This window comes from Lacinutrix sp. MedPE-SW (assembly GCF_001874145.1).
Taxonomy (GTDB): domain Bacteria; phylum Bacteroidota; class Bacteroidia; order Flavobacteriales; family Flavobacteriaceae; genus Lacinutrix.
On record NZ_MPCX01000012.1, the window covers coordinates 1 to 57671 of the forward strand.

The 57671-nt window shown below is 29.8% G+C and carries 64 protein-coding genes (1 of these 64 running past the window's edge); 24 read left to right on the forward strand and 40 right to left on the reverse strand.

Translation table 11 applies throughout. The features are described from left to right. Positions 1 to 529 (forward strand): hypothetical protein (locus tag BM549_RS11300; protein WP_290470366.1); only part of this gene is annotated, 529 nt, incomplete at its 5' end. A 44-nt stretch (positions 530 to 573) separates the two neighbouring features. Here BM549_RS11300 and BM549_RS11305 read toward each other — a convergent pair. After that, a complete protein-coding gene (locus BM549_RS11305) occupies positions 574 to 960 on the reverse strand; it encodes a transposase (RefSeq protein ID WP_290470367.1) in 387 nt (128 codons plus the stop codon). 343 nt (positions 961 to 1303) lie between these two features. Here BM549_RS11305 and BM549_RS11310 point away from each other — a divergent pair, with 343 nt between their 5' ends. The 4 genes from BM549_RS11310 (at position 1304) to BM549_RS11325 (ending at position 4792) form a co-directional block, all read left to right on the forward strand. Then, a complete protein-coding gene (locus BM549_RS11310; protein ID WP_290470368.1) occupies positions 1304 to 2080 on the forward strand; it encodes a hypothetical protein in 777 nt (258 codons plus the stop codon). A gap of 169 nt (positions 2081 to 2249) precedes the next feature. Next, on the forward strand, positions 2250 to 2666 hold the full coding sequence (locus tag BM549_RS11315) for a hypothetical protein (protein WP_290470369.1): 417 nt from the start codon (positions 2250 to 2252) through the stop codon (positions 2664 to 2666). 157 nt (positions 2667 to 2823) lie between these two features. Beyond that, positions 2824 to 3726: a prolyl oligopeptidase family serine peptidase gene (locus BM549_RS11320; protein WP_290470370.1), complete on the forward strand. Its 903-nt coding sequence runs from the start codon at positions 2824 to 2826 to the stop codon at positions 3724 to 3726. 241 nt (positions 3727 to 3967) lie between these two features. After that, positions 3968 to 4792, forward strand: coding sequence for a universal stress protein (locus BM549_RS11325; RefSeq protein WP_290470371.1), 825 nt, complete (start codon positions 3968 to 3970; stop codon positions 4790 to 4792). Positions 4793 to 4805: 13 nt separating this feature from the next. On the opposite strand, the gene BM549_RS11330 is transcribed toward BM549_RS11325, so the two are convergent. The 9 genes from BM549_RS11330 to BM549_RS11370 form a co-directional block, all read right to left on the reverse strand. Further along, the gene (locus BM549_RS11330; protein ID WP_290470372.1) at positions 4806 to 5435 is read right to left on the reverse strand and encodes a hypothetical protein; all 630 of its coding nucleotides are present in this window, start codon (positions 5433 to 5435) and stop codon (positions 4806 to 4808) included. 10 nt (positions 5436 to 5445) lie between these two features. Then, a complete protein-coding gene (locus BM549_RS11335) occupies positions 5446 to 5880 on the reverse strand; it encodes a hypothetical protein (protein WP_290470373.1) in 435 nt (144 codons plus the stop codon). Positions 5881 to 5967: 87 nt separating this feature from the next. Further along, positions 5968 to 7338 (reverse strand): MBL fold metallo-hydrolase, encoded by a 1371-nt coding sequence (locus BM549_RS11340; RefSeq protein ID WP_290470374.1) that lies wholly within the window; start codon positions 7336 to 7338, stop codon positions 5968 to 5970. Continuing rightward, a complete protein-coding gene (locus BM549_RS11345; protein WP_290470375.1) occupies positions 7335 to 8183 on the reverse strand; it encodes a restriction endonuclease in 849 nt (282 codons plus the stop codon). Before BM549_RS11345 ends, BM549_RS11340 begins: the two co-directional genes overlap by 4 nt. A gap of 40 nt (positions 8184 to 8223) precedes the next feature. Continuing rightward, positions 8224 to 9081: a universal stress protein gene (locus BM549_RS11350; RefSeq protein WP_290470376.1), complete on the reverse strand. Its 858-nt coding sequence runs from the start codon at positions 9079 to 9081 to the stop codon at positions 8224 to 8226. A 4-nt stretch (positions 9082 to 9085) separates the two neighbouring features. Then, the gene (locus BM549_RS11355; protein WP_290470377.1) at positions 9086 to 9931 is read right to left on the reverse strand and encodes a universal stress protein; all 846 of its coding nucleotides are present in this window, start codon (positions 9929 to 9931) and stop codon (positions 9086 to 9088) included. Between the two features lie 82 nt (positions 9932 to 10013). Beyond that, positions 10014 to 10850, reverse strand: a complete 837-nt coding sequence (locus BM549_RS11360) for a universal stress protein (RefSeq protein WP_290470378.1) — start codon at positions 10848 to 10850, stop codon at positions 10014 to 10016. Positions 10851 to 10941: 91 nt separating this feature from the next. Continuing rightward, on the reverse strand, positions 10942 to 11997 hold the full coding sequence (locus BM549_RS11365) for a response regulator (protein WP_290470379.1): 1056 nt from the start codon (positions 11995 to 11997) through the stop codon (positions 10942 to 10944). An 11-nt stretch (positions 11998 to 12008) separates the two neighbouring features. Continuing rightward, on the reverse strand, positions 12009 to 13511 hold the full coding sequence (locus BM549_RS11370; RefSeq protein ID WP_290470380.1) for a PAS domain-containing sensor histidine kinase: 1503 nt from the start codon (positions 13509 to 13511) through the stop codon (positions 12009 to 12011). A 97-nt stretch (positions 13512 to 13608) separates the two neighbouring features. Between BM549_RS11370 and BM549_RS11375 the strand changes: the two genes are divergently transcribed. The 10 genes from BM549_RS11375 to BM549_RS11420 all read left to right on the forward strand — a co-directional run bounded on the left by BM549_RS11375 (position 13609) and on the right by BM549_RS11420 (position 19195). Further along, the gene (locus BM549_RS11375) at positions 13609 to 14025 is read left to right on the forward strand and encodes a hypothetical protein (RefSeq protein WP_290470381.1); all 417 of its coding nucleotides are present in this window, start codon (positions 13609 to 13611) and stop codon (positions 14023 to 14025) included. A gap of 63 nt (positions 14026 to 14088) precedes the next feature. Continuing rightward, positions 14089 to 14373, forward strand: a complete 285-nt coding sequence (locus BM549_RS11380) for a hypothetical protein (protein ID WP_290470382.1) — start codon at positions 14089 to 14091, stop codon at positions 14371 to 14373. 126 nt (positions 14374 to 14499) lie between these two features. Then, positions 14500 to 15381 carry a DUF3298 domain-containing protein gene (locus BM549_RS11385; protein ID WP_290470383.1) on the forward strand — a complete coding sequence of 294 codons (882 nt, stop codon included), beginning with the start codon at positions 14500 to 14502 and terminating at the stop codon, positions 15379 to 15381. Then, positions 15378 to 15962, forward strand: coding sequence for a DUF998 domain-containing protein (locus tag BM549_RS11390; RefSeq protein ID WP_290470384.1), 585 nt, complete (start codon positions 15378 to 15380; stop codon positions 15960 to 15962). The genes BM549_RS11385 and BM549_RS11390 overlap by 4 nt, the downstream gene beginning before the upstream one ends. Positions 15963 to 16004: 42 nt before the next feature. Further along, positions 16005 to 16304, forward strand: coding sequence for a thioredoxin (gene trxA / locus BM549_RS11395; protein WP_290470385.1), 300 nt, complete (start codon positions 16005 to 16007; stop codon positions 16302 to 16304). Beyond that, the gene (gene deoC, locus BM549_RS11400; protein WP_290470386.1) at positions 16304 to 16966 is read left to right on the forward strand and encodes a deoxyribose-phosphate aldolase; all 663 of its coding nucleotides are present in this window, start codon (positions 16304 to 16306) and stop codon (positions 16964 to 16966) included. The genes trxA and deoC overlap by 1 nt, the downstream gene beginning before the upstream one ends. Next, positions 16963 to 17661, forward strand: a complete 699-nt coding sequence (deoD, locus tag BM549_RS11405) for a purine-nucleoside phosphorylase (RefSeq protein ID WP_290470387.1) — start codon at positions 16963 to 16965, stop codon at positions 17659 to 17661. Before deoC ends, deoD begins: the two co-directional genes overlap by 4 nt. 188 nt (positions 17662 to 17849) lie before the next feature. Further along, complete coding sequence (locus tag BM549_RS11410) at positions 17850 to 18266, forward strand: hypothetical protein (protein ID WP_290470388.1); 417 nt, start codon at positions 17850 to 17852, stop codon at positions 18264 to 18266. Between the two features lie 7 nt (positions 18267 to 18273). After that, positions 18274 to 18729, forward strand: coding sequence for a pyridoxamine 5'-phosphate oxidase family protein (locus BM549_RS11415; RefSeq protein WP_290470389.1), 456 nt, complete (start codon positions 18274 to 18276; stop codon positions 18727 to 18729). Between the two features lie 10 nt (positions 18730 to 18739). Then, the gene (locus BM549_RS11420) at positions 18740 to 19195 is read left to right on the forward strand and encodes a DinB family protein (protein ID WP_290470390.1); all 456 of its coding nucleotides are present in this window, start codon (positions 18740 to 18742) and stop codon (positions 19193 to 19195) included. Between the two features lie 18 nt (positions 19196 to 19213). Here the strand turns inward: BM549_RS11420 and BM549_RS11425 are convergent, their stop codons facing one another. From BM549_RS11425 to raiA, 6 genes are all read right to left on the reverse strand, one after another. After that, entirely contained in the window at positions 19214 to 20224 is a 1011-nt protein-coding gene (locus BM549_RS11425) for a 2-hydroxyacid dehydrogenase (RefSeq protein WP_290470391.1), read from the reverse strand. A gap of 20 nt (positions 20225 to 20244) precedes the next feature. Further along, a complete protein-coding gene (locus BM549_RS11430; protein ID WP_290470392.1) occupies positions 20245 to 20691 on the reverse strand; it encodes a hypothetical protein in 447 nt (148 codons plus the stop codon). A 25-nt stretch (positions 20692 to 20716) separates the two neighbouring features. Further along, on the reverse strand, positions 20717 to 21571 hold the full coding sequence (locus tag BM549_RS11435) for a universal stress protein (protein WP_290470393.1): 855 nt from the start codon (positions 21569 to 21571) through the stop codon (positions 20717 to 20719). Positions 21572 to 21637: 66 nt separating this feature from the next. After that, positions 21638 to 22465 (reverse strand): universal stress protein, encoded by an 828-nt coding sequence (locus BM549_RS11440; protein ID WP_290470394.1) that lies wholly within the window; start codon positions 22463 to 22465, stop codon positions 21638 to 21640. Positions 22466 to 22597: 132 nt separating this feature from the next. Continuing rightward, a complete protein-coding gene (locus BM549_RS11445; protein WP_290470395.1) occupies positions 22598 to 23434 on the reverse strand; it encodes a universal stress protein in 837 nt (278 codons plus the stop codon). Positions 23435 to 23444: 10 nt separating this feature from the next. Continuing rightward, complete coding sequence (raiA, locus tag BM549_RS11450) at positions 23445 to 23744, reverse strand: ribosome-associated translation inhibitor RaiA (RefSeq protein ID WP_290470396.1); 300 nt, start codon at positions 23742 to 23744, stop codon at positions 23445 to 23447. A 461-nt stretch (positions 23745 to 24205) separates the two neighbouring features. On the opposite strand from raiA, the gene BM549_RS11455 reads away from it, so the two are divergent. Further along, complete coding sequence (locus BM549_RS11455) at positions 24206 to 24976, forward strand: patatin-like phospholipase family protein (protein WP_290470397.1); 771 nt, start codon at positions 24206 to 24208, stop codon at positions 24974 to 24976. Between the two features lie 10 nt (positions 24977 to 24986). Here the strand turns inward: BM549_RS11455 and BM549_RS11460 are convergent, their stop codons facing one another. The 20 genes from BM549_RS11460 to BM549_RS11555 form a co-directional block, all read right to left on the reverse strand. Further along, a complete protein-coding gene (locus BM549_RS11460) occupies positions 24987 to 25970 on the reverse strand; it encodes an MlaD family protein (RefSeq protein WP_290470398.1) in 984 nt (327 codons plus the stop codon). Between the two features lie 8 nt (positions 25971 to 25978). Then, on the reverse strand, positions 25979 to 26731 hold the full coding sequence (locus BM549_RS11465) for an ABC transporter ATP-binding protein (protein ID WP_290470399.1): 753 nt from the start codon (positions 26729 to 26731) through the stop codon (positions 25979 to 25981). 3 nt (positions 26732 to 26734) lie between these two features. Next, complete coding sequence (locus BM549_RS11470) at positions 26735 to 27487, reverse strand: ABC transporter permease (RefSeq protein WP_290470483.1); 753 nt, start codon at positions 27485 to 27487, stop codon at positions 26735 to 26737. A gap of 108 nt (positions 27488 to 27595) precedes the next feature. Further along, complete coding sequence (locus BM549_RS11475; RefSeq protein ID WP_290470400.1) at positions 27596 to 28321, reverse strand: sulfite exporter TauE/SafE family protein; 726 nt, start codon at positions 28319 to 28321, stop codon at positions 27596 to 27598. 100 nt (positions 28322 to 28421) lie between these two features. Next, on the reverse strand, positions 28422 to 29252 hold the full coding sequence (locus tag BM549_RS11480; RefSeq protein ID WP_290470401.1) for a DMT family transporter: 831 nt from the start codon (positions 29250 to 29252) through the stop codon (positions 28422 to 28424). 25 nt (positions 29253 to 29277) lie between these two features. Continuing rightward, entirely contained in the window at positions 29278 to 29787 is a 510-nt protein-coding gene (locus BM549_RS11485; RefSeq protein ID WP_290470402.1) for a LacI family DNA-binding transcriptional regulator, read from the reverse strand. 5 nt (positions 29788 to 29792) lie between these two features. Then, positions 29793 to 30461: a bifunctional 4-hydroxy-2-oxoglutarate aldolase/2-dehydro-3-deoxy-phosphogluconate aldolase gene (locus tag BM549_RS11490; RefSeq protein ID WP_290470403.1), complete on the reverse strand. Its 669-nt coding sequence runs from the start codon at positions 30459 to 30461 to the stop codon at positions 29793 to 29795. A gap of 9 nt (positions 30462 to 30470) precedes the next feature. Then, positions 30471 to 31493 (reverse strand): sugar kinase, encoded by a 1023-nt coding sequence (locus tag BM549_RS11495; RefSeq protein ID WP_290470404.1) that lies wholly within the window; start codon positions 31491 to 31493, stop codon positions 30471 to 30473. 123 nt (positions 31494 to 31616) lie between these two features. Continuing rightward, positions 31617 to 32381 carry an SDR family NAD(P)-dependent oxidoreductase gene (locus BM549_RS11500; RefSeq protein WP_290470405.1) on the reverse strand — a complete coding sequence of 255 codons (765 nt, stop codon included), beginning with the start codon at positions 32379 to 32381 and terminating at the stop codon, positions 31617 to 31619. Between the two features lie 58 nt (positions 32382 to 32439). Continuing rightward, positions 32440 to 33741 (reverse strand): MFS transporter, encoded by a 1302-nt coding sequence (locus BM549_RS11505; RefSeq protein WP_290470406.1) that lies wholly within the window; start codon positions 33739 to 33741, stop codon positions 32440 to 32442. A gap of 25 nt (positions 33742 to 33766) precedes the next feature. After that, complete coding sequence (locus tag BM549_RS11510; RefSeq protein WP_290470407.1) at positions 33767 to 34468, reverse strand: FadR/GntR family transcriptional regulator; 702 nt, start codon at positions 34466 to 34468, stop codon at positions 33767 to 33769. A gap of 136 nt (positions 34469 to 34604) precedes the next feature. Continuing rightward, positions 34605 to 35522 (reverse strand): polysaccharide lyase family 7 protein, encoded by a 918-nt coding sequence (locus BM549_RS11515; protein ID WP_290470408.1) that lies wholly within the window; start codon positions 35520 to 35522, stop codon positions 34605 to 34607. A 24-nt stretch (positions 35523 to 35546) separates the two neighbouring features. Continuing rightward, complete coding sequence (locus BM549_RS11520; protein WP_290470409.1) at positions 35547 to 36413, reverse strand: PKD domain-containing protein; 867 nt, start codon at positions 36411 to 36413, stop codon at positions 35547 to 35549. A gap of 16 nt (positions 36414 to 36429) precedes the next feature. Then, positions 36430 to 37851 (reverse strand): RagB/SusD family nutrient uptake outer membrane protein, encoded by a 1422-nt coding sequence (locus tag BM549_RS11525; RefSeq protein WP_290470410.1) that lies wholly within the window; start codon positions 37849 to 37851, stop codon positions 36430 to 36432. Between the two features lie 27 nt (positions 37852 to 37878). Beyond that, complete coding sequence (locus BM549_RS11530) at positions 37879 to 40959, reverse strand: TonB-dependent receptor (protein ID WP_290470411.1); 3081 nt, start codon at positions 40957 to 40959, stop codon at positions 37879 to 37881. Positions 40960 to 41325: 366 nt separating this feature from the next. After that, positions 41326 to 41697, reverse strand: a complete 372-nt coding sequence (locus BM549_RS11535; RefSeq protein WP_290470412.1) for a cupin domain-containing protein — start codon at positions 41695 to 41697, stop codon at positions 41326 to 41328. A gap of 18 nt (positions 41698 to 41715) precedes the next feature. Next, complete coding sequence (locus BM549_RS11540) at positions 41716 to 43995, reverse strand: alginate lyase family protein (RefSeq protein WP_290470413.1); 2280 nt, start codon at positions 43993 to 43995, stop codon at positions 41716 to 41718. 2 nt (positions 43996 to 43997) lie between these two features. Beyond that, complete coding sequence (locus BM549_RS11545; RefSeq protein ID WP_290470414.1) at positions 43998 to 45023, reverse strand: polysaccharide lyase family 7 protein; 1026 nt, start codon at positions 45021 to 45023, stop codon at positions 43998 to 44000. Between the two features lie 52 nt (positions 45024 to 45075). Further along, positions 45076 to 47379, reverse strand: coding sequence for a chondroitinase-B domain-containing protein (locus tag BM549_RS11550; RefSeq protein ID WP_290470415.1), 2304 nt, complete (start codon positions 47377 to 47379; stop codon positions 45076 to 45078). A 23-nt stretch (positions 47380 to 47402) separates the two neighbouring features. Continuing rightward, positions 47403 to 48317 carry a polysaccharide lyase family 7 protein gene (locus BM549_RS11555; protein ID WP_290470416.1) on the reverse strand — a complete coding sequence of 305 codons (915 nt, stop codon included), beginning with the start codon at positions 48315 to 48317 and terminating at the stop codon, positions 47403 to 47405. A 228-nt stretch (positions 48318 to 48545) separates the two neighbouring features. Here BM549_RS11555 and BM549_RS11560 point away from each other — a divergent pair, with 228 nt between their 5' ends. Continuing rightward, entirely contained in the window at positions 48546 to 49382 is an 837-nt protein-coding gene (locus BM549_RS11560; RefSeq protein ID WP_290470417.1) for an alpha/beta hydrolase, read from the forward strand. Here the strand turns inward: BM549_RS11560 and BM549_RS11565 are convergent. From BM549_RS11565 to BM549_RS11580, 4 genes are all read right to left on the reverse strand, one after another. Further along, complete coding sequence (locus BM549_RS11565) at positions 49372 to 49770, reverse strand: rhodanese-like domain-containing protein (protein ID WP_290470418.1); 399 nt, start codon at positions 49768 to 49770, stop codon at positions 49372 to 49374. The two genes, BM549_RS11560 and BM549_RS11565, sit on opposite strands and share 11 nt — an antisense overlap. Positions 49771 to 49792: 22 nt before the next feature. Then, positions 49793 to 50104, reverse strand: coding sequence for a rhodanese-like domain-containing protein (locus BM549_RS11570; RefSeq protein WP_290470419.1), 312 nt, complete (start codon positions 50102 to 50104; stop codon positions 49793 to 49795). 120 nt (positions 50105 to 50224) lie between these two features. After that, entirely contained in the window at positions 50225 to 50833 is a 609-nt protein-coding gene (locus tag BM549_RS11575; RefSeq protein WP_290470420.1) for a thioredoxin family protein, read from the reverse strand. Between the two features lie 7 nt (positions 50834 to 50840). Continuing rightward, entirely contained in the window at positions 50841 to 51350 is a 510-nt protein-coding gene (locus BM549_RS11580; RefSeq protein ID WP_290470421.1) for a TlpA disulfide reductase family protein, read from the reverse strand. A gap of 315 nt (positions 51351 to 51665) precedes the next feature. On the opposite strand from BM549_RS11580, the gene BM549_RS11585 reads away from it, so the two are divergent. From BM549_RS11585 to trpA, 7 genes are all read left to right on the forward strand, one after another. Further along, a complete protein-coding gene (locus BM549_RS11585; RefSeq protein WP_290470422.1) occupies positions 51666 to 53060 on the forward strand; it encodes an anthranilate synthase component I family protein in 1395 nt (464 codons plus the stop codon). Positions 53061 to 53131: 71 nt separating this feature from the next. Then, positions 53132 to 53695 (forward strand): aminodeoxychorismate/anthranilate synthase component II, encoded by a 564-nt coding sequence (locus tag BM549_RS11590; RefSeq protein ID WP_290470423.1) that lies wholly within the window; start codon positions 53132 to 53134, stop codon positions 53693 to 53695. A gap of 44 nt (positions 53696 to 53739) precedes the next feature. Continuing rightward, entirely contained in the window at positions 53740 to 54732 is a 993-nt protein-coding gene (gene trpD / locus BM549_RS11595; RefSeq protein WP_290470424.1) for an anthranilate phosphoribosyltransferase, read from the forward strand. A gap of 38 nt (positions 54733 to 54770) precedes the next feature. Further along, positions 54771 to 55556: an indole-3-glycerol phosphate synthase TrpC gene (gene trpC / locus BM549_RS11600; protein ID WP_290470425.1), complete on the forward strand. Its 786-nt coding sequence runs from the start codon at positions 54771 to 54773 to the stop codon at positions 55554 to 55556. Positions 55557 to 55560: 4 nt separating this feature from the next. Further along, positions 55561 to 56196 carry a phosphoribosylanthranilate isomerase gene (locus BM549_RS11605; RefSeq protein WP_290470426.1) on the forward strand — a complete coding sequence of 212 codons (636 nt, stop codon included), beginning with the start codon at positions 55561 to 55563 and terminating at the stop codon, positions 56194 to 56196. A 3-nt stretch (positions 56197 to 56199) separates the two neighbouring features. Further along, the gene (gene trpB / locus BM549_RS11610) at positions 56200 to 57381 is read left to right on the forward strand and encodes a tryptophan synthase subunit beta (RefSeq protein ID WP_290470427.1); all 1182 of its coding nucleotides are present in this window, start codon (positions 56200 to 56202) and stop codon (positions 57379 to 57381) included. A gap of 33 nt (positions 57382 to 57414) precedes the next feature. Next, positions 57415 to 57671, forward strand: partial view of a tryptophan synthase subunit alpha gene (gene trpA, locus BM549_RS11615; protein WP_290470428.1) — the 5' end (the start) only. The gene runs 508 nt beyond the window's last position; 257 of the gene's 765 nt are visible here — the first part of the coding sequence; its start codon is at positions 57415 to 57417; the stop codon falls past the right edge of the window.

Below are 57671 nucleotides of genomic sequence, written 5' to 3' on the forward strand. Positions count from 1 at the left end.
TCTGGTTATAAGTTATTTTAAACTTACAGATATTTGCAATATCTTACAGTTCAAAACAACTCATAACCCTCGTCGGGTTGGCAACAAGCTGAAAAAAATGAACGCAATAACAAAAAATCTTGACTTTAGCGGAGGAGAAAATAGTTGGTTTGACTTTTGGCATACACATATCGACTGGAATGGTGAAGGAAACAAAAATTGGATTTTAAGAGAAAAATTTCTCGAAAAACTACTGACTGAATTTGAAAACGTGAAATCTGAACTCAAAAAATTCCCGAATGAATACCAAACGTGGATTTTTATTGACGAAAATGACAGCGGAGAAGATGGAATTTATATACATACAAAAAATCCGAATTCAGAAAATTTTCCATTAAAAATCAAAATGGAAAATAATATCAAGTGTGAAAATCAAAATCTATCTGATTTTATGAACAAAACTGGATTAAAGATATTCGGATTTGAGCACGAGGACGGAAATTATTACTATTTGACTGACGAAAACTACGGATTAAGTTTAACCGAATGAAAAGCCAGTTGCCAACAAAGAACTGAGTTAAAAAACAAGCAATTTTAAGCTAATTTTGAAACAAAGTTTTCATCATAAGGCAATCCACTTTTTGCAATAGCAAAGGCTTGTTTTAATAGTTTATTTGCCACAGCTATTAATGCTAGTTTTTTACTCTTTCCTTTGGCTAGTTTCATCTGGATAAAGCGTTTTACTAATAAAGGATTTACTACAGAAACTAACACGTCGTTTTTATACAAAAATTGTGCTAACCTGTAATGATAATAGCCTGTTGCTTCCATAACTACCAATGCTTCTTTTGGTAAACTTGTTAAAAGCTTTTTAAATCCAGATTCATCATTTTTTAATTGAACATGACCTTTTGCTTTACTGTATATATCAAATACAGATTTACTAATGTCAATACCATAAATTTTTCTATCTTTAGTCATAAGAACTGAATTTTGGAAAGAACAAATGCTACTCACATTTCAACAACTTAAAATCGAGATCTAGGTCTCACAGAACTGAACGAAGTTTAAGTAGTAAAAGAGAGCGGATTATCAATGTTGTCGAAGTCTAAAGCTTCACCGTGTATAGTAACCTTAATGCTCTCTTTTGTTCTTTCTAATTAATATTTAAATTTAGTGAATTACAAACTTAAGCCGTATAAAATTAATTGCTAGTTCTAGCTTACTTACGAAAGTCCTCGCGGACTTTCTATTTGTGGTTTATTTGCTAACTTTAGTGCTTAAACCACGCAACAAACCATATACAAGACCGTTAGCACCAATTATGAAAAAAATCCTGCTTACCATATTATTTATTGCAATTTCAAGCAAATTGTTGGCTTGCACTTGCATGTCTCAAAGACTTTTGGACAGATATGCGAAATCTGAATTTGTTGCAACTTTGAGTGTATTAAGTGTAGATTCTGAAACCGATGATGACTACTTACTTCTCGACATTGAAATAATTGAACTTTATAAAGGAAATAAAACTAATCTTTTGAAAATACGAAAATCAAAAGGTAGTGGTTGTCCAATGTATTCACCTGAAAATACCAAGTGGTTAATTTTCGCATCTAAAGACCAGAATGGTAATTTGATTTTTGGTAAGTGCTCTGGACCAAAACAATTGGACCGAACTTTTGACAAAGAAAGATTTCCGAATGCAGAGTTTAACTATTCTAAAAGTTTAGAACGGAAACTTGAATTACTCGAAACTTTGAAAGAGGAAAAAATTGAGCCGATTAATACTTATGACTTATATACTTCCTTTAAAGAGGAATCATTAGAAAAATTGAAAGGGCACGAAATTGAAAATGGAAATAATGCGTTTTACGAAATAATAGTTAATGAGGATTTGAGTTTAAAAGATATCCGAATTCTTAAGGAATTTAATAATGAGCAATTGTCTAATGAATTAATTGACTTTATTAAAAAGAATATTTACATAGGTAGAATTGGAAAATTAAAAACAATTCCAGAAGAAACAAAAATAATTCTTGGACTACATTATTATTCGGCCGAAAACGAACGGAAAAGCCTAATACTACCTTATGCATTTTAAAATAACTGGTGCTAACAACGTATAACCGCAATTACGGCGGATTCGACTACGTCCGAATCCACTCGGAATTGCTAACGCCTGTGCCAAACCGAAAATAAATGCTAATTTAACCCGTAACTGACGGTTTTACGAAACCGTTACCCAACATTTGAATAAAATCGAGAATTTAATGAAAAAAACACTTGGAATCGGAATTTTATTTTTTTTACTCATTTCTTGCGGATATTTATTCCAACTTGAAAACGATGAAAAATTGGCGAAAAAAATTGAAACGGAACTGAACTCGGAAAATGGAACGATTGATTTTGTAAAACTGACCGATTTTGATTGGGACAGTTTAATAATTCTCGGACCATACACTACGATAGAAAATATGGAAGATAAATTTAACTTAAACCTTGCGAATATTAGACAAAACGGAATTCACTATTCTGATTATTATAATTTAGTCGTTTTTCTGAAAGATAAAAAATCGGTCAAAATTATTGAACTTAATAGAACACTAAGTTCACAACAAAAAATTATTAAAAAAGAAAAAAGTAAATTTAAAACTGGAGAGCACGGAATAATAAATCTGACCGAATAAAAACGTTGGGTAACAATGTATAACCGCAATTACGGCGGATTCGACTACGTCCGAATCCACTCGGAATTGCTAACGTCTGTGCCAAACCGCAAATTAGTAAATTTAAACCCGTAACTGACGGTTATACGAGACCGTTACCTGTAATTTACCCAAACCAATGAACAGAATTTTAATATCAATATTTTTCTTCCTTTTTTTAAGTTTTGGATTTGCTCAAAACGGAAAATTACTCTCAAAAAGATTAGTTGATATTTCAAAAACGCCAATTTGGGAAAGAATTTCTCAAAACAATGAATTACACTCGGATTTTGAGCATTTAAAAAAATTGGATTTCTATTTTATTACTTATCAAAGTGACAGTTTAAAAGTTGAAGGAATAATTGTTGAGCCAAAAGCAAGTGGAAAATATCCAGTCGTAATTTTCAATCGTGGTGGAAATAGAGATTTTGCAGAATTAAACATTGGAACTTTAATAATGTATGCATCCAAATTAGCTGAACAAGGTTATGTAATAATTGGAAGCAACTATCGTGAAAAAGACGAATTTGGAGGTGCGGAAATTAATGATGTTTTGAATTTGACAGAAACTGTAAAAGAAATTGAAAAAGCAGACTCGAATTGTATTGGAATGTTTGGTTGGTCAAGAGGTGGAATGATGACATATTTAGCTCTTCAGAAATCTAACAAAATAAAAACTGCTATTGTTGGGAATGGAGCTTCTGATTTATTTGACACAGCCAAGTTTAGACCAAAAATGGAAACGAAAGTCTTTGCTGAATGTATTCCTGATTATTGGAATAACCGAGAGCCTGAATTAAAGAAACGTTCTGCAATTTATTGGGCAGACGAATTAGACAAAAATAGCAGTCTTTTAATTTTATGCGGAACAAACGATAAAAGAGTAAACCCCGAACAAGCGGACAAAATAGCTTATAAGTTAAAAGAAATTAATTACGACTTTGAATTAAGGAAATTTGAGACAGATCATTTCTTTTCTGAATATAAAACGGAATTGAACGAATTGGTAATAGAATGGTTTGACAAACATTTAAAAAAATAAAAAACTACAGGTAAAACCGCATATAATCCATTGCTAGTTCTAGCCTACTTTCATAAATCCTCGTAGATTTTCTATTCGGTTTGTATTTGCTTATTTAGTTGCTTAACTACACGCAAAACCGTAAGCAAAAAAGAAGTAAAAAGATTAACTTCTATTTTTTATAAATATGATTACCAAAAAAATGATATTAGTCATTTTTGCAAACGCCTTAAGATTGTAAATTGCTTAAAATTTTTAAGCGATGAAAAACATATTACTACCTACAGATTTTTCTGAAAACTCTAAAAATGCTATAGATTACGCATTGGCTTTATACAAAAACGAATCTTGTAATTTTTATGTTTTAAATGTACAGAAACAATCTGATTTTTTATTAGATGATTTAATGGCAAGTACTGCAAATTCTACTTTGCACAATGATATAATTGAGGACAATAAAAGTGAGTTATATACTTTTATAGACCGTTTAAAAATGGAGAATGATTCTCTCAACTTCTATCCGCTTTTTGATTTTGATAGCCTTACTAATGCCATAAACCAAACGGTTGTTGCTAACGGTATTGACTTAATTGTAATGGGTACAAATGGCGCTACTAGCGCTAAAGAAGTTATTTTTGGAAGTAATACACTTAATACTATTAGAAAAGTAAACTGCCCAATTATTATTGTACCAGAAGATTTTAAATTTAACGGTTTAAATTCTATTTTATTTTCAACAGAAGACTGTAAGTCTATAAACAAAGAAAAGGCTCTACCTCTTTTTAAAATTTTAGATTTATACGGTGCTAAATTAAGTGCTTTAAATATTGATGAAAACCATAGTAATACTAGTATTGATGCGAAACTTTGTTTAGAACAATTGTTTAACTCTTATAGTTTTAACTTTTATAATGTTTCTCTTGTACCAAGTGCAATGGCTATTAGCTCGTGTATACAATTACAAAACCACGATTTGCATACTTTATTTATTGAACCAAAGTCTATTATAGAGCGATTATTTCAAGGTTCTAATACAAATGAGATAACCTATAGAACACGAATTCCTATTTTAATTTTACGTAAATAATATTTGTGTAATATTAAAATATAAGCAGTTTATTTTCTTTTAAATTATAGTATAATGTTTTAGTATAATCACTAATATTTTTTTGAGTGTTTTTAGTTTTTGCAACCTCTATATTTGCTTGCCACAATAACTCCCGTTCTTTATCTGGACAAATACAATACAATGTCGTTTGTGTTGAATAAACTATATAAACTTCTGGATCTTTATTTTGACAAATATTTTGATTTTTGTAATAGTAATCTTCAAAGGTTTTAAATTTATCTTCAATATTTTTATAGTAATCACCAAATGCTACTTTTTCTTGTTTACCTGTAACCTTTGTTAAAATAATAGCATCGAAACCTGCGGTTAATAATTGTGTTTCTATTGCGTTTAACTCTTCTATTGTTTTTGCATTATCTACAAAAGATTGCTCGAAAAAATCTATGCTTTTTACTGCAATTACATTATTGTTTTCTAACATTTTAGATACTTTTTTTTCGAATTCACGTCTTAAATCTACATCTGCCGTCATGCCTATAACCAAAATTTTATTTGTGTAAAATGTCTCGGTTTCTGGGTTTTTAAATGATTTTACTGTTTTACTTGTTGAGCAATTAAAACACATACTCAACAATAAAATTAATAGTACTAAATTTTTCATATCAATATCTTTAAGCTATTTTTTTATTTTCTTTTAAAATTTGTTTTACATTTTTATAAATCAATTTTTTTAAACTTTTAAACAAAGTGTTTGTTGCAACAGCTTTAAACATAAGTTTATAATGTTCTTCTTTATAAACACTTAATTCGTTTGGTGTTTCTATATCATCTAATAATACTTGAAGGTTGTTTTGATGAGTTTGCAGATTTAAAATTAGCACGTTGAAATTTTCCTCTAAACCTAGAATACTAACATACTTCTTTGCATTTTCCTTATGGCATTTATTTAAAACGCTTTCTAATGCATATGCTTTTACTAGAGTTTTTAAGAATTTTAACTCGTCGTTTTTAAATTTCATTTCTAAAACACAAGCTTTTGTTTCTTCATGTAATTCTTCTGGTTTTTTATATTTTATAAATTTTAAGTGTGATTTAACTGTTTCCATATCTAATAATTAGTTTAATAATTAATATAAATTTACTGTTAACACACGCTTATTAAAATGATAAAAGTCAGTTTTACTTAAGCGATATCAAACTTCTAAGCGAATAACTTCATTTAGCTTTGGCACAACTACTTGCCATTGGTAAGCGCTTTCTATTTTCTGTTTTAAAACTTGTATGGGCAAAGCTTCACCATGTACTAAAAAGGTTTTTGTTGGCTTATTTTCTACAGCAGATAACCAGGCTAATAATTCTGCTTGATCTGCATGAGCTGATAAACTTTCTATATGTTCAACTTTTGCTTTTACCTCATGCCATTTACCAAAAAATTTTACACTTTTTTCTCCGTCTAATAATTGTCTACCACGAGTGCCTTGCGCTTGATAACCAACCAATAATATGGTTGTATTAACATTACCTATTAATTGTTTTAGGTATGTTAATACACGTCCACCAGTTACCATACCACTTCCTGCAATTACTATTTTTGGCCTTGGGTCGTCAATAGTTTTCCAGGTATCACCATACGATGTAATAATTGTCATTCTATTTTGCATCGCTTTAAATTCGTGAAGTGGTATTTTATGCCATTTAGGAAACCGCTCGAAAAGAGAGAGCACATTATTTCCCATAGGACTATCTATAAATATTGGAATATTAGGTATTTTATTTTTTTTATAAAGCTTCCAAAGTATATACATTAAAGTCTGTAATCGCTCTACTGCAAAAGATGGTATTATTAAATTACCTCTATTATTTATAGTTTGGTATACCAGAGAAACAAGTTTTTTTGAAACACTCTCACTTGAGTGCAACGTATCACCATAGGTGCTTTCTAAAAAAAGATAATCTGCTTTTTGCGGTTTATTTGGTGATTTTAATAAAAAATCATGGGTTCTACCAACATCTCCAGAAAACACAAAAACCTTACTATTTATAACTATTTCTATAAATGTTGCTCCTAAAATATGCCCATTGTAATTAAATTTATATTTTATGCTATTATTTACAAAATACCATTGGTCGCATGGTGACGAAACCATTTGCTTAATAGTTGTTTCTGCATCTTTTACTGTATAAAAAGGCTTTGCTGGATTATGTTGTGTAAACTCTTCTTTATTGGCTCTTTCGGCATCTTCTTCATTTATTTTACCACTATCTCTTAAAATTATTTTGGCAATTTCTAATGTTGGTTCGGTACTAATAATTTTACCCTTAAAACCTTGTTTTACAATTCTAGGCAAATAACCAACATGATCTAAATGCCCATGTGTTAGCAAAATAACATCTATGCTTTCTACATTAAAAGGTAAGTTTTCCCAGTTTAATGCCCTTAATTCTTTTTGACCTTGAAACATACCACAATCTATCATGATATTATGGTTAGCGGTTTCTATTATATATTTTGAGCCTGTTACCGTACCTGAAGCTCCTAAAAAATGAACATTTACGCTTTTCATTTTTGTATGTATTTAGAGCAAAGTTCACTAATTTCGGTAATAATTTTTTGCTTTCTTTTTTCTGAAACTCCTAGATGATCTAAGTAAAACTTATCTTTAATAAGTTGTCTGCACAACACAACATCTCTACTTAGCAAAAACTGTTTTTCTCTACTAGTTAATAATGTAGAAACTGTGATTGGGTATAATGCTAAACGATCTATTTTATCTTTAAGCGCATTGTTTTCTGGATAATCCCAACTTAACAATTGCAAACCAATACATTTACCATAAGCAATAGCATCTTTAGTAAATTGCGTATTTGTAACTACCCAACCTTGATTTGGGCAATTGGGTTTTCCTTTATAATTTGCAATAATATCTTGGTATCTTGACTGTATATACAAAGGTATTTTTACATCACATTTGTTTTTTCTTTCACTATGAAATTTACATTCTGCTATTATATTTAAGTTATTTTTTTTAGCTATTACATCGACTTCATGTGTTACACATTTACCTTGTAAAATTATACCAACTTTAATATCGCTATATCCTGAGTATTCTAGAATAGATGCTATAAACCTTTCAAAAGGAAAACCTGTTGGACCTAGCTCGTAAATGGCTTTTTTTAATTTATATTTTGAAGCATATATATTCTTGCTTTTTTTTAATAAAGCAAATGCTCTATTGTAAATTTCTTTTGTTGAAATACCTTGGTATAATTCACCTTTAACACTATTTATTATTTGAGAAATTGTAGCATTATCTGCACCACTTTTATGCAAAGAACTCTTTAATTTTTCAGTTGAAAATTTAACGTGTTCTCCCGAAGCTTTTATAATATCTATATTATTATTTTCCATTGATAAATTATAAGGTTGTGTAACTTTATTTTTTGAACGCTTACATTTTTTCCATTTTTTCTTTAGATGGTAAAACTAAAAATGGTACTTGTGTATGGTATACCATTTTGTTTATTACTGGCCTAAATAATAGGTTTTCTAACATGGTGTGTTTATTATGTATCATTACTAGAAAATCAATTTTATTTTTATGTTGAAATGCTTCAATTATTTGAACTAAATCTTCGTCTTTTTCAATATGAAATTGATGCGTATTGTCTATAAAAAAGATATCTAAAAATACTTTTGCTCTTTTTTGCTTTTCTTCTAATGGACTACTATAATGTGCATTTAAAAAATGTAATTTAGAGCTGTGTAAATTGCATATATCTCTAAGTAACTCTAAATAAATATTAGATTTTTCAAGTTTATAATCTGTAGGGAACAAAACTTCTTTAGGTCGCTTAAAGTTATAGCTTTCAGGCACTGCTAGTACTGGGCATTTTAATTTTTTAATAGCATGCATAGTATGTGTACCAATAAAAACTTCTTTTGCTCCAGTTGCGCCTTTTGTACCCATTACCACTAAATCTATAGCTTCATTTTTTATTAGGCTTTTCATTTCTGGAATTAGCATATTATAAGCAGATACAGCAATAAATTTATGCTTTGTATTATTAAATTGTTTTTGTAGTTTTTGCTCTAATTCTTTTAAATTTAAGTTTACTGCATTTTGCTCTATCTCGAAAATATTAGCTGTAACATTAGTATCTATTACGCCATCAAAATTATGTGCAGCTGGTGTGAATGTATGTAACAAGTAAAACTCACAAGTAACTTTTTGAAATAATTTTATAGCGTACGTTATAGCATTAAAAGCATTATCTGAAAAATCTGTTGGTAATAGTATACGTTTCATGTTGTTAGCGGTTTAAATTTTGAAAAACTAAAAATGGAATTTTAATAGTTAATCCTATTTTTTCTATTGTAGAATGATATAACAAGTTTTCTAAATACGAATGCCTTTGGTTTACCATAACAAGTAAATCTATAGCTTGTTCGTTAATGGTTTTATTAATAGTTTCTGTTACATTATCATCATGAACTTGCAAGAAGTTTACTTTGTTACTTGTAAAAGATTCTTGCAAAAATTGTTGATTATCTTCTTGCCTATGCGTTATTTTTTTAGACTTTGAAACATAAAGTACATCTATATTAGATACAAAACTTACCGCAAGACTACTTAGTAATTTTAATTCTCTACGCTTATACGGTATTAAATAATCTGTAGGAAATAAAATATTTTCTGGGTGTAAATCATGAAATGTATTTGGCACAACAAGAACAGGGCACTGTGAATATTTCATCACTTTTATAGCATTACTACCAAAGGTTAGAAATGGGTTATTTGTTTGCCCTTTTGTACCCATTACAATGACATCTATATTGTGCTCGTTTACAAACTCATCTATGACATCTATTAAGCTACCAAATTGTGATTTGTAATTATATTTATGCCTTGGGTTTGGAGACAACTCAAGCATTTCTTCAATTTCATTTTTAAGTTTTTTATCTACGTTATGCTTAACTCTATTTTTATAGTCTTGAAAAACATCTCGAGGTTTATTTGTTGTATTCTCATAAACCTCATCTGCATACGTATGTAAAATTGTTATTTCACTTTTATCGTATTTAAAAAGTTCTAGAGCGTACTTTACAGCGTTTATTGCTGTAGCAGAAAAATCTGTTGGTATAAGAATCTTTTTCATAGTATTAAAGTAATTGTTATACTTCAAAGCTATGACAGTTGCTAGTAAACTAAAATGACAATTATCAGTTAAAAAAAGTATTTTACTCGTGTAAAACTAAAAATGGTACTTGTGTATGGTAGCTCATTTTTACAACTGTTGGTTTAAATAATAAGGTTTCGAAAAAATTTAAATTTTTTGCAATAATTGCTACCATATCTATTTTCATAGAACTTATAAACGCTTGTAAACCTTGCTGAAAATCTATATGGTTTACTCTATGAAAACTACTTGCGGTATTTTTGAAATAATCTTTTAAATAGCTTCTATTTTTTTCTTGAAATAGTGTTAAGGCAAGTTTAGGGTTTACAATTCTAATTACCTTGATGCTAGAGTTATGTAAAGCACTAATTTTAGATAGTGTATTTAAAACTTTATTTTTATAGATAAAATTATAGTCTGTTGGAAACGCTATATTTACAGGTATTGTAAACTTTGCCAAAGTTGGTATTATTAAAACTGGACATTTAATTTTGGTTATTATTTGTTGCGCATGTTGACCTACTATTTTATTTTTATTTGCTGATAAGCCTTGTGTACCACAAACAATTAAGTCTATATTATACTTAGTCACAAAATGCTTTATACCTTGAGTAAAATTAGACTCTAATGTTTCGGTTTTTATTTTTGAAGCCTCAACATTTGAAACTTTTAGCATTGCTTCCTTCTTTTTATTTAAAGCTACTTCTACTCTATGTGTTTCTAATATTTCGCCAGAAATATAATGACTTAGAGTTTCGAAAGCTGGAGGTAAAATTTCTGGATGCTCTATATGGACTAAAATAAAATTAACTTTATAATTTTTAAAATACTCTAGTGCGTAAACCGTCGCATTCCATGCGTTGTTTGAAAAGTCTGTTGGTATTAATACATTTTTCATTTTAAATACTTATTGTTTCATATTTTAATATGACAAAAACAAAAGTATTAAGTTGATGGTACTTAAATTATGACAAATATCAGTTACTATATTAATCTATAGCTTCTAAGGCTTCTAAATCTAAAATTTTTATGTTTCGACCTTCAATTTCTATAAGGTTATTTTTTTTAAATCCAGAAAGTGTTCTTATTAAACTCTCTGTTGCAATACCGGCAACGCTTGCTAAATCGTAACGCGAAATTTTTATAGCTTCGTCTGGTTTTTTATCAAGTATTTTTGCAAACTGAAGTATGGTTTGCGCTGTTTTTTTTCTTACAGAACTATAAGCCATTTGTAGTAATTGTTGTTTTATGTTAGATATATTATCTGTTAAAACATTCATTAATTCTATAGACACATTTTGACTTTTACCTAAAACATCTTTTAAATTTTGTTTAGATATGCTTACTAAAACCACATTTTCTACTGCTGTTGCAGATTCTAAGTAAGGCATATTATCTACAAAAGATGTAAAACCTAAAAAATCGTCTGGTTTATGTAAAGCCGTTATTAGCTCTTTTCCACTTTGGTCCATTTTATGGCTTTTTACAATACCTTTTAAAATTAAATATACATTGTTTGAGTGTGCGCCTTCTGTATATATACTTTCTCCTTTAGAAAATGCTTGCTCAACTCCATTATCATCGAAAAAGTTTTTTAACTCGTTAAGGCTTCTTAGATTGCCTTCTTCGTTATCTTCTTTTTTTTTTGAATTTTGAGCGATAGCTTGCGATAATATTTGTGATTTTGCCAACCTACTTTCTACGGCACTTAAAAGCTCTTCTTCCTCAAAAGGTTTTGTAAGATAATCGTCTGCACCTAAATCCATTCCTTTTCTAATTTCTTTATGTTCTGTTTTTGCAGATAGAAAAATAAAAGGAATATGCATGGTTTTTTCGTTTGATGACAAAGCCTCTAGTACACCATAGCCATCTACCTCTGGCATCATTATATCACAAATAATAAGATTAGGCTTGTGTTTTAAAGCTTGTTCTATACCTATTTTACCGTTTGAAGCTGTTACTATATTATAGTCGCTTAGTTCTAACAGTTCGGCTGTATTTTCTCTTAATGCTAAATCGTCTTCGATTAATAATATAGTGTACATATAATTATATTTTATTCTTGTGGTATTATTACGGTAAATACGCTACCTTTTTCTTCGCTACTTATAAAGTTAATGGTACCTCCTAGGTTTTCTAAGTGGCTCTTTACAATATTTAAACCTATTCCTGTTCCTTGCGTTAGTAAAGCATTTTCTGCTCTAAAATACCTATTAAATAAAAACTTTTGCTCTTTTTTAGGTATACCTATACCTTGATCTTTTACGGTGATTTTTAATCCAGAATTATTAAATTCTGCGCTTACATCAATGGTTGTATATTCTGGAGAATATTTAATAGCATTGTTTATTAGGTTTGTAAGTATTAGTTCTAATATTTTTTCATCAAAATTTAGCACAATATTTTCTATACCATCTGGATAACTAATATTTTGCCCTTCTTTTAATAGCATGTTTGCATCGTAAATAACTTCATTTATAACTTTGCTTAAAGAAAATTTAGAAAACTTATAATTTACTTTACCACTTTCTAAACGTTCAATTGATAAAAAATCGTTTATAATGTTATTTAGGTATTTTACCTTACTTTGAATTGTTTTTATGTGTTTATCTCTTTTTTCTTGCTGTTCTGTATTAGTGTATTTACCAATTAATGTAGAAGAGGTTAAAATACCACTTAAAGGTGTTTTAAATTCGTGAGATACTAATGATAAAAATTTGGTTTTAAGCTCATTTAGTTCTTTTTCTTTATGTAAGGCTTCTTGTAGTCTTTGCGTTCTTTCTTCTACTGTTTTTTCTAATTTTGCTGTATAATTTACACGTTCTGTAATGTCTAAAATAATAGCTACGAGTGTTTCACCTTCACTTGAAAAAGAGCGTTGTAAATGGACTTCTACAGGATAAGTAGTTCCGTTTTTTCTTTCGTGTACGGTAATAAAACTAATTTTTGCTTCTGTACCATTTAATAAGGGTTTAATACTCTCTCTAAATTGTTCTTCAGTATATTCTGGTTTAATATCTATAGGAGTCATTTTTTTTAATTCTTCTAAACTGTATCCTATATTATTTTGTGCACCAGTATTAACATTTAAAAAATTAAGATGCTTTGCATCGAAAATAAAAATCTCGTTTAAAGATTCGTGAAAAATATTTGCCCAATGTTTTAATTCTTCTTCGGCTTTTTTTCTAACTGTAATGTCTATAACCAATGCCATTACATAATTGTTGCCATAAATATTAAAAGGGTTTAAACCTGCTTCTACAGGAAATGTTGTACCATCTTTTCTTAGTCCATACAAGTCTCTACCATGGCCCATTTTTCGTTTATCGCTATGCTTTAAAAAAGAATCGACATGGCTCGAGTGGTTATGATGGTATTTTTGCGGAATAAGGGTTTCTAAAGGTTTTCCAATTAATTCATCTTCATTATAACCAAATAAAACATTAGATGCTTGATTTGTAGCAACTATAATTTGTTTGGTATTTACTACTACAATGCCTTCTGAAACTGCATTTGATAATAACTTTAAAACCTTATTGGTTTTTTCAAATATTTCCATAATCAAAGTTAGTGAAATTTGATTTTGTTTAAGACTGATATTTATCATTTTATAACTCTACTAATGCATTTAGTTTTACACTATAAAAACTTATACAATGACAAATACCGAAAAACCTGATATTATTTTTTATCAAAGCCTAGGTGAATTGTTTTATGCAGTTGCCGCGGCAGATAGAACTGTTAAGCCAGAAGAATATGATGCGCTATTAAAAATGGTTATGGACGAATGGAAAGTTTATGAAGATGTAAAGGATTACTATGATGAATCTGTAGGCTACCAAATGGAATTTGTATTTAATTGGTTTGATTACGAACATATGGATGCATACGATTGTTTTAAAAACTTTAGTGCGTATGCAAAATCTCATGCCAACTTATTTACAACAGAAAAAAAACAACTTATACTAAAAACGGCTTATAAAATAGCCAATGCGTTTTCCGGAAAAAACAAAAGCGAACTTATTATACTAAAAAAACTAGAGCTGTTATTTAAAAACATTACTCAAGTATGACAAATGTCATTTTATATTTTTTAGTTCCAAAATAATTTTGCCCATAACAAAACCACAAGTATTATGACTTTATATCAAAAAATGAATACCGAATTTACAAAAGATTTTTTAGGCTACTCTGTATTAGCAATTATAGCATCAACCTGTGTAGGATCTGTAGCAGTAATGCTTTCACTATCTCATGGCAACGGCTTTTTTCAAATGTTTTTAGTGTTTTTAACTGTTATAGTTTGTAGTGCACATAATGCAGCAATATTATCTGTACAAAAACCTAAATTAGTGTTAGATTTATTAATACTAAGTTTAGTTTTAAATGTATTAATTATAATAGGAAACTTATTAGTTTAATAACTAAAAAAACAGCTTTTAAAGAGACATTTATTATTTAAATGTCTCTTTTTTTTTAATGACTTTTATCATTTTTTCAACTTTAACTTTACTCTATTTTTACCTAACACTAATAGCAAAAAAACCATGAAATACTATTTAACTTTAATTATAATACTTTTCTTTTTAAGCTGTAAAAATGAGAAGCGTGAAAATACAATACAAACAAATCAAGACCCTCAAGAACAGCCTATAGATACCTTAGAAAAAAGTATAGATACATTTAAAAACGCTAAAGATTTAGAAGAAAACAAAGCGATTTCTATAGAAATAAAACAGAAAAATTTAATAGATAAAAAAGATGAAAAACTTGAATTAAAAGATTTAATAATTGAAAAGAGATTTATAAAACAAAAAGAAGATTATACTATACACTTTATATATCCACAACTTAACGAGAGTATTAATAGAAAATTTGAAAACTTTAATAACTATATAAACAAATATTATGTAAACATTGCTGGTACCGAAGCAGAAATACTAAAAAACAAAGCGCTTTGCGATAGTATAGCACTAATAGAATTTAAGGAATCAAGATTTATAGATTATAAAATATATAATGTTAATGATAATTTTATAAGTGTTGTGTTTTACAAAGAGAACTATTACTCTGGAACATTACATCCAAGCTATAGTTTTAACTGTATGAACTTCGATTTAAATAGAGGTGTTTTTATGACTTATGAAGACTTCTTTTTACAAGGGTCTGAAGAAGAACTTACAAGTTTAATAAATGAAGAAATTAACTTAAAAATAAACAAAGGCGAACTGTATTACGATTGTTGGGAAATATCTCAAGACGATTTTTTTAATAATAAAAATAACCTTGTAATAAATGAAACCTACATTGAGTATTATTTTGATGATTGTATTATGTGTCCATCTTACACTGGTAGTTACTCTGTAAAAATACCGTTAACCAAATTATTATCTGTAATAAAAAAACACCATACAAACCCTTTAATATGAGACTATTTGGTACAATTTACGCATTAATATATTTTTTATTTTTAGTAGTAATGTATGTACTGCCTTTTTTTTCTTTTAGTGAATATTCTTTAATAGAAAACACTGTAACAGAACTAGGTAGCCAAAACGTACCTGGAAATTGGATTGCAAATAGTAGTATTATATTATTAGGTGTAGCAACTTTTTTTCTTGGCTTAATAACATTAAAAACAAACGTAATTCAAAATATAGCACTATTCTTTTTTAGCTTTTCGTTTATATTAACCGGTGTATTTGAAATGGCTGGACCTTACTACAACCAACAAAATTACAACTACATTCAAGATGGTTTTCATTCTTTATTTTCGACTATTACAGGTTTTGCTTTTTGCTTTTTTTGTGCTTTATTATTAATGGTTTTAAAAACAAAAAAAGATAAAATACAAACCTTAACAATGTTAGGTTTTGCAATTTCTGCAACCTTCCTTATTATAACTTTTCCAGAATATAAAGGTATTATACAACGCATACTATTTACAGCTGCATTTAGTTGGTTATTTTTTGCATTAGTAAGTTTTAAAAGAAAAGAAGACCATATTTAATGCTTATATTAAGTATATTAAAACACATTTAAATTTAGTATTATGAAAAATAGTTTTAACACCATTATAGATTCTGAAACACCAGTATTAGTAGATTTCTATGCAAATTGGTGCGGACCATGCAAAACCTTATCACCTATTTTAAAGCAAGTAAAAGACAGCTTAGGAGACGCCATAAAAATTGTAAAAATAGATGTAGATAAAAATCAACCTTTAGCAGCTAAATACAATGTTAGAGGTGTACCAACTTTATTACTCTTTAAAAACGGCAAACAAGTTTGGAGACAATCTGGTGTGTTACAAAAAGCAGAGCTAATTTCAATAATTAACAATCACAACTAATGAAAGAAATTAATAAATATATAGATCATACTCTATTAAAACCAACAGCTACACGCCAGGATATTTTAAGCCTATGCAAAGAAGCCAGCGATTATAATTTTTTTTCGGTTTGCGTAAATAGTTATTGGGTAACCTGCGCTGTAAATGCACTAAAAAACACCAATGTAAAAATCTGTGCTACTGTAGGTTTTCCACTTGGAGCTAATTCTACTAAAGCTAAAGTTGAAGAAGCAAAAAAAGCTGTAGCAGATGGAGCAAGTGAAATAGATATGGTAATGAATATTGGTTTATTTAAATCACAATTAACCAAAGAAGTTAGAGCAGATATTAGCGCTGTAAAAAAAGCCATTGGTAATACCATTTTAAAAGTCATTATAGAAACTTGTTATTTAAATAAAAGTGAAATTAAATTGGCTTGTGAAATTTGTGAAATAGCGGGAGCAGATTTTATTAAAACCTCAACAGGATTTGGTAATGATGGCGCACAATTAAAAGACATACAAATAATAAAATCTGCCATTGGAAAACATAACAAAATTAAAGCCTCTGGAGGCATAGCAAACATAGAACAAGCTGTTGCTTTTATTCATGCCGGTGCTAATAGAATTGGCACCTCTAAAGGTGTAGAAATAATTTATTCAGCTAAAGAAAAAGAATTATGAGTATACATATACAAGCAAAAAAAGGAGATATTGCAGAACATGTTTTACTTCCAGGAGATCCTTTAAGAGCAAAATGGATTGCACAAACTTTTTTAAAAGATGCTAAATGCTATAATAAAGTTCGTGGTATGTATGGTTATACTGGAACTTATAATGGCAAACCTGTTTCGGTACAAGGTACCGGAATGGGTATACCATCGGCTTTAATTTATTGTCATGAATTGATAAATGATTATGGTGTAAAAAATTTAATTCGGGTAGGAAGCACTGGTTCTTACCAAAAAGACATTAAACTTAGAGATATTGTTATTGCAATGGCTGCATCTTCTACTTCTGGCATAAATAACTCAAGGTTTATAAATGCAGACTTCTCTCCTACCGCTAATTTTGAATTATTTTTTAAAGCAGCCACCTATGCCAAAAAAAATAATATAAATATTAAAGCTGGAAATGTTTTATCTAGTGATGAGTTTTATGAAGATGATTTTAACTCTTATAAAAAATGGGCCGATTTTGGAGTACTCTGTGTAGAAATGGAAACTGCAGGCTTATATACAATTGCGGCAAAACATAATGTAAATGCTTTAGCCATTCTTACCGTATCAGACTCTTTAGTAACCGGAGAAACTACAACTGCTAAAGACCGAGAAACCTCTTTTAATACTATGATAGAGATTGCTTTAAATTGTGTTTAATAATTTAAACAAACCTATTTTAGGTATGACTTTTATCATTTTTTAAACCTAGTATTGGTAGTAATTTTAAATTATTAAAATTTAAAATTACTATGAGTGTGTATAAAAAAAAGAGGCTTGTTATATATTTAATAGTAGTAGCAACCCTTATACTTACTTTTTTGGCGTGGTACCAAGACACTTACACGATGGATAAAGCTTCTAGTTTTGAAATTAATACTACGCATTTTAATAAAAAACTTGTTATTGCGACACAAGGCAGCGCCTTTAAAAACGCAATAACTTCCAATATAATTAATCACTATAAAAACGATTCTATTTATATAAAAGTTATAGATATAGATGGCCTACATGATATAAAGCCAAAAAAATTCGATGCAATAGTAATTTTACATACATGGGAAAGCTGGCAACCACCACAAAGTGTTAAGCTTTTTTTAAACAGAACACGATTATACTATAATAAAATTATTGTGTTTACAACCTCAGGATCTGGAAATTCTAAAATGGAAGATATTGATGCAGTTACCGGCGAATCAAACTTAAATAACACTAAAAAATATAGTGATATTATTATTAACAAACTTAGACCACTCTTAAAATAAAACAATTATGATTTCGACTTTAGAATTAAAACAAAAACAATTTATTTTAAAAAATAATTACATTGGTTATCTAGCCTACATCTATAAAAATGAACCATTTATTGCTCCAATAACTTATTTTTTTGATGAGCAAAAAAACCATATAATTTGCTACTCTGCAAATGGCCATAAAATAAATGCTTTACGAAAAAACAATGCTACTTCACTTTGTGTTACTACTATAGATACGGTTACAGACTGGAAATCTATTTTAGTTCAAGGTACATTTAAACAACATTTTGGTAGTGAGGCAAAAGCACTACTTCATGAGTTTTCTCTGGGAATTAAAGATTTAATATTAAAAAAAGAAAATCGTGATTTAGATTTTATAAATCAGTTTTCAAGTAAAATATATAAAGATGAAATTCCTGTAGTATTCACTATAAAGATTGAAGAAATTTCTGGTAGAAAAAGAAAATTTTAATTAAAAAAATATGCTTTCAAAAACAGAAACTTTACAGAGCCTTTGGGTAGAAGCCAGAACGAGATTTACTAATATTTTAAAAGATATCTCTACTGAAGATTTAACCAAAACGCTGGAACCCTCGCAAAATAGTATTGGCTTTTTAATAAGGCATATTGGTGATGTAGAATTGCTATTTGCTAAAAATGTTTTTAAATTGACAACTACTAAAGTAATTGCTAAAACAATTATAGCTAAAAAGGATACTGGAGAATGGACAAATTATAACCAGTTAATTGACTATGCTGCACATGCGTTTAAAACGCTTAATTCAATAATTACACAGCAAACAAATAGTGATTGGGAAGCTATAATTGAAACAAAAGAATTTGGCAAAAAGACTAAAGCCGAAGCTTTTGGCCGTATTATTTCGCATACAACTTATCATGCTGGACAAATTGCTTTAATAAAAAAATACGGCAAGTAAAATAAGTTGTATAATAAATTATTCTGTTACGGCTTCTAAACTATACAGTTCGTTTTTAGATGCTTTATCTTCACTCCAACAGTCTAAATTATAGATTGTAGTTTCAGCTATATTCGTTAATGCTTCATCTGTTAAAAAAGCGTGATGTCCTGTTATTAAAACATTTGGCATTGCATTTAATGTTACAAACATATCGTCTATAGGTATTTGAGTAGATCGATCTTTAAAAAACAGATTCTTTTCATTTTCATAAACATCCATTGCTAAACCTCCAATAGTTTTATTTTGTAAGCCATTAATTATATGTTCTGTATTAATAACCATACCACGAGCTGTATTAATTATTATTACTCCAGGTTTCATTTTTTCAACACAATTTTCATCAATTAAATATTGAGAATCTGCGTTTAATGGTACATGCAACGATATAATATCTGCCTTTTCACATAGGGTTTCTAAATCAACATATTCCATGCCAAAATTGGCTACTAAAGTTTTGTTTTCTCCTCTATCAAAACCTAATAATTTACAGCCAAAACCATTCATTATTTTAGTAAAAACAGAACCTATTTTTCCTGTTCCAATTACACCAACTGTTTTTTCGTTTAAATCGAAACCAATTAAATTATTTAAATTAAAATTATGGTTTTTAACTCGTGTATTTGAAACATTAATTTTTCTATTTAGTGCTAAAAGTAATGCAACAGCATGTTCTGCAATTGCATGTGGAGAATATTCAGGAACATTAGCTACTTTAATATTTAATCTTGATGCCGCATTTATATTTGCATTATCGTAACCTGTAGATCTTAGCGTTATGTATTTTATATTAAACTCTTTAAGTTTTTCTATAACCATAAAATTTGCATCGTCTGATGAAAATATGGATATAGCGTCAAATCCTACTGCTTTAATTGCTGTTTTAGAGTTTAGAGACTCTGGAATAAATGTGAGTTTGTGCTTACCATTATTTGCTGCTGTTAAATATGGAATTTCAAATTCTTTTGCACTATATACTAATACTTTCATTTTTTTAGGTTTTAATATTATTAACTAGATAGCAGTTGTTGCTGCTTTTCTTTTTTTAAAACTGCTGTTATAATTTTAAAAAAACTGGTTTTCAACTTTTTATATTTTGAAAAATAATATCCCATAACCTCAATAATTTCGGCATGTTCTTTTTTATAAGCTTTTTCTTCTTCAATTTGATTTTTATTGTCTACTATAAGTTCTAGATCTTTTTCATGATTTTTTATTACTTCTAATAATTGTACTGCTTGTTTTTTAGAGATTTGAAGTTCATCTATTGTATTTTTTATGTTTAAAAAATTACTATCACCAATTAATTGTAGTGTATAGTTCTTTATTAAGTCTTCAAAAAAAGTATGTTCATCTTTAATAAATTTTAACTCCGACATCCATTTTTTAGAGCCTTCATGCATTTCGTCTGCGCTAAACCATTTAAGGTATTTTATTTTTTTATTTTGAGTTTCCATAATAATTAGTTTAAAAGTGTTTGTTTTAATTTTTTAAATCATGCATAACCATGATTGGTACATTTACTTGAAACGTAATATCTTTTACTAGTGGTTGAGTTAAAATACTACCAAAAAACGCATGCTTTTTATTTATAAAAGCAACCATATCGCTTGCTCTACTTTCAACAAAAATGCTTATTGCTGTTTCAATATTAGTATTTTGTAATTCATGGATTGTAAATTTTACGTCTTCAAAGCACTCTTCTAATAGCAACTTATTTTCTTCTTGGTTGTTATCTAACTTATTGCTTGTAGCAACTCGCAGTACAGCAATATTTGCATTAAATTTTTTTGCCAAGTCTGTTAAATAGACCATTTCGCGTCTTTTAAAATTGGTATCGTAATTAGTAGGAAAAACAATTTCTTTTGGCATATTTAACTTTACATTTTCTGGCACAACAATAACTGGGCAATTTCTAACTTTTTCCATTACATAAATTGCGGTACTACCATACACAACTTTTCGCTCGTTAGATTTTCCTTTACTACCCATTACAATAATGTCTATATCTTTTTTATCTACAATTGTTTTTATTGCTTCTAAAGTGTTATTGAATTGGGAGATGGTTTTAAATGTGTGTTTTGTATTTGTTTTATCTTTTAGTATTAAACCATCTATAATTTTTTGTAAACCAATTTGAGAATTCTCTTTAGCTATTTCATAAACACCACTTCCTGGTTCTAGATGTATTAAACTATCTACTAAATGTCCTGTGGCATGAAATACATTTAACAAATAAAATTCACAGGCTTCATCTTTATAAAGTTCTAATGCATATTGAATAGCTTTACTTGCATTAGCAGAAAAGTCTGTTGGTAATAATATTTTACGTTTCATAATTATTAATTTAAAGGTTTTTAAATGTAAGCGTTGTTTTAGAGGTTTAAAATGATATTAATCAGCTTATTGAGGTATTACCAAAAAGGGAATTTTAATATGAAAACCAATTTTTTTAATTATGGGTTCTCTTAGTATTTTTTCAAAATAACTATGTTTATATTTTACCATTGTAAGCATATCGATTTCATAGTCTTCTACAAAACTTGAAATCTCTAATGCAACTTTTACATAGCTTAATGCCCAATGAAAACTACTTTTACTTGTTTGTAAATGTTGTTTTAATAAAGCTTTATTATCTTTTTGTTTTTGTGATAATTTAGAGTTTTCTGCGACGTATAACACTTGAATTTTAGCACCAAATAAATTTGCTATTTTTACTATAGGTTTTAATTCTTTACTAGTATACGTTCGAGAATAATCTGTAGGAAATGCAATACTCTTAATGCTTTTATACGTGCAGTTTTCTGGGATGACTAAAACAGGACAAGTATTAATTGTATTTATAATTTTTACCGCATTACTACCCAAAACCAACTCCTTTATTCCTGTTGCACCTTTGGTACCCATAACAATTAAATCTATTGTATTTGCTTGTACAGCAAGTTCTATGGCACTAAACAAACTTTCTGAACTAAGGATTGTTTTAACTTGGTGTTTTGTGGGATTTAGCGATGCTTTTATTTTTTCTTTAAACTCTTGAAGTTGATCTTTATCTTTTTTATGAATAGTTTGTACTAGTTTTTTAGACATACTTAAAGTAGAAGTCAACTTAAGTTCTGATGCATTTAATAAATAAAATACACATACTTCATTTTTATATAATTTAAGTACATAATTAATTGCAGTCCAAGAGTTTTTAGAAAAATCTGTAGGTAATAATATATTTTTCATCTAGAAATAATTTTAGTTTTGATAAAATTACTGGGAAGCGTATTATTAAACTATGACTAAAATCAGGTGTTCTAAACCTAAAAAAGCAGGAAATTATGGTTTCCTGCTTTTTTAGGTTTTATAAATTATAAATTATATTTTAAATGTAACTATAGGCGTTTCGCTATGGTTAACAATAGATTCTCCAATTCTTTCTGAAAAGAAATGAGCTAAACCTCTTCTTCCATGTGTTGGTAATGCTATTACATCTGCCTGAAAATCATTTGCAAATGAAAACAAGCCACGCTCTAAAGTATAATCGTTATAATATACAACCTCATCTTCTTTACCGCTTAACTCGTTAATTCCAGAATTTAAGAAAAACTTAAATGCTTTTTGTTTCATTTCTTGAGTGCTAATAAATCTATCTGGTAAATTTATATACACAATTTGAAAGTTTGCATCTATAGATTTGAAAAAGTGATATGCTTCTTTAAAAGGTTTTACAAAGTCTAAATTAAAATCGCAAGCAAAAACCACTTTTTTCATTTTAAAATCTTGATCTTTATTTTTTACTACTAAAACTGGCGTTGTAGATGTACGCACAACTTTCTCTGTATTAGAGCCTACAAACACTTCTTTAACACCTGTAGCGCCATGAGATCCCATAACAATTAAACTTGCGTTAAATTGTTTTGCTATATTATCTATCTCGTTAAAGTGAATGTAATTTTGTACAGTAGTTTCAATTGTAATACCTTTTAAATACGACTTATCTAAAAAATCACTAAAACGTTTTTCTGCTAATTTTAAATAATAGATGCCTTCAAACATTTCTTGAGATTCATCTTTAGTTAATATTGCTTCAGATAAGCCTAACATGTGTAAGATTACAAGTTCACTATTATATTTTTTTGCTAATGTTGCTGCGGTTTGTAATGCGTATTCTGAGTGCTCAGAAAAATCAACTGGTACTAATATTTTTTTCATTTTAATATATTTAAAAGTTAGATAGTTTGGTCATTCTTTTTTCTAGCTGTTTTTCTAAATCTGAAATGGTTTCTTTAACAGCCATTTCAAAATTTTTCTCATTAGATGATGCGAAAATTTTTGGTCCAGATATACTTAAATCTATTTCACATATTTTGCCATTTAATGTTGCATTATTTTCTATTTTAAAATAGACTCTAGCAGTAATAATTCTATTAAACTTTTTATTAAGTTTCTCTAGTTGTTTCTCTGTGTAAGTAGATAGTGTATCGCTTGATTTTATATCTACATATTGAATTATAGTAGTCATATACATGAGTTTTGTTTACACAAAAGTAGCCCATAGATTAACTTTAAAATATGACAAATGTCATCCTGAAAAAAAATTATACAACAAAAAAACAGGAGCAATATATTTGCTCCTGTTCCATATCGATTAATAGCGATTAGATTTAAAAAAAATAATATTTTGAGATTTATGACTAAAAAAAGTATTTAAAAAGCTTCTACTTTTCTTCAGGATTTTATTTATAAGTTATTATTAAACTAACTAAAAAAAAACGCTATAAATAATATAATCCATCTCAATAATTAAATTTTTATTATTATTTACAAAACTACCCTTATACCTTGTAAATAATATTGCTAATTTAGATCACATATTTAATTAAAAATATGACATTTATCATGTTTCTATAATTATGTGTAATAATTAAAAAAACTTATTTTTTTGTATTTATTTTATATAACTTTAAGTCTTTAACAAGACACATGAGTATAGGATTAGTTTTATCTGGTGGAGGAAGTAGAGGCATTGCACATATTGGTGTTTTAAGAGCTTTAGAGGAATATAACATTAAAATATCTCACATTTCTGGTACAAGTTGTGGTGCTATAGTAGGTAGTTTATACGCCGCTGGACATTCATGGGAAGATATTTTTCATTTTTTTAAATCTGTACCCTTATTTAGTTATAAAAAATATGCTATTAATAAACCCGGTTTTATAGATACATCTAAATTTTACAAAGAATTATTACCTTATTTTTCTCACGATAACTTTAATGCCTTACAATTAAAACTTTTTATAACTGCTACAAATCTTGTTACTGCTAAAGCGGAAACTTTTAGCTCTGGAGCACTTATAAACACCATATTAGCATCATCTGCAGTTCCTGGAATTTTTTCTCCTGTTATTATAGATAACAATCCATATACAGATGGCGGCATATTAAATAATTTTCCGGTAGAACCTATACTAAATAGCTGTTCTAAAATTATTGGTGTTTATGTAAACCCTATAGAAGACATAGATGCAAAACAATTAAAGCATTCTTACCAGGTTTTAAATAGAGCTTATCAAATTGGGTTTTTAAACCAATCGGTTTCTAAGTTTGATGCTTGTGATTTTGTAATTTATCCTAAAAAATTAAATAAGTATGGTCTTTTTAATCTTAAAAACATGGAAACCATATTAAAAATAGGGTATGAAGAAGCTATAAAAATTATTGAAGAAAATAAAAGTACTTTTTTAGCTAAATAATATTACCCTATTACTTTTTGTTTTCTAGCTTCTTTTTTAACCGTTCTTGTTTTTTAAAATACCCTTTAAAAAAGAAATTGTGTTTTAAGGCTTCCATATTTTCGTTTAATTTTTGAGATGCTTCTTTTATATTTAACATTGTAGAATCTAAAATTATTGGTAATGTTTCATTTTTTGTTAAATAATTTAATGTGCTTTTTTTAGTGCTAATATCTAAAATCATAGTATCTAAAACTTGGGTAATTTTTAATATTGATTGGCTTGATGCTTCTATATTTTTAAATGTTGTAGACAATTGATTTTTAGCAACTGTATCGCTTAGTAATATACCTGCTGCACTATTTTTCACATCTATAGTAGATAAAATATTATTAATTTTTAAAACTGCTTGATTTGTACCTTGTGTAGTTTGTTTTAAATTATTTAACGTGGTTTTAATATCTCTTGTTAATAATGAATCTGTAATTAAAGCGCCTAAAGCGCCTTCACCATGTAATATTTGATTTGTAATTTTTAGCAAATCTGATGTAAGTAAAGCAGCATTTTCATTGGTAACGCTTAAGGTAGATAACATATCATCGGTTCCAATTTTAGAATATGATATTATTGTGTCTCCAGAAATAATTGGGTAATTATTTTGTTTGCCTGGCGTTATATTTACAACCATACTACCTACTAAACCATCTGAACCAATTGTAGCAATAGCATCTTTTTTTATAAATGCTCCCGTTTTTTCTTCAATCATCATTTGTACAATAATTTTAGAGTTCTTTGTCATTTCTATACTACTAACTGTGCCAATATTAATTCCAGAATAGCGTACATTATTTCCTAATTGTAAACCATTTACATTTTTAAAAACACTATAAACTTTCATGTTTCTAGTAAAAATGTGCTGTTTACTTCCTATAAAATATAAGGCAGCAACTAAAAAAATAGTTCCTACTACTACCATTATTCCTACTCTAACTTTTTGTGAAGATGATTTTTTCATGACTATAATTAATTTTTAAAAAAAGCTTTAACCTTAGGATTTGTAGAGTTTGAAAGCTCACTATATGTACCTTCTATATAGTTTGTTCCATCGATAAGCAATAGTATTCTATTAGAGATAACGCGCGCGCAGTCTACGTCGTGAGTTATTATAATTGAAGAGGTTTTATATTGTGTTTGAATGTGTCGCATTAATTGAATTATTTCTTTAGCAGTAATAGGATCTAAACCTGTAGTAGGCTCATCGTAAAGCATAATTTTAGGTTTTAAAATTAATGCCCTAGCCAATGCTACACGTCGTTGCATACCTCCAGATAATTCTACCGGCATTAAATCTATAGCTTGGCTTAATCCAACATTTTTTAAAGCTTCTGCTACTAAAGCATCTGCATTTAAATCTTTTTTAGTTTTTAAATTATGTCTTCGTAAGGGAAACTCTAGATTTTCTCTTACCGTCATAGAATCGTATAATGCACTACCTTGAAATAAAAAACCAATTTCTGTTCTTAAAACATTTAATTCTTTATTGCCTAATGTTGTAATTTCAAAATCATGAATTTTTATGCTTCCGCTATCTGCTGCCATGAGTCCTACTAGACATTTTATCATTACAGATTTTCCTGAACCAGATTTTCCCATAATGACTAAATTTTCTCCTTCTTGTAACTTTAAATTAAAATTTTTAAGTACGTGATTATCACCAAAACTTTTATTTAAGTTTTTTATTTCTAATACTGTTTTTATATTTTTTTCTTGACTCATAATTTAAACTTCAAAAAATATATCTGTTATAAATACAGCTATAAAATCTATAATAAATAGTAGCATTGATGTATAAACAACTGCAGCGTTTGATGCTTCTCCAACACCTACTGTTCCTTTTGCACAATTGTATCCTTTGTAACAACCTACCAGACCAATAGCAAACCCAAAATAGAAAGATTTTACTGTTGCAGGAATTATATCGCTAAATTGAAGAGCGTCAAATACTTTATTAAAATAGAGTAAAAAAGAAACGTCTCCTTTTAAGTATTCAATAATTGCAGAACCTAATAAAGCTACTGCATCTCCAATTATTATTAATAAAGGCAACATTAATGTTGTAGCTAAAATTCTTGTTACTACTAAGTATTTAAAAGGGTTAGTACCCGAAACCTCCATAGCATCAATTTGCTCTGTTACTTTCATAGAGCCCAATTCTGCACCAATACCAGAACCAATTCTTCCTGCACAAATTAAAGCTATAATTACAGGCCCTATTTCTCTAACAATAGATATGCTTACCATTGATGGCATCCAGGATTCTGCACCAAACTCCATTAATGTAGGTCTAGATTGTAAAGTAAAAACTAGCCCTAAAATAAAACCGGTTACGCTAACCAATAAAATAGATTTGTTTCCTATATTATAGCATTGCCTAATAAGTTCTTTCCATTCAAATGGTTTTGTAAACACTTCTTTAAAAAAACGAATTGCAAAAAAAGAGATATCGCCTATTTGATTAAAAAAGGAAAACATTTTGTCTTGTATGGTTTTTGTAGCTATCACAATTTTTCGATTGAAAAGTCAAATATATAGGTCGATTAAGCATTTAAAAATGATATAAATCATTACCACAAATAAGTTTTAATTAAAAAACAAACTTGTAATACCTATAATTAAAATGAGTATTAATACTAAAAAACGAAATTGTTCTTGAGAGATTTTATTAAGAATAAGCTTACCAAGCCATGTACCTAAAAGACTAATAACAACTAAAATAGGAATAAGATATAGTAAGTCTTTTCGCATATAACCGTTAAAATAATAAACAATCGTTCTACTAAAATCTACACCTAAATCAATTACTGCCGAAGTAGCTATAAATTTGTTTTTATCCATTTTAAATGCAGAAAGAGTAATACCTCTAATCGCTCCTCCTGTTCCTAAAACTCCTGCACTTAAACCTGAAAGTACTCCACCTGTTATTGTATTTGTAAGTGTTTCTTTTACTTTTAAGTTTTTAAAGACTAAAAAAACAAGACTCAATAGTATTAAAAAAACACCTAAAATATAGGTAAGCAATCTTGGGTTTATATATTTACTAAAAAAAGCACCGATAATAACAAAAATTACAGCAGGCAAACCCAATTGTAGTATTACTTTTTTATCTAACCCTTTTCTAAACATTGCAATTTTACTAAGGTTACTCGCTAAATGAAATAAAGCTGTAATACCTAAAACAGATTGAAAATCTAAAAAAAAGTTTGCAATAGGAACAAAAAAAACTGAAGAACCGAAACCTCCAACAGTTCCTAAAATTTCTGCAATTAAAGTAAGTATTATAAAAAGTGGTAAATATCTTGAGAGCATAATTTTTAATTATACTTCAAAAATAGATGTAGATTTTAGTTTAGAATATGATATTTATCAAGCTCATTAATAGTTTAATATTGTTGTTTAAAATTATAAATCACTTTTTAGCTTTAATATTAAATACTAAACCAATTAATATTAAACTTATACCTAAAATGCTCCATAAGGTATAGGTTTCATTAATCCATACCACCCCAATTATCATTGTAAATATAACTTCTAAATACTTTAATGGAGCTACTTGATTGGTTTCGCCAACTTGCATTGCTTTAGTCATATATAATTGGGCAAAATAACCAAAAACACCCAAACTTAATAAAATTATCCATTGCATACCGCTTGGTGCAATCCAGCCATTAATTGATAGTATCGCACCAATAATTGCAGAGATAATCATGAAATAATTTACTATTACAACAGGATGATCTTTGGCTCCAATTTTTCTAATTGTAATGTACACTAATCCAGCAAAAATGGCAGATAACAAGGCATAAATAATACCTTCTGTATTTAAATTATTTTCAAAACCTTTTAAAACTAAAACACCAATAAATGCGAGTAAAAAAAATAACCATTGTATATTTTTTATTGTTTCTTTTAAAAAGAATACTGCAAAAATAGCTGCAAAAATTGGAGCTATATATCTTATTGAAACAGCTGTTCCTGTAGGAATAAATTTTAAAGAGAAAAAAAACAGTGTCATAGAAATTAAGCCAAACACACCTCTAGCTATTAATAATTTCTTTTGATTTCCAAGAATAGAGATTTTATTTTTTAATAAAAACGGTAAGGTAAAAAACAAAGAACCTAATGCTCTAAAAAAAACAATTTGATAGACACTAAAATCATGTAACGACTTTACAAAGACATTTAATATGGTGAACGCAAAAGCACTCAACACCATATATTGTATTGCTTTTTTTAGCATTAGTTGGTATTAAATTATAGCGAAGTTATGCTATATTTTTTAATAGTGAGTTAAAACAGTTTAAACAACTTTCTTGCAATTGTTCTTTAGATTGATTTTCGTTTATATCAATAACCTCTACTGGATAATTATACTCTAAAAGCTGTAGTTTATTCTTTGATAGTAATATTACACCATCCACACTACCATCACTACTAATTTTAATACATTCTTTTTCTTTTAAAGGCGACTCGAAAGATTGAAATAATACAATTTTATAACCTTTGTTAGATGCTATTTTTTCTATATTAAATAAAATCCAGCTATAAAAATTTGTGTTTACCTGAGGTAGGATTACTGCTAAAGCTTGTGTTCTTTTTTTTCTTAAACCTACAGCATACGTATTTGGAATGTAATTGTATTTTTTTGCAATATCATGAATACGTTTTTTAGTTTTTAAACTTATATCTAACTTATTATTTATTGCTTTGGAAACTGTAGAGACAGAATAGCCAGATAAACGAGCCAATTCTTTTAATGTAATTTTAGTTTCCAAAGTAATTATGATTTAATACTATTTATTATTGCTATTGAAGACTTAGTAAGCGCTGCTATTTGGCTTAAATCGTAATTACCCTTAGTATCTTTAACTATAAGTTTTGAACCCATTCCTACGCAAGTTGCACCAGCATTAAACCAACTCTCTAAATTTTCTTTTGTAGGAGTTACACCACCTGTAGGCATTATAGTTGTCCAAGGTTGAGGACCTTTTATTGCTTTTATAAAATTTGGTCCATATATTCCTCCTGGAAATAATTTAACTATTTCACAACCTAATTCTTCGGCTTTTGTAATTTCTGTTAGAGAACCGCAACCTGGAGACCATAATACTTTTCTTCTATTGCAAACAATTGCTATATCTTCCCTTAGTACTGGCGTTACAATAAAGTTTGCTCCTAAAGCCATATAATTTGATGCGGAAGCAGCATCTGTTACAGAGCCAACACCTAAAATCATTCCAGGTAAATTTTCTATTGCATACTTATTAAGTTTTGCAAAAATATCTTCTGCAAAATCTCCACGTGCTGTAAATTCTATTAAACGTGCTCCTGCCTTATAAAGTGTTTGCGCTATTTTTTTACAAGTTTCAAAATCATTGTCGTAAAATAAAGGGACTAAGCCTGTTTCACGCATTACTTTTACTACTTCAATTCTTGAATATTGTGCCATTCTATTTTTTTATCTTGAAACTTTTCCTGATGAATCACCACTAAGTAGTTTTTCTATTTCTTTAAGAGTAATTAAATTGTAATCTCCAGATACAGTATGTTTTAAACAACATGCCGCTACTGCAATATTTAATGCTCTTTGTTTATTATTTACATCGTCTATTAAACCGTAAATTAAACCACCCATAAATGCATCGCCACTACCAACTCTATCTACTACTGGTGTTACTTCTTTAATATCTGCATTATAAACACTTTTACCATCATATAAAATACCTCCAATACGTTGATGAGATGCACTAACAGAATATCTTAAAGTTGTGGCCACAGTTTTTAAATTAGGACATAATTTAAAAAGTTGATCGTATAATACAGGTAATGATGTTTCATTTTGATAATTAGGGTTTACTTTATCTTTACCCAACATAAAAAATGCTGTATCTATGTCTCCTAGAATTATATTACTATATTTTAATAGCTCTGGCATTACTTCATTTGGTTCTTTACCATATTGCCATAATTTAGACCTATAATTTAAATCTGAAGAAATTGTAATTCCTAGCTTATGAGCAACTTTAATTGCTTCTAAACATTCTTGTGCAGCTGTATTTGATATTGCTGGTGTTATACCACTCCAATGAAACCAAGATGCTCCTTTAAACACAGCTTCCCAATCTATAGAACCTCTTTCTATGGTTGCCATAGAACTGTTTGCTCTGTCGTAAACTATATTACTTCCTCTGGTTCCTGCTCCTGTTTCTAAAAAATAAATTCCTAATCTATCTCCTCCGTAAATAACGTTTTTAGATACTATATTAAACTTACGCATTTCCTTTAGTGCACAAGCACCAATTTCGTTTTCTGGCAGTCTTGTTACAAATTCTGCAGGAAGACCATAATTGGCTAAAGAAACCGCTACATTAAATTCTCCACCACCATAAGAAGCAGCAAACTTTTTAGCTTGAGAAAACCTGAGATGACGCTCTGTTGAGAGTCTTAGCATTATTTCACCAAATGTGACAATTTTGTTCATTTTATAAATTTAATTACTATTAAAATAGTATATAAAAGCCAAATAGTTCTATTCTTTTTAATATTCTTTTAAGTAAAAAAGAATATTAATTATAAAACTATTTGACTTTATAATGTTTAGATTTTAAATACCTAGAGCTTGACCACCTCCAATTTGTATAGTCTCTGCTGTAATAAAAGAGGCATCTTTACTTGCTAAAAAAGAAACTACTCCAGCAACATCTTCTGGCTGCCCTAACCTACCTAACATAATATTATTTGCCCATGACGCAAAAACTTCTGGTTTTGTAGCTTTAATTTGAGCATGAAATGGAGTATCAATTGTTCCTGGCGAAACGGCGTTAGATCTAATTCCATATTCTGCTAAATCTTTAGCTAAAGCTCTAGTAATTGCATGAACTCCAGCTTTTGATGTACCATAAATACCAGCTCCTGGTCCACCAGCGGTCCAACCTGCATTAGATGTATAGTTTATAATTGAAGGATGCTCGCCTTTTTTTAAATAAGGAATTGCAGCTCTTGAAGCAAAGAATACAGAGTCTAAATTTAAAGCCATAACATTTCTATAAAACTCAGTAGTCATTTCTTCAAATCTTGATCTACCACCTAAACCACCTGCATTATTTACAAGCACATCTATTCTGCCATATTTATCACCAATTTTGGTAATGTTTGTGGTAACTTGCTCTTCTTTTGTTACATCGAAACCAAGATATTCTGCTGTTATACCTTGAGCTGTTAATTCTTTTATTCTTTCAGCTCCAGCGTCGTCATCTATACCATTTAATATTACGGTATAACCATCTTGACCTAATCTTTTTGCAACTTCAAATCCAATACCTCCAGTAGCTCCTGTTACTACTGCAACTTTCCCTTTATTTTCACTCATTTTTATTTGTTTTAAATTTTTATATGTTTTTTAGGTTTAATTTTCCTTGATATATTCATTATTGTTTTGGTTTTAGAGGCTCGATTTTAGGGCATAAAATCCATACTGCTAATAATGCTATTGCTGCTAAAGCTCCACCAATTAAAAATGCGTAAGTATAATTGCCTCCCATAGTTAACATAGGTACTAAAATTGTAAGTCCAAAAGCTCCTAATTTTGCTGCTGTTCCTGAAAACCCAGATAAAGTACCAACTATTTTACCACTAAACATATCGCTTGGTAGTGTTTGTACATTACCTATTGCAGTTTGAAAACCAAATAATAGTACTGCCATAATTATTACAGCTGTAAGTGCTGTTCCTGGAGCTTTCAATAAAAAGAAACATGGAATCATAATTAAACAACCTAAGGTTATAACCATTTTACGTGTTTTATTAACACTCCATCCAGCAGATAATCTATTTTGTGCTAAAAGACCTCCAAACCAAGCGCCTAACATTGCACCTACATAAGGTACCCAAGCTGAAAAAGCAATTTCTTTTACATCTAAACCAAATACTTCATTAAGATATATTGGAATCCAAACTATAAACAACCACCAAATTGGGTCTATTGCAGCTGAAGCTAAAATAACTCCCCAACTTTCTTTACGTTTTAACAATTCGCTTGTGCTTGGAGCATAACCTTCATCGTAATTTCCATCTTCATCCAAATCTTGATTTTTTTGACCTGATAAAATGTAATTTTTTTCTTCCTCAGATAGCCAAGGATGCTTTTTTGGTGATGATTTTACAATATAAAACCAAGGTAATAGCCATAAAAACCCTATTAAACCAACGCAAATAAATATGCCTTGCCATGATAAGTAAACAGATAAAAGGCCAATTATGGGATATGCAACTATTCCTCCAACAGCTGCGCCTGAATTAAATAAACCTTGAGCAAAAGCTCTTTCTTTAGTTGGAAACCACTCTGCATTTGCTTTTGCTGCTCCTGGCCAATTTCCAGCTTCTGCTATACCTAAGATTGATCTAAATATTGAAAAGCTTATCATTCCCTTTGCAAAAGCATGAATCATAGTTGCTATAGACCAAATACCTATAGATAATGCAAAACCAATTCTAGTACCTACCCAATCGAAAATTTTTCCAAATATTGTTTGACCTGCGGCATATGATAAGATAAAAACTGCAGATATAGTACCATAAATTGCTTTGGTATCATCTGCTCCTAATTCTGGAAATAATTCTTTAGCTATATCTGGCCAAAGTGCTCCAAAGGCTTGCCTATCTATATAATTTATTACTGCTGCTAAAGCTACTAAACCTACAACCCACCATCTTAATCCTTTAGATTTCATATATATTTTATGAATTTATTTGTTATTAAACATTATAGCAATACTTGTAAAGCTCGCTAAAATGTTCTTTCATTTTTTGTTTTGCCAATTTTGGGTTTTGTTTTTTTATTGCTGCAAAAATGGCTTCGTGTTCTTTTATACCTAGTTGAGCTAAGCCTTTATCGCAAACATGATGTGTTTCAAAGTTTGTAATTATCTCTGGAGTTATCATTAGCATTAGTGTATTAATAGTACTATTACCACTTGCTTTTGCTATTGCTAAATGAAAAAGTAAATCTTCTTGAACGGCATCTTTTCCTGCATTAACTTTTTCTGTATATGCTTCTAATGCTTCTTTCATTTTAATTAAATCTTCATCTGTTCTTCTTAAAGCTGCTAATTTCACAGTTTTAAGTTCTAAAAGAATTCTAGTTTCTACTAATGATTTAAAGTCTGGTTCTTCTAATCGCAAAATATCGTCTATCATACCATTTAAAGCAATTACACCTATATTTGCTACAAAAGTCCCACTTTGCGGAATAGATTTTAAAAGTCCATAAAATTCTAATTTTTGAATGGCTTCACGAATATTGTTTCTAGACACTTCTAACTTTTCTGAAAGGACACGCTCTGCAGGTAATTTATCTCCTGGCTCTAAATTTTTCTGATTTATTAAATCTCTAATTCCTGAAATTATAAATTTTTGAGTGTCTAGTTTTTCAATGTTTGTTAATATATCTAGTTTCATTCTTTCTGCTTTTTTTTAAATAAAAATTCTACTTCAAAAATACTTTATTATTGTTAGAACAATAAGCTAAACTTTAAGGCCTCTACTAAGACCTTTAAAGTTTAACTATTAGGCGCCTAACAGACTAATTATAATGCTAATGTTTCACCTCTAATTCGTAATATCTAACCTTAGCATACGCACCTTCATCTCGTGTTTGAAAATAATTTCCTGCTTTAAAATAGTTTTCAAAAATTCCCCATTTTTTTATATGAATACTTTCATATACTTTATATTCATTATTATTTAGAATAATTACCATTTTGCCATCTGAGACTTGAACTTCTAAGGTGAATTTTTTAAATCCAACTTCTTGTTTAAAATTAAATCCTTTATCATTCGCCCAAGCTTCTTCATGAAGTAACTCTTCATTTGAGGCATTTATATTTTTAAGAACTTTAGTTTTAACTCTTATTTTTCCTTTATCCCAATATATTTTAAGCATTGGTGGTGCATTATTATCTTTGGCACCAATTAAATCTCTTTGCTCGTTTGTTAACCTGCCATGAATTTGCATTATTATTATTCTATGGTGTTTTCCGTCTTTATCTTTTGTGACATCATCTATTGCCAACTTACCTTTCAATATACCTCCTTGCTTAAAGGTCCAGTTTACATTATTTTCTCCCGAGACCATTTGTTCTCTAAGCTCTGACCTCGAATATTTTGTATTTGCAGTTGTTGCTTTACTTGGAAATGCATGAAAAACTATCGCTCCTCTAGTAGAATCGTTATACATATAAGGTTTTAGTTTTTCGTTTGTGGCATAATTAAAGATTTCTGGTGGCGAAACTTCTAAAGGTTTTTTACTATCTCCTGCAGGTGTAGTAACTTTCCAATGTGTTAAATCTATATTTGGAAGCTTAACTTTTTTCTTCTTTTTTTTTCTTTTCTTTTTTTTATTTTTTTTAATTTCTGTTTTATGTGATTCTTTTAAATTAATAGATTGGGCACTAATATTAAAGACTGAAGCAAATACTAATAATGTTAATAGGTATTTAAATTTTATAAGCATATGATTCAGTCTTTTATTAGTTTATTAGTTAGCGGTTAAAGAAAAAGTGTCTACGCGAGCTTCTTCTCCTTGATTTGTTATTAATATTGATATTGTATTATTTGCTCCTGTATTAAATGGAATATTCGCTTGTACATAATCACTTGCACTTGTTTGGTCTGTACCTTCAAAATCTTCTATTGTAGTTGCTAATGCGGCGTCTAAATCTGTGTGATCTCCGCCGGCAAGAACAGATACTGTAATAGATCCTGGGTTATTAGTTTTTAAAGTATAGTAATATGTTAAAGTGTAATCTGTATTTGGTGAAATTTCTAATTCTTGATATGCAATACGATCTCCTGCCGAAGGGAATTTAGCTGCTTGAGAACCACTATGCACTGGACTTGATGTAATTTGAATTACTCCTCCTAAATCTGAATTTCTCCAAGAATCTCTACCATCACCTGTACCATCTGGTAAACTTAAATCTTCAAAACTTGATTCTAAAATATCTGGCAGTAAAGCCATTGGCTCTTCTGGCTCGATAACTTCTATAGTTTCAGTAAATGTGCTTGTTACTCCTAAATCATCTGAAGCAGTTAAGGTTACAGTATACATTCCTTCTCCAGGATATGTATTTACTGGATCTACTTCGGTTGATTGGTTTCCGTCTCCAAAATCCCATGCGTAAGATGTTGCACTTACAGATCCATTTGCAAAACTATATACTTTCCATGATTCATCTCCACCTGTTCCTTGTGAATAAGAAAAGCTTGCTGTTGGAGGTGTTGCGTCTTCTATTGAATTTGCTTCAGCTGGTTGAAATTTTTCTAAATCTTCGCAAGCATAAAATGTAATAGCAAAAACTATTGCAACTACAGCTTTAAAGCTATTTTTAAATTTATTTTTCATTTTATTTAAATTTTTATTAGTAACCTGGGTTTTGTGATAAAGCACCGTTACTTAAGTTAATTTCTCTTTGTGGTATTGGTAATAATAAATCTGAAGCAGTAAAACTACCGCCATTAGCACTTGAGAATGCAGAAAGTACTGTTTGCGCTTCACCAAAACGAATTAAATCGAATAAACGGTGATTTTCGAAAGCTAATTCTACTCTTCTTTCATCCATTAATTCTTGTTTTGTTATTGTACCATCACTATCTCCAGATAAGCCTGCTCTTAATCTTACCTCTTCAAAAGAATCTAAAGCTGCCTGAGCTGATGTACTGTTTCCACCTGCCATGATTGCTTCTACGTGTAGTAATAAAACATCTGCATAACGTAATACAATCCAATCGTTTCCTGCTTTTGTAGGATCGCTTGATGTTGGAGCAATACCTAAAGATTCATCTCCGTCTGGAATATATTTTACAACTTGAAATTGTGTTGGTTGGTCTGTATCTACACGGTAAGAAAATGGTGTTCTATCACCTCCTAACATATCTAACGCGTCTCTTACATCTTGTGTTGTATAATTTACTCCACTTGTACGTCCAACTGCGTTTAACCATTCAGCAGAAAAGTTTTGACTATCTACTCCATCTGGAGCATAACCTATTGCAAAAATAATTTCGTTATTTAATTCGTTAAAAAACACATCTTTAAAGTTTGGCTCTAGTGAGTAACCACTCATCATTACTTCTTCGCATAAAAGTTGTGCTTGTAAGTAATTTGTACCTTGTGTTAAATATACTTTTGCTAATAGTGTTTGAGCTGCTGCTTTAGAAGCTCTCGTTTTGTAAGTATTATCTAAACCATCTACTGCTGTTTCTAAGTCGCTTACAATTAATTCGTAAATACTAGATGGGTCTACACGTGTAAAAGAGATTTCTGTCTCTGCAGAAGAAATTATTCTGTCTACTAATGGAATTGCTCCATATAACCTTACTAGGTTGAAGTATGCATATGCTCTAACAAATTTAGCTTCGGCTTCAATACTATCTCTATTTTCTGATGATGCAACGTCTAAATTTTCTAAAACTATATTTGCTCTAAAAATTACGTTATAGTAACTTCTATAATAATCTTCTACAATACCATTTGTAGCTGTTATTGAGTAGTTTTCAAACTGTGCTGCTTCACCTTCACTACTTTTAGTTCTTGTGTTATCGCTTCGCATTTCAGTTAAATAAAACTCTTGTTGTAATGCGTGGTAATCGTTAGAACTTGTAGAGTTAATTCCTTGTATACCATCATACATGTTTATTACTCCTGTTAGTAGTTCTTCTTCATTAGTATAATAAATTTCGGCATTAACTAAAGTTTCTAATTGTGGTGATAAATAATCTTCTTCACAAGAGGAAACTGAAATTCCTAATATAAACAAGAACATCATTTTTATTGTTTTCATAATATATTTCATTTTAGTTGTTGTTTATTAAAATTCTATATTTAATCCAAAAGTTACTGTTTGTTGAATAGGAGAACCTGCTCTTTGGTAACCATAAGTTGTTGGACTTGTATCGTTAATTGATTCTGGATTAAAACCTGTGTAATCGCTTGCTGTGAAATACAATAAATTAGTTCCTGAAAGGTATAATCTTGCTTTAGACATTCTTAATTTATCTGCTAATTTACTAGGAATTGAGAAGCCTAAATTCACGTTTCGAAGTGTTACATATGATGCATCTTGAATGATATCGTTTGTAAAGATTTTTTCTTTAATAAATTCCTGGTTTGGTGTTGTTTCTGGGTTAAAATCTTGAGAACTATTAAAATGGTTAAAAAGATATTGATCTCCCATATTTCTAATTTCGGCACCATGACTTCCTTGAAACATGAAGCTTAAATCAAACTGTCCTAGTTTAAAATCGTTTGTTATACTCCAAACTAAATCTGGATATGGATCTCCTAAAATTGTTTTATCATCATCATCAATTACACCATCACCATTTAAATCTTTAACGTAAACATCTTGTGCTTCGCCTCCTACTGGATGGTAAGGGTTGTTAATATACTCTAAAGGTATATCTCTATCTACTACCCAACCGTAGTATGAAGAAATTGGATTTCCTACTAAATTAATCCACTCTGCAGCACGTTTAGAATCTACATTTTGAATTTGCCCATTAGAATCTCCATAACTAATTAGCTCGTTTTTATTTTGAGACGCTAACATTGTAGTACTCCATCTAAACTTTTCTTTACTAATGTTTCTTGTTCTTAATTCTATTTCAAAACCACTATTTTGTACTTCACCTATATTTACTAATCCACTAGAAAAACCTGTTGTACTTGATACTGGATTATCTATTAATAATTGATCACTTCTCCTGTTATAATAATCGAAAGAACCTGAAATTGCATTATTAAACAATCCAAAATCTAAACCTGGATTTATTTCTATTGAGCGTTCCCATTGTAAGTCTGGATTGGCAAGGTTTAATGAATTAAATCCTTGTACTAAAGATCCATCTATAACTGCTGTTGAAGGTTCTAATAATGATAAATAAGGAAAACTGTTAATTTGGTCATCTCCTACATCAAAAAATGGATTACCAGCAGTACCATAACTCATTCTAACCTTAAGATTATTTACAACATCACTTTCGTTTAAAAAATCTTCATTACTTACTATCCAACCTGCTGAAGCTGCTGGGAAATAACCGTATTTTGAATTTTCTCCAAAAGCAGAATAACCATCTGCTCTCATACTTACAGACACTAAATATTTGTTGTCGTAAGCATAATTAACTCTTCCTAAATACGATATTAAACGTCTTGGAAACTCATAAGATTCACCAACAACGGTTGTTGGGTCTGCTGCGCTTATTGTTTGCACTAAATCTGATGTATAACCAGCTCCTTGAATACTTTCAAAAGTATTATCCCATTTTTCTGCAGAGAAACCAGCAATTGCACTTAAATCATGATTACCAAAAGATTTATCGAATGATAAAATATTATCTGTAACTATATGAATTTGATTTGCAGTTGATAAATCTAATTGTGCTGCACTTGCTCCATTTCTATTAGATTGTACTCCTTGCCAACGGTCTCTTTTTGTGTTTTGATAATCTCCAGATAAAGAGGTTTTAAAGCTAAAAGCATCAGAGATGTCATATTTAGCATAGAAACTTCCAAATAATTTAAATTTATAATCGTTTCTATCACGCTCTAAAACTTTTGCTGCTGGATTTGTATTAGAGGTATTACTAATATCTGTTCCTCCAGATTCTACTGGCATCATTGTTTCTAAATCGAAATCATCAAACATACGTTGTGTTGCATAATCTCCAATTTGCACATCTGCATAAGCTCCATTATCTCTAAGTTTATTAACAAACTGAATATTATTTTCGTCTATATATAACGGTAACCATGGTGTTTGACGTAAAATATCATGGGTTGAACCATCAAAACGTTGCCTATTAGTATAACTTGGAGAGACATTTAAACCTACAGAAAATTTATCGTTTAGTTTAGTATCTACTTTCGCTCTAATTGCATACTTTTTATAATCGTCTGTTAATAAAACACCTTCATCGTGCACATAATTTAAAGATGTACTAAACTTTGTGTTTTGACTTCCACCTCTTGCAGAAAATGAATGACTATTTATAGTACCACCATCAAAAATAACATCTTGCCAATCTCTATCGACACCTATTAGCTGTTTTACTCTTGTTCTGTCTGACAAAGTTCCAGTTGCTGCAAGTTCTGCTGCTGCAGTTTCTGCAACTGTAAAGTAGTAATCATCACTTTGTCTTGCTTCTTTAAAACCTGTAAAAGCATTATATGTAAATCTTGTTTTTCCTTCTTTACCACTTTTAGTAGTAATTAAAATAACTCCATTCGCTCCTCTTGCTCCATAAATAGCTGTTGAAGAAGCATCTTTTAAAACTTCAAAAGACGACACTTCGTTCATATCTAAAGATCCTAAAAAATCATCATCTACAACTACACCATCTACAACAATTGTTGGTGATGATTTACCTGTAATAGACCCAACACCACGAACACGAATTGTTGGAGCAGATCCTGCTTCACCTTCTGTCGCAGCAACTGTAACACCAGATACTTGACCAACTAAAGCCTCATCTACCCTTGGTACTGCAATTTGATCTAAATCTTCATTGACTACCTTTGATATCGCAGTAGTTAATTGACTCTTTTTTTGCGTACCATATCCAATTACAACAACTTCATCAAGCTTATTAGCATCTTCAACTAAGGCTATATTTATTGTAGTATTTGTAGTTACAGGTATTAATTGAGTTATATATCCTACATAAGTAAATTGAAGTACATCTCCTTCTTTAGCATCTATCTCGTAATTACCATCAAAATTTGTACTTGTACCATTGTTTGTTCCTGCAACAATAACGTTTACACCTGGCATTGGCATATTGTCTCCCGCATCAACGACTTGACCTTTTAAGGTTAAGCTTTCTTGTGCGAATGCAGAGACACAAATTAATAGCATTATAAAAAATGCCGAATTAGCTTTCAAATTCATAATTAATTTTAAAGTTTTAAGTTAGTTAATAATTGATTCTTAAAACACAATTGGTACAAGAGAACTATTAGTTTATTATCTTTGTGATATTGTGTTTTACACATACTACTTCCGGTAAAGAAGTTTTAATTAGGATAGGCTGCAACCTATCCTTTTTTTTACCAAAAAAAATTGGTAAACCAAATTGGTTATCCAAATTGGTTTACCAAATATATGTAAATATTTGTTAATTACAACGTTTTCGTTACTTTTAAATGTTAAAAAAATTAAGAATTTTATAAAAAAAAGGAAATTTTCACTAAAGTGGTAAGAATTTTACCACTATATGCAAAACACTTTTTCACCTAAACTAATTACTTCCTAATTTTATTTATCACTGAAATATGAAGGACCTTCTCCGGTTAAAAAGTCTTCTCTAACTGGACTAAACGTATCTATTAATTGGCCTTCTTCTAAACAAACTGCACTGTGTAATAAGTTAGGCTCAATATAAACTCCATCTCCAGCTTCAACTATTTTTTTCTCTCCATCAATTTCGAACTCAAATTTACCAGATACACAATAGGTTGCTTGCGTATGAAAATGTTGATGCGGTGCTCCTAAAGCACCTTTTTCAAATTTTACACTTACCATCATGATCTGATTGTCATAACCTAAAAATTTTCTAGAAACTCCACCTCCAAGTTGTTCCCATTCTAGGTCTTTTGCTACAATGTACTTTTTGCTAAATCTTTTCATTTTATTATTTGTTTTATTTTATTTGAAATAATAAGAACCTGACCACTCATAGCTCTTACCGTTAATTGTTATGTTATGTTTTGTTTTTGTTGAAGCATTTGTATTTACCGTAATAAATACCTTTACATTACCTTTTGTATTAGTAATTTCGATAGCTGTATAATCTTCCGAATCTAAAACAGTTTTGATTGATTTAATACTGCTTTTAGAGTTTACTGCAGACTCTGACACTGGACTATAACTTCCGTGTGCTTCAATTACTGAAACAAAAGTTCTGTTTTTTGAATTTTTAGCTCTCAATATTAATGCAGGATCACGACGTAAATTAAAATTTGGATCGTTGGCTCCTATTCTAGCAAATAACAATTCGTCTTTAACTGAAGTTTCTGTAGTTAACGAATAAAACTTATTATTATTAAACCATGAAAACTTAGCATTGTCTTCTGATGCTTTTCCTGAGCCTTCTAAATATAAATGCTGATATCCATTTTTAGAACCTAACGGTTTTAATACTTCAGGTGAATTATATTCAAAATTTGTTTGTAATACTTGCCCAAAATAATAAAAAGGAAAATCATATTGATTCGCTGTAGCGGAAGTGACTTTCATGATATCAAGCATGTATGGCTTTTCGAAATCTTCATCTTTTATAATAGCCATTGTGCGAAGCATTGTGGTTCCTGGATACGCATTTTTTTCAATTGCACTTACTACTTGTACCGTTTCATTTTCTGAAGAAAAATAATTTAAATCGGAATGATGTAAACTTCCTATATCATATTTACCAGTAAAATGAGACGTTTCATTCTGAGTTACTGTATTATGTGCAATAGTTTGCTTTGCCCAAGTTTTATTTTCTTTTAGGTAATTTCCACCTCCTTTTTGTTCGATATTTACAAAACGTGATAATCCATAATCTTGGATAACTTCTTCTCCATTTTCATATAACGAATATGACAATTTATCGTAATGTCCATGACTAGAACCTTGTGCTGCATATTTAAAAACCAATTCGATATCTTCATTTCTTAAAATACCAACACCACCTTGTTTTCCTTTTGGACCATCAGATAAATTGATAGATCTTTTAGTGAACGGTTTTTCTTTTCCATTTTTAATACCTAGAGCTACTGCCAAACCAGAATCGTCTAACAAGACTTTATCTTGTTCTTTAGCAATTGACAATAAACCAGGATCTTGATCTCCAAAATGATAAGATACATCTACAGCAGTTACTAGTGCATTTGTGTAATACGACATTCCTTTTTGACCATCGTTTAATGGAAAGAACTCACCATCTGCATCAGATAAATTTAATAATGCATTTATAGACTTTAAAAGTACTCCTTCTTTGTATTCAAAAATTTTAAGCTCAGGTTTTACATTGTGCAATCCTTCAGCAAAAACTAAAAATGGATACATTGCGTAGCGTTGGTAATATGGTCCTTCATTATAATAACCATCTGGCGAAAAAGGCTCTTCTATGTTTGCTAAAAAACCTGCTTTTCCGTCTTTATTTAAAAATCCGCCATCGTCATCTTTTTTATTAGCATCTAATTTTAAATCTTTAATTCCGTATAATGCTCGATTGATTAATTCTTCGTCATCCATAACCAAACCAATCATTCCAACAGCTGCATTTCCCCAAGTACTATGGTTGTGCACGCGTTGGTAAAATTGCGGACTATCTACAGAAATGTGATCTGCAAATGGTCTAAATAAATTTGTTTCTAGCTTGTTTCGTTCTTCTTCAGTTAAGTAATTATAGATACAATCGTAGGCTTGACTTACATATACTAACCAATTAGAATCGTTTAAACATTGCCAAAATAATTTTCCTCTAGCATAAGACCTAGTTTTTGGATGTAATGGTAAGGTTTTATACAACGCTTCATATTCCATTAGCATGTCTTTTACATACTTAGCATATTTTTCGTCGTCTAAAATTTGATATAATAAACCAGCTTTTTGAAGCATAAACCAGTTTTTTTTATGCACAACATGTGTGTAACCACCAGAATAATCTTTAGGAATTGGCACATCGATTCCTGCTTCAATTTCAGCATCAACTTCTTTTTTTACTGCTTCTAAAGATTTATCAAAAATTGGAATAGTTCCTAATTGTGCTCTAATATCTTTTACACCTTGAGCAGTTAAAATAAGTTTAGGATGTTGTTGATTTGTTACTGTTTTAGATGCAGTCTCATTAGTAGACGTATTTTCATTTTTACAAGAAAACAGTATTGTAATTAATACAAGCAACACTAATTTTATTGAGTTGTTTCTTATTTCTTTCATCTTTATTGTTTTGGTGCTGTTGCTTCGCCTACGGTTGCAGATTTAAACCAAACCTCAGCATAGCTTCCGTTTTCGTATTGTTTAGCAATATCACCACCATAAATTTCAGACTTTGTAGACTTATAATTTGCTTGGTTATAAGCGCCTTGTTTAAAGTAATTAATTTCGCCAGCATAGGCAGTTTCTCTTTCAACGCCTCCACCTTTTTCTCTATTTGCATATACGCGTTTCACTTGTTCTGGCACAGCTTCTCTTGTTGCAAATTCGGATTTTATCAGGCTTTTAGTAAACGTTACCGTTTCGTGACTTTCACTTTTAAAAGTTAAATACATGATACCCTTATAAACGTTTACCTCGTAACTAAATTCTTCATTTAAAGCAATACCATTTTCTGGTTCTTTAGGATAAGTGGTTGCATCTTTACCAACTACAGAAAAATCGTGTCCCCAAACTGCTGTAGAATAATCGAATCTTCCAATATTATCTCCTTCTGTATTAATTTCATAATTCCAAAATACAGAGCCTTTTGTGTGACCGGGAAATTTCTTGTAATAGATTTTTAGTGGTTCGTTTTCATGACCTTCGTCACTATGAATTTGTCCAACAACAACCGAATATGACGAAGCTGCTGTAGCATCACCTGTAGTTGATACGTGTTTTACTTTTAAAGTTCCTGTTAGTTTTCCACCTTCTTCGGGAATCCAATGTCTTTTTTCACCTAACTCTGTTCTTGTGTTGCTAGAGGTTCTTGAAGTTATACCAGAATTTGGTGTTTTATAAACTACCCAATCTGTATTATTTTCAGTTTCTACATAGAAAAAATCATCTTTTTGAAAACCTACTAAATCGTCAACATACGTTCCGTCTCCTAAAAGAATTTTCCATTTATCCATAAACGGAATGACATCGCTTGGGTATTTTATTTTAGCTTCAGATGTAACTTCTGTATCAGTTTCAGTCTTATTTGTTTCATTTTTACATGAAAACACTGTAAAAAATGTGATTATTATGATTAGGGATTTTTTCATTTTATACTTTTTTACTCTTATTGATAAGATTCCTGCCTTCGCAGGAATGGCATTAATACATTAAGGTTTGCTTTAAGTTTTCTTCTGTTTTTATTTTACCAGAATTGATTAATGTATTGTTTGATTCTACATTGTTTTTTGCTCCCCAAAGAATTGAAACAAATTGTACTTTATTGTTTTTAAACGTGTTGTTATTAATATTTACATTTATAATTCCTCTGTGATTAAGCAACATTCCATTCTTTTCTGCTGCACCACAATTTATAAACGTACTATTTGTTACCAATAAGTTTCCGCCAATTGTAGACTCATCATATCCACCACGATAATAGTCAATCACGTTTTGTTTTACGTTCGTGAATTTGCAATTATCAACAGTTAAATATTCTGTGTTATAATCACCTCTGTCGTTTGTTTCTTCAGATAATTCTAAACCGTTTTCACAGTCTGAAATTGCTGTGTTTTTAAAGATGATTTCTTCAGAAAAAGATTGCTTGTACACTTTTAAAGCATAATTAAAATTGCTGATTTCTGAATCTAAAACTTCCAAACCGAAGTGATTAGACATGTTCTTTTTTAAACTCGCGAATGCTTGCTGAGAACCTGTTCCTTTTAACTTGATGTTTTTTACAGTTAGTTTTCCATAAGGATGCAATTCGATAGCTGGTGTATTTGCTGCACCTGCATAAACAATTTCAGCATTTCCTTTAGATTGAATCGTTATCGTTTTATTTACGATTAACGATTCTGAAATATTATAAACACCTTCATTTAAACTTAAAACATCTCCACTTTCTGCTGCTTCAAGTTTACTAACCAATTCCGAAGCATTAGCAACGGTATGTGTTGTTGCTTCTTTTGCTTCTACTTCATTTGAAAACCAATCTGCTCCATATTTAGATTTATCTAACAAGTCTAAATTTATGTCTTCAGCTTTTGCAATTGCTCCTATTGTATTCGATTTTTCTCTAGAATTTCCTAATAAATCATTTGTAATTGTTTCAAAATCGTAGCCTTTGTAAACTTCTACGTCATCGAATCCTGAAGTTGGTACAGATAAGTTTGAACCTATATCTGTTAAGGTTAAATCTTTAGTAATTAAATCATGATTGTTTTTAACTTCTACGCCGTTATTGTCGATAATATTACTTGCAAATGTTACGCCATCTGCTTTATCGTGCTCGATAATTGGGTTTGGATCACCTTCAGAATTATAAATAATATTATTCACAACTTCGGTTCTTAAAGGTCTTGCAGATCTAATTTCTGACTTTGGCAAAACATCTGCTTGCGCAATATTTGTACCTACTCCAAATTGCCATGGCGAGCTAGAATCTACAAACGTATTGTAAGCTACCACAACATCTGTAACTTGATTATAACGGTTTAATGGTGACTTCGGAATTCCGTTCATAATAGCAATCGGACTTCTAAAATTCTTACCTTTTATTTTGTAAAATAGGTTGTTGATTACCCAATGACCTGTATTGATGATTCTAATGCCACCATATTGATCGTTTACGCCATCACCAATAAAATAATTCCCGTCAATAGTAACGTAGTTTCCGTGACGTGTAACCACAGAACCTTCACTTTTATAAAACACATTATTTTTAATGATGTTGAAATTGGTTTTGCTTGAAATGATTTCTACTTCACCATTACATTCTTCAAATAAATTATTTGCAATTAATGTGTTACTAGGACTCATTGATGTAAAACTACTACCTAACTGAATCGTTTCACCTCTTGCACCACCTTTTCTTGGTCTTGGACCAAAGTGATTGTTGATGATTTTATGATAGTTTCGTATGCTTTGATTTCCTTTTAAATCTACTCTTAAGGTTGGACCACCATTTGTTTTACCAGCAAGATAAGAGTTGCTAAATTCGTTGTGTTTACCGTAAAGCTGTACCCAAAGATTGTCTTGATCGCGCTCTAAATTATTATAATCTAAAATTACACAGTTGGTAACTTTAGAGTGATTGGCAACTTCTTTAGGACTAGTTCTAAACGCGATAACGTTTGTTTTTGGTGAAAATCCATTTCTAAAAAACAAACCGCTTACTTCTATGTAATTTCCACTAATTTCTAAACTAGAGGCACCTTCTATAAAAACTTTTCCAGGCGTTTCTGCTTTTAATGTAATTGGATTGCTTTCGGTTCCTTCACCAATAAGTTTGATTTCTACATCTTTGTATGTTCCGTTCGCTAAAATAATATTGTCTCCTGGTTCAACGCTAGAAATAGCATTTTGTAATTCGTCTACATTAGAAACTGTTATACCTGATACTGTTTTCTCCTTACAAGAAAGGAAACATAGCAGTAAGCTGCATATTAAAAAGTATTTTTTCATTTAAAAATTATTGTTTTTTTTTATTAATGAGTAACCTGTAAATTGTAATATTTCACGTAAGAAAAAGCATTAGAATTTGTTGAATTTAGATAATTACCTGCTTTAAAATAATTTTCAAAAGGCCATTTATCTAGACTTACATCTTGATAAACAAAAGCCTCGTTATTATTTAATTGCACCTCTACTCTAGCATCTGAAGCTGTTATTCTAAAAGAAAAGCTTTCGAAACCAACATAGCCTAAGTTTTCTTTAATATCATACCAAGTACTACTAGAAGTATCTAACAAATCGTCTCCAGAAGTAGTTTCATCTATAAGTGACTTTTTATGAGACCAGATATAGCCATCTTTCCAATATATTTTAATTAATGGCGGACCATTATTAGATGAAAAATTATGTATATCCATATCTTCCTGAGATATAATACCATGAATTTGCATGACTATAACTCTATGGTATTCATCGCTTGAGTCTGTATTTTGTGAGATAGAATCTATTTTTAATTGACCAGTCATCTCTCCACCTTCTAATAAGGTCCAATTCTCTCTTGAGTTGCTAGGGTTAATAAGTTCTCTTAACTCAGTTCTAGAATAAGAACTGTTTGTGGTAGAAACACCTGGATAGGTATAGAAGACCAATGAACTATCCTCTATATCATCATACATAAAAGGTATAACAGGCTCTAAGGTTTGATAACTAAAATTAATTAATTGAGCCGGTTGATACTCGTCTGGACCACCATTATTATTTTCATCTACAGGAAGCGTAACTTTCCAGTTTGAAAAATCTATTGGAGCATAAATAGGATTATTATCATCACCTGTTTCTCCTGAAGGTAAAGTTGGGTTTTGAGAGCTTTCTGGTCTATTATCAACTTCATTATTACTAGAACAATTAACAAAAAACACTATTGAAAAAACAAGTAAATACTTATACATTTTATAAAGAATTAACAGCAGAATTAATTAAACAAATCAACTGGTTTACCAGATTGGTTTACCAAATATAATGATATTTAACAGCTCTCCAAATTTTTAACTAGTAAAGTTTAATGTTAAATTTTAGAGAATATAATAAAATCACACCGCTTAAGATATCGATCTTTACAATTCTATTAACGTAAAGTAAATTCCTAATTATTTAAATTAGCAATTAAAACCCTTAATATGAAACTAAAATTATTTATTATACCTTTAGTATGCCTGCTATTTTTTAATTGCGCTTCAAGAAAAATTAAAGACATTACATACCTAACTAAAACAGAAAAAATAAATGATAATAAACCTACACTAAACGTATTTGAACCCAAAAAAACAACTACAGATAAAAATGCTGTAGTTATTTTTGTTCATGGTGGTTACTGGAAAGATGGAGATAAAAAAACCTATGGCTTTTTAGGAAGAAACTTTGCTAAAAATGATATTGTAACTGTTATTCCTGGATATACTTTAAGCCCAAATGCTAACTATGATTTAATGGCTAAACAAATAGCCCAAGCCGTAGAGTGGACAAAAAACAACATTGATAAATATAAAGGAGACCCAAACCAAATATATGTTATGGGACATAGTGCTGGTGGTCATTTAGTAGCACTAATAAGTACAAATCCTAAATATTTAAAAAACAAAAAAGATATTAAGGGTGTTATTTTAAACGATGCGGCAGGATTAGATATGAAAAGTTATTTAGAAGAAAATGCGCCAACTAGCAAATATCATTATGATGTAACTTGGACTAAAAACCCTGAAAACTGGAAAGACGCTTCACCAATTTATTTTTTAAATGATGAAACGCCTCCTTTTTTAATTTATGTAGGGTCTAAAACTTATCCTTCTATTATGACATCTAATTCAGCTTTTGTTGAAGCTCTAAAACCTTATCAACCAAAATTAGAAAAAATTATTTTAGACAAAAAACATGTACCTATGATGTCTCATTACTTTTTTCCTTGGGTAAAAAGGTATGATGAGATAGTAAATTTTATAAATAAAACTAAGATTTAACTTTTAAATCAAGAGCTTTAAACTGCCATTTAGAAAAACCTCCTTTTAAATCGTATATTTTTTTAAAACCTGCTTTTTGCATTTTCTCAGCACATTTAGCACTTCTACCACCACGTTGGCAGTATAATATTACTGGTTTCTCTTTATCTAAGCCAATAATATCTGTATCAAAAGTTGGTGAATTAAAGTCAATATTTTGAGATTTATTAATATGTCCTTTATCGTATTCGTCTTTTGTTCTAACGTCTATTAATTGCACATTCTCTAATGAAAGAAGCGTGTCCATTTCTTCAACAGAAACAACAGTAACAGGATTGTTTTTTTTATCTTCACAGTTTAGTAAAGTAAAACCTAAAAATAAAGCAAGTACAATTATTTTAGTTTTCATATTATTATTAATTTAAATGTAGTTATTGTGTTTTTTCGCCAGTCCATTCTTGAAAACCACCAACTAGGTTATAAGCATTTTCAAAACCTAATTGATTCATTATAGAACAAGCTTGTCCACTTCTTCCTCCAGATTTACAGTACACGTAATAGTTTTTATTTTTGTCTAGTGCTTCTAACTCATATATAAAAGCTTGACCTTTAAAAATATTTATATTTTTAGCGTTTGGTATGTAACCATCTGCAACTTCTTCTTCTGTTCTAACATCTAAAATAAAAGCATTATCGTCTGCTTCTAACTGTGCTTTCCATTGCTCTTGTGATAAATCTGCCATTTTAATTTTATTAGCTTTTTTTAGCATGTAAAGTTAATCAATTTAACGTTTTATTATGATATAGACGAAAAAAAACCTGAAGTGTTACACTTCAGGCTAAATAATATTATGTGAAGTTAATTAAACCTTTATAGAACAGCCTATAGCTTTAGTTTCTTTAACTTCAATTTCTTTTCCATTTAACAATGCATTTACAGCATTTTCAACGTATTTAGTTTTTACTTTACTAGCATCTTGGTAATTATCGTCTATTGCTCCTATATATTTAACAACATTTCCTTTTTTGGTTTTTTCTAAAACGTATATATGAGGTGTTTTTGTTGCACCATATTGCGGATAAATTTCTTGATCTTTATCCATTAAATATGGAAATGTAAAACCTTTTTCTTTTGCTCTTTTTTGCATTGCAGCCATATTATCTCCAGGTTTAACATCTATATTATTAGGCATAATTGCAATTACAGGATAGCCTTTAGGAGCATACATTTTATTTAATGCTTCAATTCTATCTTCATAAGCAACAGCGTATGGACATGTATTACATGTAAATGTTATTATAAATCCTTTAGCATCTTCAAAATTAGACATAGATACCATTTTGCCATCTATATTCTCTAATTTAAAATCTGTTGCTATATCTCCAATTTTATAACCCTTATTGACACTTGTAAAAGCACTTGCTATAACTGCAATTAATAATAAAGCACTCCATTTTTTAATAGTTTTCATAATATATTTATTTTAAAAATTTATTTACTTCTTCTTCTAACTCACTGTAATTAAAAGAACGCTCATAAAATGCTCTTTTTTCACTGCTATAAATAACTGTTGCTGGTATTGCTCCTGTCCAGTTTTTATCTATTTTCGGTATCCATGTATTTGAGTCTACATCATTTAGAGCTACTACTTTAGATTGTAATTTGTTTTTTTTTATATAAGGTTTTAATCGTTTTTCATATTGATTTGGAAAATCTAAACTTACTAAAATCACTTCAACATTTTTAGACTTGTAATCTTCATTTAATTTTTCAAAATATGGTAATTCTTTAATACAAGGTGCACACCAAGTTGCCCAAAAGTTTACCACATAAACTTTATCATCTTTTTTAGTTAAAAGTGGTTCTAACTCATCAAAATTATAAACTTCAAGTTTTACATTGTAATCTTCTGTTAGAAAATCTTGATTTTTTTTATCAGATTTACAACTGGAAAATAATATAACTAAAATTAAAAGGTATTTATTCATACCATAAAAATAATAAGCAAAATGCATCTTCAATATTATTTAACAAATATTTACGTTAAATTTTATTTGCTAACAAAATATAGATTTATATATTTGAACTTTATAAAAAAGAATAGCTATTTAGCTTTAAATAAATGAACTCAAAATTAAATCATACTTGGTGGTGGACTTCTCGAAAAACAATTCGTGAATAAACTCCTACGTATATTTTATATAATATAAAAAAGGCTTGTCATTCACGACAAGCCTTTTTTATTGGTTTATTTTTATATTTAGAGAACAATCAAAATTAACACTGAGATAAATTCAGCACACATGAAAACTTTTAGTTTATATACACATTACAAAAAAATATTAGCCGATACTATTACACCTGTAAGTATCTATTTAAAGATACGCGATAAATTTCCAAACAGTATTTTATTAGAAAGTAGCGATTATCATGCAAACGATAATAGTTTTTCTTACATCTGTTTTAATCCTATTGCCACTATAAAAGTTTCTGGAAACACTATAGAACAGAGTTTTCCAGATGGTAGTAAATTAAGAAACCGTACTACAAATGTGCCTAAAATGATACATAAATTCACTAAACGTTTTAAAGTAGATTCTGCAGAAACGTTTAAATTTATTAATAATGGAATTTTTGGCTATACCGCTTATGATGCTGTTAAATATTTTGAAGATGTAGAAATTTCAAAAAAACCTAATTCTATAGACATACCTGATATTTACTATGCTGTTTACCAAAATATTATAGCAATAGATCATTTTAAAAACGAAGCCTATATTTTTGCGCATTGCCACGGAACAGAAAATAATATAGAAGAAGTTCTTCATCTTATACAGTCTACCAATTTTGCGTCTTACAAATTTAAATCTCAATCTAAAATTGAATCTAATTTAACAGATGACGAATATAAAGAACATGTAAAACTAGCCAAAAAACATTGTGCTAGAGGTGATGTTTTTCAATTAGTATTATCAAAAAAATTCTCACAACAGTTTAAAGGCGATGAGTTTAACGTTTACCGTGCATTGCGCAGTATAAATCCATCACCATATTTATTTTATTTTGATTATGGTGATTTTAAAATATTTGGTAGTTCTCCAGAAGCACAGTTGGTAGTTAATAATGGAATGGCTGAAATTCATCCAATTGCAGGTACTTTTAAACGCACAGGAAACGATAAAGAAGATGCAGAATTAGCAAAAAAACTTGCTAACGATGATAAAGAAAATGCAGAACATGTAATGCTTGTAGATTTAGCTAGAAACGATTTAAGTAGACATGGTAGTAAAGTAAAAGTTGAAACTTATAAAGAAGCTCAGTTTTTTTCGCATGTTATACATCTTGTAAGTAAAATTACTGGAGAAGTAAATAAAGAATCTTCTACAATGCAAGTTGTCGCAGACACTTTTCCTGCTGGAACTTTAAGTGGAGCACCAAAACACAATGCCATGCAACTTATTGAAAAATACGAAAAAACAAGCCGTGCTTTTTATGGTGGCGCCATTGGTTTTATGGATTTTAATGGCAATTATAACCATGCCATAATGATTAGGACATTTTTAAGTAAAAACCATCAATTACATTGGCAGGCAGGAGCCGGAATAGTTTCAAAATCTAACCCAGAAAGCGAACTTCAAGAAGTTTATAATAAACTTGGAGCTCTAACAAATGCTATTGAATTAGCAAAAGAGATTTAAATAATACCCAAAGAAGATAATGTGTAAATAAACGCTTAAAGCCACAAGCTAAAAGCAAATAGCTAAAAAAAATGAAAGTATTAGTAATAGATAATTACGACAGTTTTACCTACAACTTAGTCCATTACTTAGAAGACTTAAATTGTGAGGTAACTGTTAAAAGAAATGATAAGCTCACTTTAAAAGATGTAGAACCTTTTAAAAAAATAGTATTATCTCCAGGACCGGGAATTCCAGAAGAAGCAGGACTACTTAAAGCCATAATAGAAAAATATGCTCCAACAAAAAGTATTCTTGGTGTCTGTTTAGGTCAACAAGCCATTGGAGAAGTATTTGGAGGAAAATTAATTAACTTAGATACCGTTTTTCATGGTGTTTCAACCAAAGTAAACATTACAGTAGATAATGAACCACTTTTTTATAACATGGAAAAAACAATTGAAGTTGGTCGCTACCACTCTTGGGTTGTAGATACAGACTTACCAGATACATTAGAAGCTACCTCTTTTGATGAAAACGGCCAAATTATGTCACTTAGACATAAAATTTACGATGTTAAAGGCGTTCAATATCACCCAGAAAGTGTTTTAACACCAAATGGCAAACAAATGTTAGAAAACTGGATAAACAATTAAAATACAAAAAACCTTTTCAATTATAATAGAATCAATTTTTTTTAATGAAAAATATACTTAATAGACTAATTAATCATGAACGCATATCAACAGAAGAAGCAAGAAATGTTCTAATAAATATTTCTGTTGGTCAATACAACCAAAACCAAATTGCTTCTTTTCTTACCGTATTTATGATGCGAAGTATTACACTAAACGAACTTCAAGGTTTTCGCGATGCCCTTTTAGAGTTATGCATTCCAGTAGATTTATCAAATTTTAATGCCATAGATTTATGTGGAACTGGTGGTGACGGTAAAAATACCTTTAATATATCTACCTTATCATCATTTGTCACTGCAGGTGCCAATGTAAAAGTTGCAAAACATGGTAATTATGGTGTATCGTCTGCATCTGGATCCTCTAATGTCATGGAAGCTCTAGGTGTAAAATTCACTAATGATATTGATACACTAAAAACACAAATAGACCAAGCTGGAATTTGTGTAATGCACGCACCACTATTCCATCCCGCTATGAAAAATGTTGCACCTATTAGAAAAGAATTAGGTGTAAAAACATTTTTTAATATGCTTGGCCCAATGGTAAATCCAGCATTTCCTAAAAACCAAATGGTAGGTGTTTTTAGTTTAGAATTACAACGATTATACGGTTACTTATACCAAAATACAAATACCAATTATAGTATTGTTCACGCATTAGACGGTTACGATGAAATTTCTTTAACTAGTAATACTAAAATTATTACCAATGCAAGCGAATCTATATTAAAACCATCAGATTTATGTATTGAACAAATAGAAGAGTCTGAAATTTTTGGTGGTGTTACAGTAAAAGAAGCAGCTAAAGTATTTAAAAATATTATTAACGGTAAAGGTACCCAAGCTCAAAACAATGTAGTCTGTGCTAATGCTGGTCTAGCAATCGCAACTGTTGATGGCATTTCACATAAAGAAGGATTTGAACGCGCAAAAGAAAGTTTAGAAAGCGGTAAAGCAAAACTAGCACTAGAAAAACTTATAGAATTAAGTAAATAACTAAGTATTTTCTAACTTAAAAGTACAAGAAGTACATTATGAATATTTTAGATAAAATAACCAGAGACAAACGCATAGAAGTTAATCTTAGAAAGCAATTAATACCTATTAAACAATTAGAGCAATCTGTATTATTTAGCAAAACAGCAGTTTCTTTAGTTAACAATTTAAAAAATAGCACTTCTGGAATTATTGCAGAACATAAACGTCGTTCTCCATCAAAACAAGTTATAAATCACGACTTAAATGTTTTCGATGTTGCTAAAGGCTATGAAAATGCTGGTGTTTGTGGCATGTCGGTTTTAACAGATGGCAAATATTTTGGTGGTTCTTTAGACGATTTACTTACAGCAAGGTCAAATTGTAACCTACCATTATTACGTAAAGAGTTCATTATTGATAGCTATCAAATTATTGAAGCAAAAGCTTACGGTGCAGATGTTATATTACTAATCGCAGCAATACTCACTAAAAAAGAAATAAAGCAATTTTCAGAACTAGCAAAAAGTTTAAACTTAGAAGTGCTATTAGAAGTACATAATGAAGAAGAATTGCATAAGTCTATAATGCCAAGTTTAGATCTATTAGGCGTTAATAATAGAAATTTAAAAACATTTGAAGTAAGCCTAGAAACAAGCAAACAATTAAGTGAACTTATACCTAACGAATTTGTAAAAGTTTCAGAAAGTGGCATTAGTAGTGTTGAGGCTATAAAAACCTTAAAACCGTTTGGTTATAAAGGCTTTTTAATAGGAGAAAACTTTATGAAAACCAATAACGCAGGCGAAAGTGCAAAACAATTTATAAAACAAATAAACTTATAAAATTATGAAACTAAAAATATGTGGAATGAAAAATGAAAACAACATTTTAGATGTTGCAGAGTTAAATCCAGGTTATATGGGTTTCATTTTTTATGAGAAATCACCAAGACATTTTAACACCACAATTCCAGAACTCCCAGAAAGTATAAAAAAAATTGGCGTTTTTGTTAATGCTACTTTCGATTTTATTCGAGGTAAAGTAGAAAAACACGATTTACAAGGTGTACAACTTCATGGTGATGAGACTCCAGAACTTTGTAAAAGTTTAAAAGACTTAGGCATAATAGTAATTAAGGTGTTTTCTATAAAAAACCAATTTAATTTTAAAGTTTTAGAACCTTTTGAAGACGTTTGCGATTATTATTTATTCGATACTAAAGGCAAAGAACCAGGCGGAAATGGATACACGTTTAACTGGAACGTTTTAAAAAAATACCCATCAATAAAACCCTATTTTTTAAGTGGTGGTATTGGACCAAAAGAAATGGATTCATTACTTCTATTTTTAAAAAGACCAGAATCTGAATTTTGCGCTGCGGTAGATTTAAATAGCAAATTTGAAACTGCTGCTGGTTTAAAAAATACTGCTAAACTTAAAACATTTCAGCAAAAATTAATAGACACTAATTACCTACGATAAATTATGACTTATAATATAGACGACAAAGGATATTACGGTGAATTTGGTGGTGCATACATTCCAGAAATGCTTTATCCAAATGTTGAAGAGTTACGCCAAAACTACCTAAAAGTAATGGCAGAACCATCATTTAAAAAGGAATTTGATCAATTACTAAAAGATTACGTTGGGCGTCCATCACCACTGTATTTTGCAAAAAGATTAAGTGATAAGTACAAAACTAAAATCTATTTAAAAAGAGAAGATTTAAACCACACTGGTGCACATAAAGTAAACAATACAATCGGACAGATTTTAATGGCGCAACGTTTAGGTAAAAAACGCATAATTGCAGAAACTGGAGCAGGACAGCATGGTGTTGCAACTGCCACTGTTTGTGCGCTTATGGGCTTAGAATGTATAGTTTACATGGGAGAAATAGATATTGCTCGCCAAGCTCCAAATGTTGCAAGAATGAAAATGTTAGGCGCAACAGTAATACCTGCTACTTCTGGAAGTAAAACATTAAAAGACGCAACAAACGAAGCGATAAGAGATTGGATTAATAATCCTGTAGATACACATTATATTATTGGTAGCGTTGTTGGTCCGCACCCATATCCAGATATGGTTGCTCGTTTTCAAGCAGTAGTATCAGAAGAGATACAATGGCAATTAAAAGAAAAGGAAGGCAAAACAACACCAGATTATGTGATTGCCTGTGTTGGTGGTGGTAGCAACGCTGCTGGATCATACTATCATTATTTAGAAGATACTAATGTAAATTTAATAGCTGTTGAAGCTGCTGGTAAAGGTGTACATTCTGGTGAAAGCGCTGCAACTTCAGCACTTGGAAAAGAAGGTATTATTCACGGTAGTAAAACATTGTTAATGCAAACTGATGACGGGCAAATTACCGAGCCATATTCAATCTCAGCAGGATTAGATTATCCTGGTGTTGGACCAATGCATGCGCATCTATATAAATCTGGAAGAGCAGAATTTATCTCGGTCACAGATAATGAAGCAATGACATCTGGCTTAGAATTATGCAAATTAGAAGGTATTATTCCTGCCATAGAAAGTTCTCATGCCTTTGCAGTTTTAAATAAAAAAACATTTAAAGAGGACGATATTGTAGTAATTAATTTATCTGGTCGTGGTGACAAAGATTTAGATACCTACATAAAACATTTTGATCTGTAATAAAAAAGAAACGCCTTTTACTAATAAGCAAACATGAACAGAATAAATAAAAAACTAAAAGAAGATAAAAAGCTACTTAGCATTTACTTTACAGCTGGTTATCCTACATTAAATGATACTGTTACCATTATTGAAAAGCTTGAAAAGAGCGGAACAGACATGATAGAAATAGGATTACCATTTAGCGATCCTTTAGCCGATGGACCAACAATACAAGCCAGTTCAACGCAAGCACTTAAAAATGGTATGACTACTAATGTACTTTTTAAACAATTAAAAGATATTAGACA

Excerpts from the sequence above, each read along its gene's own strand:
- BM549_RS11305 (WP_290470367.1), bottom strand. The coding sequence starts at position 960 with ATGACTAAAGATAGAAAAATTTATGGTATTGACATTAGTAAATCTGTA.
- BM549_RS11310 (WP_290470368.1), top strand. The coding sequence starts at position 1,304 with ATGAAAAAAATCCTGCTTACCATATTATTTATTGCAATTTCAAGCAAA.
- BM549_RS11315 (WP_290470369.1), top strand. The coding sequence starts at position 2,250 with ATGAAAAAAACACTTGGAATCGGAATTTTATTTTTTTTACTCATTTCT.
- BM549_RS11320 (WP_290470370.1), top strand. The coding sequence starts at position 2,824 with ATGAACAGAATTTTAATATCAATATTTTTCTTCCTTTTTTTAAGTTTT.
- BM549_RS11325 (WP_290470371.1), top strand. The coding sequence starts at position 3,968 with ATGAAAAACATATTACTACCTACAGATTTTTCTGAAAACTCTAAAAAT.
- BM549_RS11330 (WP_290470372.1), bottom strand. The coding sequence starts at position 5,435 with ATGAAAAATTTAGTACTATTAATTTTATTGTTGAGTATGTGTTTTAAT.
- BM549_RS11335 (WP_290470373.1), bottom strand. The coding sequence starts at position 5,880 with ATGGAAACAGTTAAATCACACTTAAAATTTATAAAATATAAAAAACCA.
- BM549_RS11340 (WP_290470374.1), bottom strand. The coding sequence starts at position 7,338 with ATGAAAAGCGTAAATGTTCATTTTTTAGGAGCTTCAGGTACGGTAACA.
- BM549_RS11345 (WP_290470375.1), bottom strand. The coding sequence starts at position 8,183 with ATGGAAAATAATAATATAGATATTATAAAAGCTTCGGGAGAACACGTT.
- BM549_RS11350 (WP_290470376.1), bottom strand. The coding sequence starts at position 9,081 with ATGAAACGTATACTATTACCAACAGATTTTTCAGATAATGCTTTTAAT.
- BM549_RS11355 (WP_290470377.1), bottom strand. The coding sequence starts at position 9,931 with ATGAAAAAGATTCTTATACCAACAGATTTTTCTGCTACAGCAATAAAC.
- BM549_RS11360 (WP_290470378.1), bottom strand. The coding sequence starts at position 10,850 with ATGAAAAATGTATTAATACCAACAGACTTTTCAAACAACGCATGGAAT.
- BM549_RS11365 (WP_290470379.1), bottom strand. The coding sequence starts at position 11,997 with ATGTACACTATATTATTAATCGAAGACGATTTAGCATTAAGAGAAAAT.
- BM549_RS11370 (WP_290470380.1), bottom strand. The coding sequence starts at position 13,511 with ATGGAAATATTTGAAAAAACCAATAAGGTTTTAAAGTTATTATCAAAT.
- BM549_RS11375 (WP_290470381.1), top strand. The coding sequence starts at position 13,609 with ATGACAAATACCGAAAAACCTGATATTATTTTTTATCAAAGCCTAGGT.
- BM549_RS11380 (WP_290470382.1), top strand. The coding sequence starts at position 14,089 with ATGACTTTATATCAAAAAATGAATACCGAATTTACAAAAGATTTTTTA.
- BM549_RS11385 (WP_290470383.1), top strand. The coding sequence starts at position 14,500 with ATGAAATACTATTTAACTTTAATTATAATACTTTTCTTTTTAAGCTGT.
- BM549_RS11390 (WP_290470384.1), top strand. The coding sequence starts at position 15,378 with ATGAGACTATTTGGTACAATTTACGCATTAATATATTTTTTATTTTTA.
- trxA (WP_290470385.1), top strand. The coding sequence starts at position 16,005 with ATGAAAAATAGTTTTAACACCATTATAGATTCTGAAACACCAGTATTA.
- deoC (WP_290470386.1), top strand. The coding sequence starts at position 16,304 with ATGAAAGAAATTAATAAATATATAGATCATACTCTATTAAAACCAACA.
- deoD (WP_290470387.1), top strand. The coding sequence starts at position 16,963 with ATGAGTATACATATACAAGCAAAAAAAGGAGATATTGCAGAACATGTT.
- BM549_RS11410 (WP_290470388.1), top strand. The coding sequence starts at position 17,850 with ATGGATAAAGCTTCTAGTTTTGAAATTAATACTACGCATTTTAATAAA.
- BM549_RS11415 (WP_290470389.1), top strand. The coding sequence starts at position 18,274 with ATGATTTCGACTTTAGAATTAAAACAAAAACAATTTATTTTAAAAAAT.
- BM549_RS11420 (WP_290470390.1), top strand. The coding sequence starts at position 18,740 with ATGCTTTCAAAAACAGAAACTTTACAGAGCCTTTGGGTAGAAGCCAGA.
- BM549_RS11425 (WP_290470391.1), bottom strand. The coding sequence starts at position 20,224 with ATGAAAGTATTAGTATATAGTGCAAAAGAATTTGAAATTCCATATTTA.
- BM549_RS11430 (WP_290470392.1), bottom strand. The coding sequence starts at position 20,691 with ATGGAAACTCAAAATAAAAAAATAAAATACCTTAAATGGTTTAGCGCA.
- BM549_RS11435 (WP_290470393.1), bottom strand. The coding sequence starts at position 21,571 with ATGAAACGTAAAATATTATTACCAACAGACTTTTCTGCTAATGCAAGT.
- BM549_RS11440 (WP_290470394.1), bottom strand. The coding sequence starts at position 22,465 with ATGAAAAATATATTATTACCTACAGATTTTTCTAAAAACTCTTGGACT.
- BM549_RS11445 (WP_290470395.1), bottom strand. The coding sequence starts at position 23,434 with ATGAAAAAAATATTAGTACCAGTTGATTTTTCTGAGCACTCAGAATAC.
- raiA (WP_290470396.1), bottom strand. The coding sequence starts at position 23,744 with ATGACTACTATAATTCAATATGTAGATATAAAATCAAGCGATACACTA.
- BM549_RS11455 (WP_290470397.1), top strand. The coding sequence starts at position 24,206 with ATGAGTATAGGATTAGTTTTATCTGGTGGAGGAAGTAGAGGCATTGCA.
- BM549_RS11460 (WP_290470398.1), bottom strand. The coding sequence starts at position 25,970 with ATGAAAAAATCATCTTCACAAAAAGTTAGAGTAGGAATAATGGTAGTA.
- BM549_RS11465 (WP_290470399.1), bottom strand. The coding sequence starts at position 26,731 with ATGAGTCAAGAAAAAAATATAAAAACAGTATTAGAAATAAAAAACTTA.
- BM549_RS11470 (WP_290470483.1), bottom strand. The coding sequence starts at position 27,487 with ATGTTTTCCTTTTTTAATCAAATAGGCGATATCTCTTTTTTTGCAATT.
- BM549_RS11475 (WP_290470400.1), bottom strand. The coding sequence starts at position 28,321 with ATGCTCTCAAGATATTTACCACTTTTTATAATACTTACTTTAATTGCA.
- BM549_RS11480 (WP_290470401.1), bottom strand. The coding sequence starts at position 29,252 with ATGCTAAAAAAAGCAATACAATATATGGTGTTGAGTGCTTTTGCGTTC.
- BM549_RS11490 (WP_290470403.1), bottom strand. The coding sequence starts at position 30,461 with ATGGCACAATATTCAAGAATTGAAGTAGTAAAAGTAATGCGTGAAACA.
- BM549_RS11495 (WP_290470404.1), bottom strand. The coding sequence starts at position 31,493 with ATGAACAAAATTGTCACATTTGGTGAAATAATGCTAAGACTCTCAACA.
- BM549_RS11500 (WP_290470405.1), bottom strand. The coding sequence starts at position 32,381 with ATGAGTGAAAATAAAGGGAAAGTTGCAGTAGTAACAGGAGCTACTGGA.
- BM549_RS11505 (WP_290470406.1), bottom strand. The coding sequence starts at position 33,741 with ATGAAATCTAAAGGATTAAGATGGTGGGTTGTAGGTTTAGTAGCTTTA.
- BM549_RS11510 (WP_290470407.1), bottom strand. The coding sequence starts at position 34,468 with ATGAAACTAGATATATTAACAAACATTGAAAAACTAGACACTCAAAAA.
- BM549_RS11515 (WP_290470408.1), bottom strand. The coding sequence starts at position 35,522 with ATGCTTATAAAATTTAAATACCTATTAACATTATTAGTATTTGCTTCA.
- BM549_RS11520 (WP_290470409.1), bottom strand. The coding sequence starts at position 36,413 with ATGAAAAATAAATTTAAAAATAGCTTTAAAGCTGTAGTTGCAATAGTT.
- BM549_RS11525 (WP_290470410.1), bottom strand. The coding sequence starts at position 37,851 with ATGAAAACAATAAAAATGATGTTCTTGTTTATATTAGGAATTTCAGTT.
- BM549_RS11530 (WP_290470411.1), bottom strand. The coding sequence starts at position 40,959 with ATGAATTTGAAAGCTAATTCGGCATTTTTTATAATGCTATTAATTTGT.
- BM549_RS11535 (WP_290470412.1), bottom strand. The coding sequence starts at position 41,697 with ATGAAAAGATTTAGCAAAAAGTACATTGTAGCAAAAGACCTAGAATGG.
- BM549_RS11540 (WP_290470413.1), bottom strand. The coding sequence starts at position 43,995 with ATGAAAGAAATAAGAAACAACTCAATAAAATTAGTGTTGCTTGTATTA.
- BM549_RS11545 (WP_290470414.1), bottom strand. The coding sequence starts at position 45,023 with ATGAAAAAATCCCTAATCATAATAATCACATTTTTTACAGTGTTTTCA.
- BM549_RS11550 (WP_290470415.1), bottom strand. The coding sequence starts at position 47,379 with ATGAAAAAATACTTTTTAATATGCAGCTTACTGCTATGTTTCCTTTCT.
- BM549_RS11555 (WP_290470416.1), bottom strand. The coding sequence starts at position 48,317 with ATGTATAAGTATTTACTTGTTTTTTCAATAGTGTTTTTTGTTAATTGT.
- BM549_RS11560 (WP_290470417.1), top strand. The coding sequence starts at position 48,546 with ATGAAACTAAAATTATTTATTATACCTTTAGTATGCCTGCTATTTTTT.
- BM549_RS11565 (WP_290470418.1), bottom strand. The coding sequence starts at position 49,770 with ATGAAAACTAAAATAATTGTACTTGCTTTATTTTTAGGTTTTACTTTA.
- BM549_RS11570 (WP_290470419.1), bottom strand. The coding sequence starts at position 50,104 with ATGGCAGATTTATCACAAGAGCAATGGAAAGCACAGTTAGAAGCAGAC.
- BM549_RS11575 (WP_290470420.1), bottom strand. The coding sequence starts at position 50,833 with ATGAAAACTATTAAAAAATGGAGTGCTTTATTATTAATTGCAGTTATA.
- BM549_RS11580 (WP_290470421.1), bottom strand. The coding sequence starts at position 51,350 with ATGAATAAATACCTTTTAATTTTAGTTATATTATTTTCCAGTTGTAAA.
- BM549_RS11585 (WP_290470422.1), top strand. The coding sequence starts at position 51,666 with ATGAAAACTTTTAGTTTATATACACATTACAAAAAAATATTAGCCGAT.
- BM549_RS11590 (WP_290470423.1), top strand. The coding sequence starts at position 53,132 with ATGAAAGTATTAGTAATAGATAATTACGACAGTTTTACCTACAACTTA.
- trpD (WP_290470424.1), top strand. The coding sequence starts at position 53,740 with ATGAAAAATATACTTAATAGACTAATTAATCATGAACGCATATCAACA.
- trpC (WP_290470425.1), top strand. The coding sequence starts at position 54,771 with ATGAATATTTTAGATAAAATAACCAGAGACAAACGCATAGAAGTTAAT.
- BM549_RS11605 (WP_290470426.1), top strand. The coding sequence starts at position 55,561 with ATGAAACTAAAAATATGTGGAATGAAAAATGAAAACAACATTTTAGAT.
- trpB (WP_290470427.1), top strand. The coding sequence starts at position 56,200 with ATGACTTATAATATAGACGACAAAGGATATTACGGTGAATTTGGTGGT.